This is a genomic window from Streptomyces sp. JW3 (genome assembly GCF_052216785.1).
Taxonomy (GTDB): Bacteria; Actinomycetota; Actinomycetes; order Streptomycetales; family Streptomycetaceae; genus Streptomyces.
Genome location: NZ_JBQOUX010000003.1, coordinates 1 through 56,817 on the forward strand (window position 1 = coordinate 1; position 56,817 = coordinate 56,817).

Below are 56,817 nucleotides of genomic sequence, written 5' to 3' on the forward strand. Positions count from 1 at the left end.
TCCGCCATGCCGAAGACCTGCATCAGCTTGCAGCCGAGGGCGGGTTCCAGGCGGCGGGCGGCCGATTCGCTGTACTTCGCGCCGCCCACCAGCACCAGCTGAAGACTCGACAGGTCGTGGCCGCCGCGCGCCGCGGCCTCCGTCCACACCAGGGCCAGCGGCGGCACCAGCCCCGTCATGGTGACCCGCTCGGACTCGATCAGCCCGAACGCGGTGGCCGGACCGGGATTCGGGCACAGGACGGCCGTACCACCGGCGTACAGCGCGCCGAGCCAGCCCGGCGAGCTCATCGGGAAGTTGTGCGCGGCGGGCAGCGCGACCAGGAAGCGGGTGCCGGCGTCCACCCCGCAGATCTCGGCGGAGCCGCGCACCGAGTACAGGTAGTCGTCGTGGGTGCGCGGGATCAGCTTGGGCACACCGGTCGTGCCGCCGGAGAGCTGGAGGAACGCCAGCTCGTGCGGCGCGGGCCCGTCGAACGGCCCGGCCGGCTCGCGCGGCACCTCGCTCAGCGGGGTGTGCTCGCCCGGGTCACCGACCACGAACACGTGCTTCAGGCCGGCCGTGCGCTCGCGGACCAGACCGGCGAGCGACCGGTGGTCGAACCCGTCGTGCCGGTCCGGGACGACGTACGCGACCGCCTCGGTGAAGGAGCAGAAGTAGCCGATCTCCGTCTCGCGGTGCGCGGGCAGCGCGTACACCGGCAGCGCGCCGATCCGGAACAGCGCGAAGACCACCTCGAAGAACTCGCCGATGTTGGGCAGTTGGACGACGACCCGGTCGCCGCGTCCGATCCCGCGGGCCGCGAACCCGGCGGCCATTCGGTCGGCCCGCTGGTCCAGTTGCCGGTAGGTCCAGGTACGGCGTACCGGGGCCGGGTCGATCAGGGCGATCCGGTCGGGGTGGGCGGCGGCGCGCTCGCGGAGCATGCCGCCGAAGGTCCGGCCGCGCCAGTAGCCGGCCGCGCGGTAGCGCTCGGCGAACTCGGCGGGCCAGGTGGGGGAGTCCACACCGGGAGTGAGGGTCACAGGGAGGCTCCAACAGCGTGCGGGAACGTACGGAACGTGGCGGCTCGGTACTCCGGCCCGGTGGAACGCCGGTTCAACTTAGGCGAGCCTCACCATAGCTTTCCGCCCCGGGCCGGTCCACGGGGCGTCGTGCGGCTGTTGGCGGAGCGTTCGATATCCGGTACCCGGCGCCAAGCCTGTCGTTCGCGAACCCTCGGTAGCGTGCCCCCGTTCGAACAAGGGCGAACAAGACCGAACAAGAGCGAGCACGGGAGCGACATCATGGCCAGACCCACCGACGCGCACACCCCCGGCTGCGCGTGCCCCGTCACCGCGGACCCCGACGGCGACGGCGTCGCCGCGTCGAGCCGCCGCGCCTTCCTCCAGCGGGCGAGCGCGCTCGGCGCGGGCGCGGCCGTACTGCCGGCGGCGGTCGCGGCAGCGGCACCCGCGTCCGCGGACGACGACCCCTACGGTCGCACCACGGCGCCCCGCGGCCCGCGCGGCACCTGGCGTCCGGACCCGGACGACCCCCGGTTCACCGTCGTGGTGATGCCCGACACCCAGTACATGTTCGACCAGGACCGCATCCACCCGGCCCCGGTGGCGGCGTCCTTCCGCTGGGTCCTGGACCCGGCGGGCCGGGCCGGCGGCAACGACGAGAACATCGTCTTCCTGGCCCACCTGGGCGACGTCACCAACAACGGCCTCGCCGAGGAGTACGCCGCCGCGACCGAGGTGTTCGACCTGCTGGACCGGGCCGGCGCCTCCTACGGCGTACTGGCCGGCAACCACGACGTCGGCGACGACGACCAGCGCGGCGCCACCCCCTACCTGGACACCTTCAGCGTCGCCCGGGCGAGGAAGCGGCCCAGCCACCACTCCTCCAGCCCCGACGGCTACAACACCGCGCACATCTTCCGGGCCGGCGGCCGGCAGTGGCTGCTGCTGGCCCTGGACTGGCGGCTGTCGGAGTCCGGTTTCGCCTGGGCCAACGCCGTCATCGCGGACAACCCGACGCTGCCGGTGATCGTCACCACCCACGAGATCGTCGGTTCCTACGACGACGGCACGGCCGGCCTGTCCGAGTACGGGCAGCAGCTGTGGGACGGGCTCATCAAGGGCAACGACCAGATCTTCCTCACCCTCAACGGGCACTACTGGCCGCCCGGCAGCACCGTCCTGAAGAACGACGCCGGGCACGACGTGCACCTGCACATCACCAACTACCAGGACCGGTACTACGGCGGCGCCGGCATGATCCGCTCGTACCGCTTCGACCTGGACCGCGGCCGGATCGACGTGGCCACCTTCTCCCCGTGGATCCGCGAACTGGCGGCGGCCGAGGAGCTGAACGCGCTGGCCGCGCAGGAGCTGGAGCTGACCTCCGCCGTCGACCGGTTCTCGATGGAGATCGACTTCGACGCGCGGTTCGCCGGCTTCGCGCCGGTGCCGGACCGCAGGGCCCGCCCGGCCCGCCGGATGCTGCTGCCCGGCACGCTCGCCTACTGGCGGTTCGACGAGGACGCGGCCGGCACCGACGTTACCGCCGGCACGGTGGTCAAGGACCAGACGGGCAACGGCAACGACCTCGAACTGCGCACCGTCCCCGGCACCCCGGCGCACGCCCTGGTCCGCACCGACGACCACCACCCCGACCAGCCGGGCCACGCGAGCCTGGTCTTCGCCGGGCAGGGCAACCCGGTCAGCGGCAGCTATCTGCGCACGGTCGACCAGGCCCCGATCAACCGCGAGACGTTCGCGCACGGCTACACCTTCGAGGTCTTCTTCAAGGTGCCCGCCGACTGGGACGGCGGCCGCAACGGCTGGTCGGCGATGCTCAGCCGGGCCGGCACGGCCGCCGCGGCCGGCAAGAACGGACCCACCGCCACCGCGCAGGAACCCGTCCTCAACCTCGGTCTGTCCAGCTCCATCGAACTCCAGTGGAACGCCTACCCGCTCAACCAGGACGGCGCCACCACCGCGTGGAGCCACCTGCTCCAGAAGGACCAGTGGTGGCACGTCGCCGTCGTCAACGACGGCCGCGTCAGCAAGCTCTACGTCAACGGCTGCGAGGAGGGCCGCAACCCCACCAGCAGGGCCGTCGGCCTGACCGCCCTCGGCCTGCCGTTCCTGCTGGGCGGCTACCAGTGGGCCGACGCGGTCAGCCAGGTGTTCCACGGCACCATCGGCGACGTCCGGATCAGCGGGCGGGCACTGGCGCCGAGCCAGTTCATGAACGCCTAGAGGGCTTTCGGGGGCCCTTGGCGGCTACTCCGCCGGGCGCCGCCTGCGGATCACGTCGTCGAGCTGCCCGGCGTCCATCGGCGGGCGGGAGAAGGTGAGACGCGGGTTGCGCAGGCCGGCCAGCGCCACGTCGAGGTGCCGCTCCCAGGCGTCGGGAGCGATGCCGTCGACGGACTCGATCACCCCGCGCAGGCCCCAGACCACGGCCCCGATGTCGGCCAGCGCGACATCCGGATGGACGGCGCCGGCCTGCTTCGCGGTGGTCAGCAGCTCGGCGATGACCGCGTAGACGCGCCGGCGCTGTTCCGGCAGGGACATCTCCCCGAAGGCGTACGGCAGCACCCGCCGGCTGGTGGCCAGGTGCAGGCCGGCCGTCCGCAGGAAGTGCTCCAGCTGCCGGTCGGCGGGCAGCTCGCGGGCCTCCTCGCAGCGCCGGAGCAGCCCCTCGAAGAAGGACGCGGCCAGCGCCCGCAGCAGCGCCTCCTTGGTGGGGAAGCGACGGTAGAGCGCCGCCGGCGCGATGCCCATCTCCCGGGCGATCTGCGCCATCGTCGCCCTGGGCTGCACCTGCTGGAGGGCGCCCGCGGCGCGCCGCAGCAGCCGGTCGTCGTCCTCCCGCGCGTCCGGGAAGGGGGAGTGCTGGTCCGGGTCCGTCACGGTCTCTCCTTCAGAGGGGGTCGCTGTGCCACAGGGTCCTCCCGCCGGCCGGCCGGGTCCCGGTATTACGCCGACCGTGGCGTGGGCCACCGCCACCGTCTCCGGCCGGGAGACGGTGGCGGTGGCGGACCGTCAGACGTCCGCCGACTTCCGCAGCGCCTGCCAGGTCCGCGGCCCGACCACGCCGTCCGCGGCCAGCCCGGCCCCCTTCTGGAAGGCGACCACCGCACCGTGGGTGAGGGGCCCGAAGTCGCCGTCCACCGCGCCGACCTCGGTGATGCCGTGCAGATGCCGCAGCAGGCACTGGAGCTCCCGGACCTGGCTGCCGCCGTCGCCCCGCTGGACGGTGAAGTCCCAGGTGCCGCTCCAGCCCGCGGTGTAGCCGCGGCCGTGCGTCTCGTCCTCGTAGACACCGGGCGTCTCGCAGGTGGGCGGGGCCGCCGACACCGGGCCGGCCGGGTCCCGCAGGGTGTACGCCACCGTCGTCGCCGTGCCCAGCAGGGCCGCCGCCGACACCGCCAGCAGGGCCGGCCGCACCCACCGCCGGGGCCGCAGCCGCGGCAGCCTGGCCGACGGCGCGGCGCCCGCCGCCCGCTCCACCTGCCGCAACAGGGCCTCGGTGGTGACCCGTCCGGCGTGGGTGCGGGCGAGACAGCCGGTGACGACCGGCCGCCAGGCGTCCGGGAGCGCGGGCGACAGCCGCAGCTCCTCCGCGCCGCGCGCGTACCGGGTGGCCGCGGCGCAGCGGGCCTGGGCGGTGCCGCCGGGCAGCGGGAAGGTGCCGGTCAGCACGGTGTGGGCGAGGACCCCGAAGGCCCATACGTCGGCCGAGGGCCGCACCCGCGTGCCCCGCTCGTCGATCTCCGGCCAGAGCAGCTCGGGCGGGGTGTAGTCCGGCGTCGCGAAGGCGGGCGCGTAGCCGTGCGTGCCCTCCAGCTCGGTGGCCATGTTGAAGTCGGCGAGCCGCACCGACCCGTCGCTCAGCAGCAGCACGTTGGCGGGTTTCAGGTCCCCGTGCACCCAGCCCGCGTGGTGCAGCTGGTGCAGCCCCTCGCAGACCTGGGCGAGCAGCGCCGGCCCCGCCGCCGGCCGCGGCTCCCGGTCCAGTACGGCGTCCAGCGACGTCTCGGCCCGCTCCAGTACGAGGACCGTGGCGCCGTCGAGCTCCGGGTGGCCGGGGTCGTCGACGGTCAGCGTCTCGTACATCCGGATCAGCCGCGGGGCACGCAGCCGGCCCAGTAACTCCACTTCCCGTTCGGCCAGTTCGCCCAGGTGCCGGAGCTGACGCGGGGTGCGGGTGCCGGTGGGCAGGAACTTCAGGGCCGCCCGGCGGGGCGCGCCGGGCCGGGCGTCGCCGATCCGGCCGCCCGCGTAGACCGTGGCGAACGCGCCGGAGGCGAGGGGTTCGCGGACCTCCCAGGAACCGATCCGGTAACCCCGCGGGACCCGCACGGCGTACGGCTGCCCGGTCATCGGACCACCTCGCCCGGGACCGGGGCGAGCACGGTCAGGTCGTCCTCGCGGACCAGGTCGAACCGGAGCGCCAGCGAGACCAGCGACTCCTTCTTGCCGTTGAGCCGCCGGCCGGGCTCGGCCGCGTCCGGGCCGGGCCGCAGCCGCAGTTTGACGGCCAGGTAGTCGATGTTCCAGTAGACGGCCGAGCGGCTGACCGCCGGCCAGAGGGGCCGCAGCCGCTCCACCAGTTCCTCGACCACCGGCAGCGGGGCGTGCGGCGCGCCGCGCAGCCGTGGTTCGCACAGGGCGGTCAGGACCGCGAAGTACCGCTTGGTCCGGTCCAGGGTGAACGCCGGGGCCGTCAGCGGTCCGGTCAGACCGTGCCGGGCCACACTGCCGAAGACGTGCCGCGGCGCCCACACGTCGAAGGCGAGCAGATCGCCCGCGGCGGGCAGCACCACCCGCGAGAACTCGAACGGCACCGGCGCCTCGATCCGGCCCGGCGCCACCTTGATGTGTTCCCCCGCGCCCTCCGGGTTCTCCACCACATAGGTCTGGTGCTCGCTGAGATTGCTCAGCAGCCAGAAGTTCCCCTGCGCCGTGATCTCCCCGGCGACCCGGGACACCCCCTCGTGCCCGATCGTCAGGCCGTCGCCGGCCGCTGCCCTGCCGAACGCGAGCCGCTCACCGCAGGCGATCCGCAACTGCCCGCCCGCGCCGCCGCCCGGCGGTGGTACCACGATGACGCTGTACACGGAGCCGTCCCCCCTTCTCCGACGCCATGGGGGCACGCGGGGCGCGTCCCCAGTCCGACGAGGGGCAGGGTATGGGCGTTCACCGACGGGGCGAAGCTTTGCCGGAGCCACGGCGAGTCCCTGAACGGGAGTGCGGGAACGCGGCAACGCGTGTGCGATTACCGGCAGTTGGGCGATGGTCGGGCGACCGGGGACGGCACGGACGGGGCTCCGGGCGGCTCCCGGACGCGCGGCAGGCCCGGTCCCGCGACCCACAGCACGCTCAGTACCGCGTCGCCGCGGACCGGTTGCTGGACGGGCCGGCGGACTGGACCGGGGAACCGGCCGCGGGCCCGCCCCGCCGCCCGCCTCGGCGCGTGCGGCGACCCGCGGACCGCGTGGGCGAAGGCGCGTCATCCGCCCGGCGGCGCGGGAGGCAGCAGGGGCCGGAGCTCCGACAGCGCGCTGTGGGTGAGTGGGGACGGCGGCGCCGACTCGGGCGGAATGCGGCGGAAGGCGCTCGGCGACATGCCGTAGACCGCGCGGAAGCGCCGCGAGAAGTGGTACGCGTCGGCGAAGCCGCACTGGGCCGCGATGGCGCCGAGCGAGAGGTTGCTCAGCCAGAGCAGCGGCTCGGCCCTGGTCAGACGGAGTCGTTCGATCCCGGCCACCGGGCTGACGCCGAGCCGCCGCCGGCACAGCCGGTTCAGGGTGCTCGGCGAGACCCCGGCCGCCCGCGCCAGCCACGCCAGGTCCAGCGGCCGGGCGACTCCGTCCGACCAGTGGGCGTGGACCGCCGCCGTCATGGCGGCCAGCGGCTCCGGGAGCGTCCGGTCGCCCGGGTGCGGACCGGTGCCGTGCACGAAGGTGAAGAGCAGCAGCCGCAGGGTCTCCTCGGCGTGCCGCTCCCAGCCCGGCGCGCGGGCCGCCCCGAGGGTCAGCAGGTACTGGCACAGGGCCACCAGCGGATCGCCCCGCCCCGTCAGCTCCCGGACGACCGGCCAACCGGTGTCGTCGGGGACGTCCGCGCCCCCCGCGGCGGGGCAGAGCCGGAAGTGTGTGTAGGCGTGCCGGGTGGGCCGGTGCGGGTCCCAGTGGAAGGTGTCGCGCATTCCGGGCCGCACGAGCAGCAGCACGCTGGGGGTCAGGGGCACCGTCAGCCCGCCGCAGACCCAGCGGGCACTGCCGTGCAGCAGCCAGACGAACTCGTGCGACCGCGCGTCCCTGGGGCCGAAGACCGACCCGGGCGGGTAGTCGGCGACGGCGGGACCGAGCCGGGTCAGCAGCGCGGGGGAGTGGGCCCGGACGAGGCCGGCGCGGTCCGTCACGGCCTCACCGCTCGCAACCCCCGGACCGGTCGGGCCGCACCCGGGGCACCCGGAGGTCGGCGGTGCCCTTGTAGGCGTACGGATCGCGGCCCGCGACCAGCACGATGTCCCGGAAGTCCGCCTGGGCCATGGGGACGTCCTCGCCGGGGGGTGCCCAGGGCAGCAGGGACGAGGCGCGCATGTAGTGATTGACCAGGGCCCGCCGGAAGCCGTGCCGGCCGGTGTTGGGCAGCGACTTGTGCAGCAGATAGCCGTTGAAGAGCAGCACCGACCCGGCCGCGATCTCGACCGGCCGGGCGTCGGCCTCGTCGTACGGGAAGCCGTAGGACTCGACGGTGCAGTCGTAACGGGCGTCGTCGTGCCGCCGGTTGGGGTGGATGACGCCGGACCGGTGCGATCCCGGCAGGACCCACAGACAGCCGTTGTCGACGGTCGCGTCGTCGAGGGCGAGCCAGGCGGCGGTCAGCGACCGGTCCCGGGTGGGGATGAACATCTCGTCCTGGTGCCACGCCTGCCCCGGCCTGCCCTCGGACTTGACGAACAGCATCGACTGCATCGCCTTGATGTCCGGACCGAGCAGTTCGGTCAGCGGTCCGACCACGGCGGGATGGCGCATGGTGTCGAGCATCAGCGCGGACAGCTTGTGCGGATAGTGCACGCACAGGAACTTCCGTACGGTGTCGTCGTCGCTCTCCTCCCCGGCGGCCGGCGGCGCCCCCGCGACGGCGCCCCGCTCGCCGCGGCAGATCCGCACCGTCTCCGCCCGCAGCCGGGCCACCTCGTCCGGTGTCAGGGCGTTCGGCAGCACCGCGTAGCCGTCCCGGTCGAAGCGGGCCGCCAGGGTGCCCCCGGTGCTCTCCGGACGGGTGTGGACGCTCATCGGATTCCCCTTTCCGTGGTGGGCCGTACTCCCGATGGTCCGGAACACCGCCGCCGGGCGCCATGGCCCGTCCGGGCACCCGGATGGCGAATCCGGTCAGTCCGAGATGTTTGATGATCGGTCAGAAGCTGTCCGGGGACCGCCGGTTCACGACTATTGACGGCATTCTCCGGAGCCGAGTACCGTCGCTCAGCAGTCGCTAATACGTATTAACCGGGAGTGCTCATGGTTCCTCCCGAACGACGTCGACGCTCCACCCAGCGGGACATCGCCCAGCGCGCCGGGGTCTCCCAGGCCACGGTGTCGCTGGTGATCAGCGGGGGCGCGACGAGTGCGCAGATCGCCGAACCGACCCGCCGGGCCGTGCTGGCCGCGGCCGAGGAACTGGGCTACGCGGCCAACGTCGCCGCGCGCAGTCTCAAGGGCGGCCGCAACCGGCTGCTCGGCCTCTACACCTTCGAGTCGGTCTTCCCCACCGACCAGCGCGACTTCTACTACCCGTTCCTGCTCGGCGTGGAGGAGGAAACCGCCCGGCAGGGGTACGACCTGCTGCTGTTCTGTTCCGGTGCCGCCCGGGCCGAGCGGTCGATCTACGCCGGCGGGACCAACCGGCTGAAGATCGCGGACGGCTGTGTCCTGCTCGGCCGCAACGTCCGCCGCGAGGAGCTGTCCGCGCTGGTCCGCGAGGACTTCCCGGTCGTCTTCGTCGGACGCCGCGAGGTGGACGGCGGTGAACTCTCCTACGTGGCGGCCGACTACGTCGCGGCGACCGCCGCACTCGTCGCTCAGCTGGCCCGCCTGGGCCACCGGCGCATCCTGTATCTGCGCGCCCAGGAGGACGGCGAGCCCACCCGGGACCGGGCCGAGGGATACCGGCGCGGACTGGCCGAGGCCGGCCTCGCACAGGACGAGGCGCTGGTGCGGGTACTGACCGATCCGGCGGAGCTGACGGCCGAGCGGCTGGCGGGCTGGATCGACGGGCTCGGGAGCACCGCCGTGCTGGTCGAGCCGACCGAGGACGCCCGGCTCACCGGGGCGCTGGCGGTGCTGGCCGACACGGAACGGGTCCGCTTCCCGGCGGACTGCTCACTGGCCCTGCTGGGCGACCCACCGGGGTGGACCCCCGAGGCGCGGGACTGGACGCGGTTCTCGCTGCCCCGGGCCCGGATGGCGGGGGAGGCGGTCCGGGTCCTGGTCGAACTGCTCGACCAGGACACCCCCGAGCCGCGCCGGCTGACGGTGCCCTGCGCCTTCGTACCGGGTGACTCGATCGGTCCGGCCCGCACCCGGCCGGTCCCGTTCCCGCTCCGGCCGGACGGGAGGCCGAAGCCATGATCCGCATGATCGCGCACCGGCTGCTCATCGGGGTCTTCGTGATGTGGGGCGCCGCCTCGCTGATCTTCCTCATCGTCCGGGCCGCGCCCGGCGACCCCGCGACGGTCCTGCTCGGCCCGGACGCGACCCCCGGCCAGCTCGCCGAAGTGCGGGCCACGCTCGGCCTGGACCGGCCGCTCGGCGCGCAGTACCTGAGCTACCTCGGTGACGTCGGCCGGCTCGACTTCGGCGAGTCGCACTGGCTCGGCCGGCCCGCCATGGGCGCGGTCCTGGACCGGCTGCCCGCCACCATCGACCTCACCGCGACGGCCACGGTGATCGCGGTGACCGTGGGACTCACCCTCGGCGTGCTGGCGGGCGGCCGGCCGGGCGGGCCGCTGGACCGGGTGGTCTCGGCCTGCACCATCGCCCTCCAGTCGTTCCCCACGTTCTGGATCGGCATCATGCTGGTGCTGGTCTTCGCCCTGAGCCTGCGGGTGCTGCCCAGTTCCGGGGTCGGCACGCCCCAGCACCTGGTGCTGCCGGCCGTCACCCTCTCGTTCCCGTTCGTCGCGATCATCGCCCGGCTGACCCGGACCAGTCTCGTGGAGACGATGCGCGGGGGCTACGTCCGTACCGCGCGCGCCAAGGGGCTGACCGAGCGGCAGGTACTGATCGGCCACGCCCTGCGCAACTCGCTGATCCCGGTGGTGACCGTGGTGGGTGTGCAGGTCGGGGCGCTGGTCGGCGGCGCCGTGATCGTCGAGAACGTGTTCGCGTGGCCCGGCCTCGGCTCGCTCGTGGTGGAGGCGGTGGCCAACCGTGACTACACGGTGGTGCAGGGGGCCACCCTGCTGATCGCCGGCCTGGTCGTCGTCCTCAACCTGGTGGCCGACCTGCTCATCGCCCAGCTGGACCCGCGGATCCGGACGGGAGCCGTCTGATGGCCGACCTCACCGTCGCCGGCGCACTGCCGGCCGCTGCGCCGCTGACCCGGAGCACGCTGCTGTCCCGGATCCCCGCCCTGATCGTGGGCTGCTATCTGCTGACCGCCGCCGTCGGACCGCTGCTGATCGACTACGACCCGGTGCACACCTCGCTCCAGGACCGGCTGCTGTCCCCCGGGGCCAGGACGGCCGACGGCGGCACGGCCTGGCTCGGCACCGACGGCCTCGGCCGCGACCTGCTGGCCCAGATCGTCCACGGGGCCAGGACCGCGGTGCTCATCGGCGTGTCCACGGTCGGGTTGTCCTGCCTGGTCGGGGTCCTCCTCGGCGCCGTCGCCGGCTACTTCCGCGGCGCCGTCGACGCCGTGCTCGCCCGGGTCTTCGACATCCTGCTGGCCTTTCCCGCGATCCTGCTGGCGATCGTGATCGCGGGCGCCTTCCGGCGCAGCGCCCTGCTGGTCGTCCTCGCGCTCTCGGCGACCGGCTGGATCACCTTCGCCCGCGTCACCCGCGGGATCGCGCTCTCCCTGCGGGAGCGGCCCTGGGTCGACGCCGCCCGGGTGCTGGGCGTGCCGGGCCGGACCGTCCTGGCCCGGCACGTGCTCCCGTTCACGGTGGGACCGGTGGTCGCCCTCGCCACCCTGGAGTTCGCGCTGGTGGTGCTGGCGGAGGCGGGACTCAGCTTCCTCGGCATCGGACTGCCGCCGTCGAGCGTGTCGTGGGGACAGACCATCGCCGGCGGCAAGGAGTACCTGGAGACGCACTGGTGGATCTCCACCCTGCCGGGCATCGCCCTGTCCCTGCTCATCGTCAACGTGGGCATCCTCGGCGACCAGCTCACCGCCCGCTACGGGCGCGGCCGCGACGGCTGACCCACCGCCCCTGATCGCCCCTGATCGTCCCCGATCGACAGGAGCACCAACATGATCAGCACACGTGAGCACGGGCGGAGCGGGCTGGTCCGGCTCGCCGCCACCGCCACGGCGGGCGCGGCGCTGCTGGCCGCCTGCTCGACGACGACCGGCGGCGACGACGACGGCGGCTCCGCCGCGCGCGACGTGACGGTGGCGGGCACCTACCCGATCGAGAGCCTGGACCCGCACGGCGCCCAAGGCGCCTCCACCGGAACGCAGCTGGCCGCCCAGGAGATCTTCACCAGGCTGGTGAAACCCGACCCGGACGGCACCCTCGAAGGCGACCTCGCCGCCTCCTGGAAGCCCAACAAGGACGTCACCGCCTGGACGTTCACGCTGCGCACCGGCGTCACCTTCTCCGACGGCTCCGCGCTCGACGCCGACGACGTGGTCGCGTCCTTCCGGCGGCTGACCGCCCTGAACGGACCCAACGCGGGCAACTTCCCCGGCGCCACGATGACCAGCACCTCACCCACCGAAGTGGTCCTGAGCAGCCCGGCGCCCGACGCGTCCGTCCCCGGCAAACTGGGCACCTTCTACGTCGTCCCGGCGGAAGTCGGCACGGACGACACCGCCTTCTTCAACCATCCCGTCGGCGCGGGCCCGTTCACCGTCGAGGAGTTCACCCCGAGCGAGTCACTGGTCCTGGTGCCCAACAAGAAGTACCGGGGCGGGCCGCCGGCGCCGCGCCGGGTCACGGTACGGAACATCCCCGAGCTGGCGGCCCGGATGACCGCGCTGCGCACGGGCGAGGTGGACGTCGTGTGGGGCATCCCGGACGACCAACTGGCCGCGCTGAAAGGGCAGAAGTCCCTGACGGTGCGGACGGTGCCGAGCAGCGCCGAGTTCACCATGTGGTTCAACTCATCGGTCGCCGCCCTCGAGGACGCGGCCGTGCGCCGGGCGATCTGGCAGGCGATCGACTTCGGGACCATCATCGGCGAGCTGTATCCCGAGACCGGCGAGGCGGCCGACGCACCCGTCACGAGCGTCGTCCTCGGCCATGTGCCGCAGCCGCCCGTACGCCACGACCCGGCGGCCGCCAAGGCCGCGCTCAGCGCCGCCGGCTTCGACTTCTCGAAGAAGCTGCGGCTCCAGTTCGCCAACGCCGAGTTCCGGCCCTTCATCCAGGCCGTCGTCTCCGACCTGCGCGAGATCGGCGTACTGGTGGAACCACTGGAGAAGGAACAGGCCGCCTTCACGGAGGACCTGATCGCGCTCGACTGGGACATCAACTTCCAGCAACTGGCCACCCCCAGCTACGACGCGGCCAGCAACCTCGGCCGCCTCTACACCTGCGCGGCCAAGCGGAACGGCTACTGCAACAAGCAGTTGGACACGCTGCTGGCGGCGGCCGGCGCGACGGCCGACAAGAACCGGCGCACCGACCTCTACGGCCGGGCGAGCCGGATCATCTGGCGGGACGCCGTCGGGATGTTCCCGATGTCGGTGAGCATCGCCTACGCCTGGAACAGCGAGCTGAAGGGCTTCGCCCCCGACGCCAGCGGCCTGCCCGACTTCGCCACCGTACGGACCGGCGCCTGATGGCCCCCGCCGGAGTCGCGCGCGAACGCGGGGCCGGGCGGGCGGCGCCCGCGGCCGACGGGCCGGCCCTGCGGATCGACGGCCTGGTGGTGGAACTGCCGGGCCCGCACGGCCCCCGGGTGCGGGTCCTGGACGGTGTCTCCTTCGACGTGCCGCGGGCCACCACGGTGGGCCTGATCGGCGAGTCGGGCAGCGGGAAGACGATGACCGCCCAGGCGGTCCTGGGCCTGGCCCCCGAGGGCGCCACCCTGGCGGGCCGGCTGCTGTGGCACGGCGAGGACCTGATCACCGCCGGCCCGGCCCGGCTGCGCGCGGTGCGCGGCCGGGAGATCGCGATGATCTTCCAGGACCCGCTCGCCGCGCTCAACCCGACCCAGCGGATCGGCCGTCAGGTCGGCGAGGTGCCACGCCGCGACCGGCTGCCGCGCGCCGAGGTGCACCGCCGGGTCGTCGAACTCCTGGACCGGGCCGGTGTGCCGGAGCCGAGGCGCCGGATGCGCGCCTACCCGCACCAACTCTCCGGGGGACTGCGCCAACGCGCCATGATCGCGATGGCACTGGCTGGAAACCCCGCGCTGCTGCTCGCCGACGAGCCGACCACCGCACTCGACGTCACCGTGCAGTCCCGGATCCTGTCGCTGCTGGCCGGTGTGCAGGCGGCGGACGGCCTCGCGATGCTGCTGATCAGCCATGACCTGCGGGTCGTGTCGCACGTCGCCGAGCAGGTCGTGGTGATGTACGCGGGACGGGTGGGCGAGCGCGGGCCGGCCCGCGCCGTACTGCGGCGGCCCGCACACCCGTACACCGCCGCCCTGGTGCGCAGCGTGCCCGCGGTCCGGACCCGTACCGCACTGGCCGATCCGCTGCCGGGCGCCCCGGCCACCCCGGCGAACCGGCCGGCCGGCTGCGCGTTCCACCCGCGCTGCCCGCTGGCCCGCGACCGGTGCCGCGGTGAGGTGCCCCGGGTGCGGGAGGCGGCACCGGGGCGCTGGAGCGCCTGCCACTTCGCCGAGGAGGTGCTGGGACGGTGAACGCGCGTGAGCGGGACCGCCCCGGCGGGTCCGCGCCGCCCGGCGAGCAGGCCCTCCTCCAGGTGCGCGACCTGCGGGTCTGCTACGAGCGACGGAGCAGGGGCGGCCGGGCGGCGGTGGCCGGGGTCAGCCTGTCGGTGGCGGCGGAGGAGACCCTCGGTCTGGTCGGCGAGTCGGGCTCCGGCAAGACGACGGTGGCCCGGTGCGTGGCCGGGCTGCTGCGGCCCGGCGCCGGGACGATCGCCTTCGAGGGCCGGCCGCTGGGCCGCGCGGGGCGCCGGCCGCCCGAGTTGCAGCGCGCCGTGCAGATGGTGTTCCAGGACCCGAGGTCATCGCTCGATCCGCGGATGACGGTCGCCTCGGTCATCGCCGAGGTCTGGCGCACCCACCCGGTCACCGCACCCGAGGGCGACCGCACCGAGGCACTGCACCGGCTCCTCGCCGGCCTGGGGCTCGACCCCGAGGTGGCGTCGCGGCGCGCGGACGACCTGTCGGGCGGCCAGTGCCAGCGGGTCAGCATCGCCCGAGCGCTGGCGGCCCGGCCCCGGCTGCTGGTGTGCGACGAGGCGGTGTCGGCGCTCGACGTGTCGGTCCAGGCCCAGATCCTGCGGCTGCTGGCCGAACTGCGCGAAAGCCACCGGCTCGCCCTGCTGTTCATCTCGCACGACCTGGGGGTGGTGCACCAGATCGCCGACCGGGTGGCGGTGATGCGCGAGGGCGTGATCGTGGAGCAGGGCCCGGCCGGCGAGGTGCTGAGCGCGCCGCGGCACCCGTACACCCGGGCGCTGCTGGCCGCGGCCCTGGACCTGGACGACCCGGTGCCCGACGAGGGCACCGCCGACGGCGAGGCGGTCGGATGAGCGAGCCGGCACCGGCGGGCTGGAACACCTGGGACGTCCGAACGCACACCGGTATGAGCCGGCTGCCGTGCGGGCCGAAGGTGCGGTTCGGCGTACTCGGCCGCGAGGGCCCGGTGCTCGACGGGTTCACCTGGCGCGACGGACTGGACCGGCTCGGCCCGCACACCGTGGACGGCTCCTACGCCGAGGTGAGCGTCCGCGCGGCGGGCCACCGGCTGCGGCTGGTCCTCGCGGGCGGACCGACCGACGTGCTGCACGTCCGCGCCGAGTGCACGGGCCAGGTCGTGCTGTCCGTGGAAGACGTGGAAGAGGTGGGGGAGGTGGGGGAGGTGGCGGACCTGGGCGATCCGGCCCGCGCCGTACGCGCGGGCGGTCTGCGCTGGGACGTCGCCGCCTCCCGGCCCGCCCGGCGGATCGCGGGCCCGGCGCGGGCGCTGCTGCTCGCGTTCGGTGGTCCCGGCGGTGGTCCCACCGCCGTGGAGCTGCGGATCGGGCCGGCCGGCACGCCGGGCACGGTGGCCGGCACCGGCGGCGTCCTCGCGGCCCGCCGTGCGGCGGCCGACCGGACCCGGCTGCGCTCCGGCGGCTGGCTCGGCGCCGCCGCCGACGCGCTGACCCGGGCCGTCACCTGGAACACCGTCTACGCCCCGGACCTCGGCCGGGTACTCACCCCGACCTCAAGGGACTTCGTCTGCGCCGACCGCAAGGGCTTCTACGGCACCTGGGCGCTGCACGCCTGGGACACCTTCTTCACCGGTCTGGCCGCCTCGGCCGTCGACCGGGACTACGCGCGCGGCATCTTCCAGCAGATCCTGCCGTACGCGGACGAGTCCGGCATGATCCCGAACCGGGTCTCGGACGACGGGGGCGTCACCGCGGACCGTTCGCAGCCGCCGGTCGGCGCGCTGACGGTACATCAGGCGTATCTGGCGGGCGGCCTGTCGGCCGAGACCCGGGACCGGACGCTGCTGGAGACCCTCTTCCCGGCGCTGCTGGCCTGGCACGACTGGTGGCCCCGGGCCCGTCGCGGACCGCACGGCCTGCTCGCCTGGGGCTCCGACCCGGTCCCGGGCGACCCGGCGTCGGCCACCCTGGACCGGGCCAGACGGGAGTCGGGCCTGGACGATTCGCCGATGTACGACGGCGCCCGGTACGACCCGGCGACCCGCACCATGGACCTCGCCGACGTCGGCCTGAACGCGCTGCACATCGCCGACGCCGAGGCGCTGGCGGAGATCGCCGGCCTGCTGGGCGAGCGCGCGACGGCCGGCCGGCTGCGCGCCGAGGCCGCCACCGCCGGGGACCGCGCCGACCGGTTGCTGTGGGACGCCGGGCGCGGTGGCTACCGCAACCTGACATCGGCGGGCAGCCACGATCCGAGCGTCTCGCCGACGATGCTGTACGCGCTGCTCGCCGGGTTGCCGGACGCCGGTCGGGCGGCGTCCATGGCCGCCGCGCTGCTGCGGCCCGAAGTGCTTGGCGGCGACCGGCCGCTGCCCAGCGTGGCCCGCGACGATCCCGGTTTCGCGGCGACGTACTGGCGCGGCCGGATCTGGGCACCGATGGCCTATCTCGCCGTCCGGGGGCTGCGCCGCTACGGACTGACCGGGCTGAGCCGCCCGGTGGTGGCCGACCTGCTGCGGCTCTTTCTCGACGAATGGCGCGAGCACAGCCACGTCCGGGAGAACTACCCGGCCGTCGCGGGCGAGGACCTGACCCGCCTTCAGCACCGGTCGGACGGGCTGATGGCCTGGGGCGGGCTGCTGGCCCACCTCGCCTTCGGGGAGCTGGCCGACGCGCGCGGCGACGGCTGGCGGTTCGCCCACCCCGGCGAACCGGCCGAACTGCTGGGCCTGCCGCTGGGCGAGGGCCGCCTCGACGTCCGGGCGGCCGGCCGGCTCACCGTCCACCTCGACGGCCGGGCCCTGCTGGACATGGCGCCCGGCGTCGTCGTACACGGCTACCTGCGGACCGGCGACCGCGTCACCGGCACCGCCGAGGGCGTCGGCGAACTGCTCGTCACCCCACCGGACGGCGGCCCGCCCGTGCCGGTCGACGTCCGGGGCGGCCCCCGGAGATTCACCCTCGGCCCGGCCGGCGACGGCAACGGCGCCGGCCATGACCCGGACAGCGCGGCAGCCGCGCGGAAGAGGAGCGGCACATGAGCGCGCCCACGGCGGCGGCCACGGACATCCTCGTCGTGGGAGGGGGCCTCGGCGGCGTGGCCGCCGCGCTGGCCGCCCTCGACCGGGGGCGGTCCGTCCTGCTCACCGAGGAGACCGACTGGATCGGCGGCCAGCTCACCAGCCAGGGCGTGCCGCCCGACGAGCACGCCTGGATCGAGCAGTTCGGCGCCACCCGTACCTACCGGGCGCTGCGCGAGGCGATCCGCGCCTACTACCGGACCTGGTACCCGCTCACCGACGAGGCCAGGCGGCGCCGGTACCTCAACCCGGGCGAGGGACGGGTGAGCGCGCTGTGCCACGAACCGAAGGTGGCCGCCGCGGTCCTGGCGGCGATGGCCGCGCCGTACGTGGCGGCCGGCCGGCTGCGCATCCTGTACCGGCACCGTCCGGTCGCCGCCGCCACCGACGGCGACCGGGTGCGGTCCGTGGTCGTCGAAGGCCCGGACGCCACCCGCGTCGAGGTGTCGGCGGCGTACGTCCTGGACGCCACGGAACTCGGCGACCTGCTGCCGCTGACCGGCGCCGAGCACGTGACGGGCTTCGAGTCGCGGCGGGACACCGGGGAGCCGAGCGCGCCCGACGCGGCCCAGCCGGCCAACATGCAGGCGTTCTCCTGGGTGTTCGCCGTCGAGCACCGGGCCGGCGAGGACCACACCGTCGACCGCCCGGCCGGGTACGGCGGCTGGGCCGCCTACCGCCCCGCACAGTGGCCGGGCCGGCTGCTGAGCCTGAGCGCGCCCGACCCGCGGACCCTGCGCACCGTGCCGCGCACCTTCACCCCGAACGCCGACTCCGGGCCGGTCGTCGCCGACCAGCGCCGGGACCCGGGCGACAAGGAACTGTGGGAGTTCCGCCGGGTGGTCTCCAGGAAGCTGTACCGGCCGGGATTCGCCGCGAGCGACGTGACCGTCGTCAACTGGCCCATGATCGACTATCTGCCCGGGCCGCTGATCGGGGTCGACGACAAGGAGCGGGACCGGCATCTGGCCGGCGCCCGCGAGCTGAGCATGAGCATGCTCTACTGGCTCCAGACCGAGGCACCGCGCCCCGACGGCGGCACCGGCTGGCCCGGCCTGCGGCTGCGCGGCGATGTGCTGGGCACGGCCGACGGACTGGCCAAGGCGCCGTACATCCGCGAGTCGCGCCGGATCGTGGCGCGGCGCCGGATCGTCGAACAGGACGTGTCCCTCACCGCGCGCGGCGGGCGCGGCGCGGTGCGCTGCCCGGACACCGTCGGCATCGGGATGTACCGGATCGACCTGCACCCGTCCACCGGCGGCGACACCTACATCGACGTGCCCAGCAGCCCCTTCCAGATCCCGCTGGGCGCCCTGCTGCCGGTGCGGCTGCGCAACCTGCTGCCGGTGTGCAAGAACATCGGCACCACCCACATCACCAACGGCTGCTACCGGCTGCACCCCGTCGAGTGGAACATCGGCGAGGCGGCCGGATCGCTGGCGGCGCACTGCCTCGACCACCGCCTCGACATCGAGCAGGTGTACGAGGACAGCGACCGGCTGAGCACCTTCCAGGACGAACTGGCCCGCGCCGGCGTCGAACTGGCCTGGCCCGAGATCAAGGGGTACTGATGAGCGGCCAGGACGCGAGAACCGACGGCCGGGCGCTGCTGGCCGGAGTGATCGTCCCGCTGGTCACCCCGATGCACCGGCCGGGACAGCCGTCGGCGCGGGCCGCCCGCCCCCTGCTGGCCGCGCTGGCGGCGGCGGGCGCCCGCGGCCTCATGCTCTTCGGCAGCAACGGCGAGGGCCCGCTGCTGCCCACCGCGCTCCTCGGCGAGTTCGCCACCGGGGTGGCCCGGCGCTGGCGCGAACTGACCGGCTCCGGACCGGTGCTGGTCAATGTCACGGCACCCGGAACCGCCGAGGTACTGGAACGGGCGGCGGCCGTCCGGTGCGCCGAGCCGGACGCGCTGGTGCTCGGCCCGCCACTCTACTTCCACCACCGCCACGACGAGATCGTCGCGCACTACGCCGCGCTGGCCGGCCTCGACACCCCCGTCGTCGCCTACCACGCCCCCCGGTACGGCAATCCGCTCACCCCCGCCCTGCTCGACGAACTGACCGCGCTCACCCACCTGGTGGGCCTCAAGGACAGCTCGGGCGACCCCGGGCTGTTCCGGCACGCGCTGGCGGCGGCCCGCCGGCGCGCGGACTTCGGGATCAGCCAGGGCGCGGAACGGCAGGCGCTGGACGCGCTCCGGCTCGGGGCCGACGGTGTGGTGCCGGGGGTGGCCAATCTGGCGCCCGGGACGGCCGTCGAGCTGTTCCGGGCCCACCGCGAGGGGCGGAACGACGCCGCGCGGCGCGCGCAACACGTGCTCGACGAGGTACTCGCGCTGCACACCGTGCGCCCCGGGGTGCCCGCGGTGAAGGCCGTCCTGGCCGACCGCGGCCTGTGCCCGCCGCACGCCGCGGCACCCTTCACCCCGTGCTCCGCCGCGGAACGGCAGGCCCTGCGCGCCCTGCTCGCACCCCTCGACGCACATCTCATACGCGCCTGACCCCCCCGCGTCCTTCCTCCGTGTTCCTTCCTCCGCGTCCCCTTCCTCCGCGTTCCCTTCCTCTCCTCCGTACCGCCCGAAAGGGGTGGCCCGCCATGACCGACAGCAGACCCCGCCGCACCGCCGTGAACCGCAGGTTCTTCGCCCTGGGCGTCCTCGGCGCCTCAGCGGCCGCCACGGTCGGCCCGGCGGCCTTCGGACCCCCGGCCCACGCCGCCGGCCGGTCCTCCGGGCCCGGCCGGCCCGGCCCCTTCTTCCACGAGCAGACGCTCTGGGACTCCGTCGCGGGCCCACTCGTGAACTACCACGTGCACGCGCTCGCCGTGCTGCCCGACGACACCGTGCTGGCCGTGACCGAGGGCCGGCACGAGGTGTGCGACGCCGGACCGCGCGACCTGCTGCTGCGCCGCAGCACCGACGGCGGCCGGACCTGGGAGGCCAGTCGTACCCTGGTCACCTCCGTCGACGGCCGGTCCTGGGGCAACCCGGCGCTGGTGGCGGACCGGGAGACCGGCGAGGTCTTCCTCTTCTACATGCTCTCGCTGCGCCTGCCCGAGAACACCACCTGCTCGGGCGACTCGGGCGACCTCCACCTGATCTCCAGCCGGGACAGCGGCCGGACCTGGGGCGACGTACGCGACCTGGCGGGCCTGTTCGACGGCTTTCCCTACGACTGGGCGCTGCACGGCCCCGGCCCGGGTCACGGACTCCAGCTGCGCTCCGGCCGGCTGCTGCTCAACTGCGCACACCGCCGGGTCATCGTCGGCAACACCGTGGCCGAGCGGTTCTACGGCGTCGCACCGATCTACAGCGACGACCACGGCGCCACCTGGCGGGCCACCGGCGAGGTGCCGGTACAGGTCAAGTACCCCATCAACGAGGCCCGGATGGTGCAGCGCTCCGACGGCAGCGTGCTCGTGAACGGACGGGCCGCCGCGGGCGGGGAAGGGCAACGCATCGTCTCCGTCAGCTCGGACGACGGTCTGACCTGGTCGCAGCCGGCGTTCGACGGCGGCACCGGTTCGTTCAACGCGGTCGACGCCGGGCTGCTGCGCTACACCGGCGGCCCCGGCAGCGGCGGCCCCGGGCGGCTGCTCTTCAGCCGCCCCGACTCGCCCGTCAGGTACAACATGACGGTCTCGGTCAGCTACGACGAGGGCGTCTCCTACCGGTATCACCGGGTCGTCAACGAGAACCGGTCCTTCTACTCCGACCTCGCCCGGCTCTCCGACGGCACCATCGTGCTGCTCTACGGCTGCGACGGTGATCTGGCGAGCGCCCCGCGCCGGGTCAACGTGTGCCGCTTCTCGCTCGACTGGCTCACCCGCGGCCGCGACAGCCTGCGCGGTGGTCCGCGGCTCCGGGAGACCGTCGTCGCCCTGGCCGGAGCGGACCGCGAGATCACCGGGGGAGCCGTGCGGACCGTCCCGGACCCCCTCGCCCGCCGTGGCGAGCGACTGCTCCTCACCCCCGGCCGGGTGGGTGACGCGGTGGCGTTCACCTTCCGGGTCCCGCGCACCGCGGAGTACGAGCTGCTGCTGCGTTACCACCGCACCGCGGACGGCGCACTGGCCACCGTCACCCTGGACGGCAGCGCACTGCCCGCGCACGCGATCGACACCACGGCCCAGTCGGCGGACGGCTTCGACCTGGCCCGGCTCGGCAGCGCCCGGCTGGCGGCCGGCCGGCACACCCTGCGCTGCGCCGTGACGGGACCCGGCCGGGGCGGCGGCACCCGGCTCGGCCTCGACTCGCTCGGCCTGACCGAGGCGCCGGGCCCCGCCGACGTACGCCGGGAGGTGGTGGTGGACAACGACCGGCTGGGCTTCGAGGTGGTCAGCGGCAGCTGGCCGACGACGACGGCGGACCCCGGCTTCTGGGCCGGCAACTACCGGCTGGCGCCCGCCGGTTCGGGACAGCGGGTGGTGCGCTGGCGGCCGGCCGTGCCCCGGGACGGGGTGTACGAGATCCAGACGTCCTGTCCGCCGGCCGCCGGCCGCGCGAGCAACGCCCCGTACACCGTCCGCCGGACGGACGGCACCGACACCGTGCGGATCGACCAGCGGGTCCCCGGAGCCACCGAGCCGCGCGGCGGTACCTGGGTGTCACTCGGTGAGTTCCGGCTGCGGGCCGGTCTCGGCACGTCGGTCGAGCTGACCGACGACGCGGACGGCACGGTGGCCGCCGACGCGATCCGCCTGCTGGGGCCGCGGGACTGAGCGCGCACCGGGGCCGGCGCCGGCCACGGCCCGCTCACCCCACTCACCCCGCCGCACCGCCGCGCCGGCCCGCGCGGCCCTGAGCGTGTGACCGGCACGGCCGCGCTCGGCCCCCGACGGCGTGGCCGGGCGACTGCCCGCTGATCATCTGGGTACCCTCCGCCGCATGGCGGTGGACAGCAGGACCCCGCGGCCGCGCGAGGCGCCGGCGCGGCCCCGGACGAACCGGACCCTCGGCCGGGCCCTGGTGCGGTGGACGACGACCACCGACCACAAGGTCGTCGGCAACCTCTATCTGACGACCGCCTTCTGCTTCTTCCTGTTCGCCGGGCTGCTGGCGATGCTGATGCGGGCCGAACTCGCCCGGCCCGGACTGCAACTGGTCACCAGCCATCAGTACAACCAGCTCTTCACCGTGCACGGCACGATCATGATGCTGCTGTTCGCGACCCCGCTGTTCGCCGGCTTCGCCGACGCGATCATGCCGCTCCAGATCGGCGCCCCCGACGTCGCCTTCCCCCGGCTCAACGCCCTGTCGTACTGGCTGTACCTGTTCGGCGGGCTGATGGTGGTCGGCGGATTCCTGACCCCCGGCGGGGCGGCGGCCTTCGGCTGGTTCGCCTACGCGCCGCTGAACGGGCCCGTCTTCAGCCCCGGCACCGGCGGCGACCTGTGGACCATGGGCCTGGTGCTGTCCGGGGTGTCGACCACCCTCGGCGCGGTCAACTTCATCACCACGATCCTGTGTCTGCGCGCCCCCGGCATGACGATGTTCCGGATGCCGATCTTCACCTGGAACGTGCTGTTCACCTCCATCCTGGTGCTGCCCGCCTTCCCCGTGCTGACCATGCTCTCCGCCGTGGTCTGGGCCCACCACATGTTCGCCACCGGCGCCGTGCTGCTGCCGTTCTTCTCCCTGATGTCCTTCCTGATCGCGGTGCCCACCGGGGTGAAGTTCTTCAACTGGATCGGCACCATGACCAAGGGCTCCCTGTCCTTCGAGACCCCGATGCTGTGGTCCTGCGGCTTCCTGGTGACCTTCCTGCTCGGCGGCCTCAGCGGCGTCCTCATCGCCTCCCCGCCGCTCGACTTCCACCTCACCGACTCCTACTTCATCGTCGCCCACCTGCACTACGTGCTGTTCGGCACCGTCGTCTTCGCCATGTTCGGCGGCTTCTACTTCTGGTGGCCCAAGCTCACCGGCCGGATGCTCGACGAACGCCTCGGCAGGATGCACTTCTGGACACTGTTCGTCGGCTTCCAGACCACCTTCCTGGTCCAGCACTGGCTCGGCGAACAGGGCATGCCCCGCCGCTACGCCGACTACCTCGCCGCCGACGGCTTCACCCTGCTCAACACCATCAGCTCGCTCGGCGCCTTCCTGCTCGGCCTGTCCACCCTGCCGTTCCTCTACAACGTGTGGCACACCCGCCGGCACGGCCGCGTCGCCCACCAGGACGACCCCTGGGGCTACGGGCGCTCCCTGGAGTGGGCCACCTCCAGCCCACCGCCGCGGCACAACTTCCACGCCCTGCCCCGGATCCGCTCCGAGTCCCCGGCGTTCGACCTGCACCATCCCGACATCAGCCGCCACGACCAGAGGCACACCCAGTGAAGACCGAGTCCCGGCTGTTCACCGGGGTGGCGGCGTTCTTCGCGGTCAGCGCGGCCGGCTACGGCTGGTTCGCCGCCGAACCGGCCGGTACCGCCGTGCTCGCCGTCGCCTTCCTGATGGCCGCGCTCGTCGCGTTCTTCTGCCGGGTCCAGTACCGCAGGCACGGTCTCAGGGCGCAGGACCACCGGGACGCCGAGGTCCGCGACACCGCCGGACCGCTGGACTTCTTCTCCCCGCACAGCCCCTGGCCGGTGATCGTCGCGCTGGGCGCCGTCCTGGTCGCCCTCGGCATCGTCTACGGCCTGTGGCTGGTCCTGCTGGGCTTCGGCGTCCTCGCCCCCGGGGTGGCCGGCCTGGTCTTCCAGTACGCGCGGCGCGAGGGTCAGCGGGCCGGCGAGTCGTCGGACGGCTCGGGCTCCGGCGCCGGCTCCGGCATGTCGACCCGGTCCTCGTAGTACCAGGAATTCAAGGACGACCGCAGCCGCCCCGCCCGCCCCCCGGCCGCCTTCGGTGCCGGCGGCTCGGGCAGCTCCCGGCCGTGCCGCAGCACGTACCGCCGCTCCTCGTCCAGCGGCGCGCGCCGCTCGGCGTAACCGCCCGCCACGGTCTGCCGCACCTCGCCGGTCTCCGCGCCCTGCGCCAGCCGCTCCCGGTCCGCCTCCTGAAGGGCCAGGCAGACCCGCTTGGCCAGCATGAACGCCACCGGTGGCAGAACCACCAGCGCCACCCGGAACACCCAGGTCAGCAGGTTGAGCGAGACGTCGAAGGTGTCCGCGAGGACGTCATTGCCGCCGGCCGCCGTCAGCACCGCGTAGAACACGATCGCGGCCACCCCCAGCCCTGTGCGCACCGGCTTGTCCCGGGGCCGGTCGGCCAGATGGTGCTCCGCCCGGTCCCCCGTCACCCACCGCTCGAAGAACGGATAGCAGTACAGCACCGCGAACAGCAGCCCCGGCAGCACCAGCGCGGGCAGCAGCACGTTCCACATCACCGTGTGCCCGGCCACCGCCGTCTCCCACGGCGGCACCAGCCGGAGCGCGCCCTCCAGGAAGCCGACGTACCAGTCCGGCTGCGACCCGGTGGACACGAGGTCGGCGCGGTAGGGGCCGTACACCCACACCGGGTTGATCTGCGCCACCCCCGCGAGCAGCGTCAGCACCCCGAAGACCAGGAAGAACAGGCCCGCCGAACTCGCCGCGAACCGCGGGAACATGGGCTTGCCCACGACATTGCGCTCGGTACGGCCCCGGCCCGCCCACTGGGTGTGCTTGAGGTGGAAGACCAGGATCAGATGGGCCGACACCAGCGCCAGCAGCAGGCCGGGCAGCAGCAGGATGTGCACCGGGTACAGCCGGGGGACGAAGTCGTGCCCGGGGAACTCGCCGCCGAACACGAACATGCTCACGTACGTCCCCACCACCGGTACCGACAGCATGATTCCCTGCGCGATCCGGAGGCCGGTCCCCGACAGCAGGTCGTCCGGGAGCGAGTAGCCGGCGAACCCCTCGGCCAGGGCCAGCAGGAACAGCGTCACGCCGATCACCCAGTTGGCCTCGCGCGGACGGCGGAACGCGCCGGTGAAGAACACCCGCAGCAGATGCACCCCGATCGCCGCCAGGAACACCAGCGCCGCCCAGTGGTGCAACTGCCGGATCAGCAGCCCGCCGCGCACCTCGAAGCTGATGTCCAGTGTCGAGCGGAACGCCTGCGACATCCGCACCCCGAGCAGCGGCCGGTAGGACCCGGTGTAGGCGCTCTCGGTCATCGACGGATCGAAGAACAGGGTCAGCCACACCCCGGTCAGCAGCAGCACCACGAACGAGTACAGGGCGAGTTCGCCCAGCAGGAACGACCAGTGGTCCGGGAACGCCTTGCGCAGCAGCCGCCCGCCCTCGAACACCGGCAGCCGCGCGTCCGCCCGGTCGGCGAGCCCCTCACCCACGCGACGGGCCCGCGCACCGGCGCGGGCCCTTCTCCTCTTCAGCAGCACGGATCATGGGTTCCCGGCCGTCCGCACCGGAAACTGCGACCGTCGGCCGCGGTCACCCGTCGGCCGCGCAAGCCGCCGCGCGCTCAGTGACCGCCGCCCGGCCCACCGCTGCCGAACGAACCGCTGCTGCCCTCGTCCCAGCGGCGCCGTGGCTGCCCCGGGTCCGAGCGGCTGCTCTGCTGATGGAGGTCGTGCGGCAGGATCCGCTCGTCACCGCGCGGCATCTCGTCCGCCGACCGGGTCTCCTGGGTCTCCCGGACCGGTCCGCCCGCGGGCATCCGCGGCTGCTCGTCGGGGGTCGGCGGCGGCGACTCGCGACGCTTGACGCGGATGCCGACCGCGAAGGCGCCGATCAGCAGCGCCACGACCACGAAAGCCGCCACGATCAGCCCGACGCTCATGGCGCCATTGGTCGCGGCCATCTCCATCCATGCGCTAGTCATGAGCGGCGAGTACCCCCGGTCCCCGCCACGAACCTCTCGGCCCGCTCAGTTCCCTCGCGTCAGTCCGTCCGCGCGGATCGCGTCTGCGAACGGTTCGCCTTGCGGATCGCGCCGAGCAGTTCCTGCTTCGACATCCGGGACCGCCCCTCGACGCCGAGCCGCTTGGCGACGTCGTACAGATGCTGCTTGGTGGCCTTCTCGTCGACTCCCTCGCCACTGCGCCCGCCCTGCCCCCGGGGCCGGCCCGACTGCGGGTCGGAAGGGCCCTTGCGGCCGCCCTCCTTGCGCTCCCAGTGGTCACCGACCTTCTCGTAGGTGTGCTTCAGCGCGCCGTACGCCACCCGGTGCGCCCGCTCGCCCTCGCCGTACTCCCGCACCGCGGAGTCGTGCGCCTTGATCCAGGTGCGCTGGGCCTGGCGCGGAGACCGCTCCAGGGTCGACGGCAGTTCCTGTCGTCCCGGCATGTCGTGCACCTCCGTTCCTCGTCGCTTCCGGAGGGTGCCCGGGTGCCCGGGGCAGACGGCGGAAAACCGCCCGGAGCCCTTGGCGGCACCGGGCCCGGCGGGTTTGGCGCGGACCTCGGCGGCAACCCGCCCGGTGTGACTTCCACGACTTCCACGACATCGACGACCTCGCAGCAGGAGCTGTTCCAGTTCCTCGAGGACCGCTTCGCATGTGCACAGGCATGCACGGAATGTGCCCGGGTGTGCGCGCTGCGGGCGAGCCTCGTGGACCCGGACGGCACGGAGAACCAGGAACTCGTCCGCCGCAAGGGCATCATGTGCGCCGAGGTCTGCGACGCCACCTGCCGGGTGCTGTCCGAGCAGACCCAGGTGGACGAGGAGGCGATACGTGTCCAGCTGGAGTGGTGCCGGCAGGTGTGCCTGGAGAGCGCGCAGGTCTTCGACCGGCAGCCGGGCGCCGAGGACAGCGCCGCGGCCTGCCGGGACTGCGCCAAGGCGTGCGGCACGTTCCTCGACACGCTGCACTGACGCGCGCGGTGGCACCGCCGCCCGGACCGGTCTGGGAACGGCCGGGGTACGGCGTTAGCCTCCCGCCATGACCGCCAACGCGACGAACGACTCGGTACGGGGCGATCCGGGGCTGTTCGGGCCCGGCTCGGTGACCTGGCAGGCACACGGCGACCCGATGATGTGGATCGCCGGCGTCCGCGCCCTGTGGCTCCAGGCACTGCACCCGCGGGCCGTGCGCGGCGTGCTCCAGAACTCCGACTTCCGGCGCGACGCCTGGGGGCGCCTGCTGCGCACCGCCGGCTTCGTCGGCACCACCACCTACGGCGACACCGCGGCCGCCGAACGGGCCGGCGCCCGGGTCCGCGGCATCCACCGCAGGCTCGGCGCCACCGACCCCGACACCGGCGAGCGCTACGGCGTCGACGAACCCGCGCTGCTGCGCTGGGTGCACTGCGCCGAGGTCGGCTCCTACCTGCACGTCCTGCGCCGCTCCGGATTCCCGCTCACCGACCGGGCGGCCGACCGCTACCTCGCCGAGCACCGCACCAGCGCCCGCCTGGTCGGCCTCGACCCCGCCACCGTGCCCGCCGACCGGGCGGCACTGGCCGCCTACTTCGCGGAGGTACGGCCCGAACTGGCGGCCGGCCCCGAGGCCCACGAGGTGGACGACTTCCTGCGCCGCCCGCCGGTCCACCCGCTGCTCACCCCGGCCCGGCGGCTGCTGTGGCACCGGGTGGCGCACCTGGCCTACGCCTCCCTGCCGCCGTACGCCCACGAGCTGTACGGCAGGCCCGCGCCCGACCCGGACACGGTCACCCGCCACCTGCGGCGCACCGGCACCGTCCTGCGCTCGGTGCCCGCCCGGCTGCGCTGGCAGCTGCCGCCGAAGCACATCCTGTCCGCCATGCAGCGCCTCGGACCGGGGGCGCGTCCGGCCCCGTACAAAGTCGGCGCATAGACCGCCATACTGGACCGGCCAGGGGAGGGCAGGAGCGACAGCGACGGGGGCGCGCTTCTATGGGATCCATGGGGTCTGTGGGGGACAGCACACTGATCCAGGGCCGGTACCGGCTGCTCGATCTGATCGGACGCGGCGGCATGGGGGAGGTGTGGCGGGCCCGGGACGAGTCGCTGGGCCGCCGGGTCGCCGTCAAGTGCCTCAAGCCGCTCGCGACGCGGGAGGACCCGTCCTTCACACGGGTGCTGCGGGAGCGGTTCCGCCGGGAGGCCCGGGTGGCCGCCGCGCTCCAGCACCGCGGGGTGACCGTGGTGCACGACTTCGGTGACTGCGAGGGGGTGCTGTTCCTGGTCATGGAGCTGCTGGAGGGCCGCAACCTCAGCCAGCTGCTGGAGGACAACAAGCACCACCCGCTGCCGGTCACCGATGTCGTGGACATCGCCGAGCAGGTCGCCGCCGCGCTGGCCTACACCCATGAGCAGGGCATCGTGCACCGGGACCTGAAACCGGCCAACATCGTGCGGCTGGCCGACGGCACGGTGAAGATCTGCGACTTCGGCATCGCCCGGCTCGGCCACGACGTGGGCTTCACCGCCCGGCTCACCGGCACCGGCATCGCCATGGGCACCCCGCACTACATGTCCCCGGAGCAGATCGGCGGCACCGAGGTGGACCGGCGCAGCGACCTGTACTCGCTGGGCTGCGTGCTGTACGAACTGGCCACCGGGGTACCGCCGTTCGACCTCGACGACCCGTGGGCGGTCCTGGTCGGCCACCGCGACACCCCGCCCCGCCCGCCCCGCAGCCACCGGCCCGACCTGCCGGGCTACCTGGAGCGGATCATCCTGGACCTGCTGGCCAAACGGCCCGAACACCGCCCGGACGACGCCCGGGAACTGGGCCGCCGGATCACGGCCGGCCGCACCGCCCCGTCACACCCGCCGACCGCCGTCACACCCCACCCGCGAACCCCCCAGCCGGCCGGCCGCACAGCGGGCCCGCCGTCCTGGACGTACCTGCGGGGCGCGGGGGACACCCCGGAGGCGGCCCCTTCGGGAGGCGCGGTACCGGGTGGCCGGACGGCGGGTGACGGTCCCGGTCCGGGGATGTCCGGCTCGGGCGAGGTGGTGGGTGCTGGTGCGGGGATGCCCGGCCCGGGTGCGGAGCCGGGTGCCCTCGTGAGGGCCTCCGGCCCGGGTGGAGCGGCGGGCGGTGGCGGCCCCGGGCTGCCGGCCCCGGCTACCGGGAGCGGACCCGGCCCCGACGGTGCGGCGGGCGGGGCGGGCGAGCCCTCCCGCGCGTGGCCCCCGCGGTACTCCGTCGACCAGGCCGGCGACCGGCCGTCCCACCCGCCGCCGCAGAGCACGCCCCAGAGCACGCCGGGGAGCACGCCGGGGAGGATGCCGGAGAGGATGTCGGAGACCAGGCCGGAGAGCACCACCGCCCTGGCCGCCCGGCACGGGGCGGGGCTGCGGCTGGGCCGGCAGGGCCGCTGGGCCGAGGCCGGCGAGGTGCACCGGGCGGTCGCCGACGCCCGCGCCCGGCTGCTCGGCCCCGACCACCCCGACACCCTCGCCAGCCACTACGAGGCCGCCTTCGTGCTCAGCCGCACCGGACGCCCCGCCGACGCCCTGAGCGCCTACAAGCGGGTGGCCGAGGCCAGGATCCGCGTCCTCGGCCCCGACCACCCCGACACCCTCGCCGTCCGCCAGGAGATGGCGTACGTGCTGGGACGGCTGGGCCGGCACACCGACGCCCACCAGGTGTACGCCGCCGTCCTCGTCGCCCGGGAGCGCACGATGGGCGCCGGCCACCCCGACACCCTGCGCTGCCGCCACAACCTCGCCTTCAGCCTCGGCCGGCTCGGCCGCTGGGCCGAGGCCCACCGCATGGCGGACGACGTCGCCGAAACCCGTGCCCGGATCCTCGGCCCGGACCACTCGGACACGCTCGTCACCCGCTACGAGGTGGCGTACGCGCTCGGTCAGCTGGACCGCTGGCAGGAGGCGCTCGCCACCTACCGGGACGTCGCCGACGCGCGCACCCGGGCGCTGGGCGCCGACCACCCCGACACCCTCGCCGCCCGCTACGAGACCGGCATCAGCCTGGGCCGGCTCGGCCGCAGCGCCGAGGCCCTCGCCCTCTACCGCGCCCTGGCCGACGACCGCGCCCGCGTCCTGGGCGCCGGCCACCCGGAGACCCTGCGCGCCCGGCACGGCATCGGCGTCAACCTCGGCCGGCTCGGCCGCTGGGAGGAGGCGCTCACCGAGTCCCGCGCGGTGGCCGCGGCCCGGACCCGCGTCCTGGGCCCCAACCATCCCGATACCCTGGTCAGCCGCCGCGAGGTCGCCGTCGGCCTGGGCTGGCTGGGCCGCTGGGAGGCCGCGCTGACCGAGTACCGCCACGTGACCGCCGTCCGCGAGGGGGTCCTCGGCCCCGCCCACCCGGACACCGCCGCCGCCCGCGACGACGAGGCCCACTGCCTGGCCCAACTGGGCCGCACCACCGAGGCGGCGGAGCTGTACCAGGGGGTACTTCCGCCGCGGCGGCGGGAGACCCCGAGAACGGCCGACGGCTGACGCCAACCGCCCCGACGAGCCATGCCCGCCGCCACTCACCCCGTGACCCCGCCGGTCCCGCGTGGCGCGTCCGGTGCCGCTGAGCGCGCGTCGGCCGGGGCGGTCGGGGGCCGTCCGGCCGGGGTGTTCCGCGGCGCGGGTTCCACCGGTCGCGGTGTCCCCACGCGTGTCGATCGCCCGGCGGGCTCCGGTTCCGGGCCTCCCGGCCTGGCCGGCCCGGGACGCCCGCCCGCGGCGTACCACGTCCCAGCCCCGCCCACCCCCGTGGCCTTCTGGCGACACCGCTCCCCGCGTGCTACCAAGAGCCATGACCACGCACCGCGCCCCCCGCAGGGGCACGCGCCGATATGACGTCGTCATCGTCGGCGCGGGGCACAACGGCCTGGTCGCCGCCGCCTACCTGGCCCGCGCCGGACGGTCGGTCCTGGTGCTGGAGCGGCTGGACCGCACCGGGGGCGCGGCCGTCTCCACCCGCCCGTTCGCCGGCGTGGACGCCCGGCTGTCCCGTTACTCCTACCTGGTCAGTCTGCTACCCACCAAGATCGTCCGGGACCTCGGCCTCGACTTTCGCCGCCGGCCCCGTACCGTCTCCTCGTACACCCCCGCCGAGCGCGCCGGCCGGCCCACCGGGCTGCTGGTCGGCGGGGACGAGCGGCGCACCCGCGCCTCCTTCGCCCGGCTGACCGGCGGTGAGCGCGAGTACGCGGCCTGGCAGCGGTTCTACGCCATGACCGGCCGGGTCGCCCGCCGGGTCTTCCCCACCCTCACCGAACCGTTGCCCACCCGCGCCGAGCTGCGCCGCCGCGTCGACGACGAGCCCGCCTGGCGGGCCCTGTTCGAGGAGCCGATCGGGGTCGCCGTCGAGGAGTACTTCGCCGACGACCTGGTCCGCGGCGTCGTCCTCACCGACGCCCTGATCGGCACCTTCGCCGACGCCCACGACCCGTCCCTCAAACAGAACCGCTGCTTCCTCTACCACGTGATCGGCGGCGGCACCGGCGCCTGGGACGTGCCGGTCGGCGGGATGGGCGCGCTCACCGACGCGCTGGCGGCCGCGGCCCGCACCGCCGGCGCCGTGCTCGCCACCGGCCACGAGGCGGTGCGGATCGACACCGACGGGCGGACGGCCGAGGTCACCTGGCGCACGGAGGACGGCGAGGGCTCCGCCGCGGCCCGGCACGTCCTGGTCGGCGCCTCCCCGCGGGCCCTGGCGGAGCTGACCGGCGCCCCGCCGCCCCCGCCCGCCGAAGGCGCGCAGCTCAAGGTGAACATGCTGCTCACCCGGCTCCCCGCGCTGCGCGACCCGGCGGTCGACCCCCGGCAGGCGTTCGCCGGGACCTTCCACGTCGCCGAGGGCTACCGGCAACTGGCCGCCGCGCACGCCCAGGCGGCGGCCGGCGCGGCGCCCGCCGCCCCGCCCGCGGAGCTCTACTGCCACTCGCTCACCGATCCCACGATCCTCGGCCCGGACCTCGCCGCCCGGGGCCACCACACCCTCACCCTGTTCGGCCTGCACACCCCCGCCCGGCTCTTCGCCCAGGACCACGACACCGTGCGGGACCAGCTGCTGGAAGCGACCCTGGCCCAGCTCGACGCCCAGCTGGCCGAGCCGCTCGCCGACTGCCTGGCCACCGACGCGGACGGCCGCCCCTGCCTGGAGGCGAAGACACCGCTGGACCTGGAACGCGACCTGCGGCTGCCCGGCGGCAACATCTTCCACCGCGAACTCGCCTGGCCCCACACCCAGGACGGCACCGGCCGCTGGGGCGTCGAGACCCCGCACCCGAACATCCTGCTGTGCGGGGCCGGCGCGGTCCGCGGCGGCGGGGTGAGCGGCGTCCCCGGACACAACGCGGCCAGGGCCGTACTGGAGAGCCCGGCCGCCTGAAGCATGCGCCGCCGCGGAACGGGTACCGCGACATAACAGACATTCCGCGCGCGTTTCCGTACGCGCGTCCGCACAGCGAGGAGACCGTCATGGCTGACCTCAGCCCCATCGACCTTCAGAAGGCCCTCCGGGGCGCGGACTACCCGACGGACAAGAAGTCGCTCGTCGACTGCGCCCGCAAGAACAAGGCCGACGACAAGGTCGTCAGCCGCCTCGACGGCATGAAGAAGGACAACTTCGACGGGCCGAACGAGGTGCAGAAAGCCGTCTTCGACCAGTAGCCGCCGGCCGGACCGGCCTCCTCCCGAAAGGTCCTGCCCGGATGGCCTGTTGGCGGTCGGACCCGATCGCTAGGCTGACCCGCGGACGACGCATCGGGAGGAGCACGGACGTGGCCGAGACCACCACCCACCAGCGCCCGCTCATCGGCTGGGACAAGCCGGAGCTGGACCTCAGCAAAGCGCACTGGCAGTCCAGCAGCCGTGGCCGGGGCGATGTCCAGATCGCCTTCGTCGAGGGCTTCATCGCCATGCGCAACAGTGCCCGCCCGGAAAGCCCCTCCCTGATCTTCACCCCCGACGAATGGGGGGCCTTCGTGTCGGGAGCGCGGGAAGGGGAGTTCGACCTCACCTGACGCCCGGCGGCGCGGCGGGGCCGGCCATCGCGCCGAGGGTGGTGTTCCGCCCGGTTTTCCGGACACGCGACCTTCAGCACCCCCGCACGGCCTGGTCTGAGCGAGGCTGGTCCGGAGGTGAAGGCCGTATCCCCCGGAGGTGAGGAACCATGAGCACCCTGCCGGTCGTCGCCGCGATCGACGGTTCGGACGACAGTCTGCGCGCCCTGGACTGGGCCCGCGACGCCGCCCGCAGACGGGCCGCCCCGCTGCGGGTGGCGCATGTGCGGCAGTACGCCGCCTGGGCCCAGCCGGATGTCCTGGCCGTCGGCCCGCCCCCCGACCCGGACGACGACCCCGTCCTCGACCAGGCCCGCGCCCGTCTGCGGCAGGGCGACGACGGACCGGACGCCGAGTTCCTCGGCCTGGAGGGCGTCCCCGCCGCCGCCCTGCCCGAACTCGGCGCCGAGGCCCAGCTCCTGGTGCTCGGCTCCCGGGGCCGCGGCGGCTTCGCCAGTCTGCTGCTCGGTTCCAGCTCGCTGGCCGCCGCCCGCGACGCGGAGTGCCCCGTCGTCGTGGTGCCCCGCCCCGGCCGCGAGGTCCACCCGCCCGCGGCCCCGGCCGAACCCGGCCCCCGGGTGGTCGTCGGACTGCACGTCGACAGCCCCGACGAGGCCACGCTCGACTTCGCCTTCACCGAGGCCGCGCTGCGCGACGCCCGCCTCCAGGTGATCGCCGCCTATCCGTGGCCCGTGCAGACCTGGATGGCACCCCCGGGGCAGGTGGTGGCCCCGGTGATCGACGAGGCCGCCGTGGCCGGCGAGACCCGGGTGCTCGCCGACGGCCTGCTCGCCCCGCACCGCGGCCGGCACCCCGGCGTCCGGGCCGAGACGCACGCCGTGCCCGGTGACGCCGCCGGCAACCTCGTCGCCGCCTCCCAGGACGCCGGCCTGGTCGTCGTCGGCCGCCACCGGCGGCGGCTGCTGGCGCCGGCCCGGATGATGGGCTCGGTCGCCCACGCCGTCCTGCTGCACGCCGCGGCACCGGTCGCGGTGGTGCCGCCCGCACCGCCGGAGGACTGACCCCGCACCCCTGGCGGGCCCGCCCCGAACGGGCCCTCGGGGCCGAGCCGGTCGGGCGCGACCACGTACCATGGGCGCATGTCGTTCCTCCGCCGCCGCAGCGCCACGCCCGCCGGGCCCGACTTCGACGTACTGGCCATGGACCCGGGCGACTGGCCCGGCAATCTGGGTGCCGGCCTGCTGCCCGCCCCGGACGGCAGCTGCCAGGGCGTGTTCCTGCGCTACGACCTGTTCGGCGGCCGCGGCCCCGCGATGATCATCGGCAATCTGCCGGAGGGCTCCCCGGCCCGCGAGGTCCCCGAGGGCGAGATCCCGTTCGAGGTGGCGCAGCTCCTGCTGGCCCTGGAGAACGACGAGGAGGTGACCGTCGCCGGCACCGAGGACACCCCCGTGATGCAGGGCGACAACCTGCTGATCGTGCGCCGCCTCAAGCTCTCCGAGAGCCGGATCTCCTGCGTGCAGTTCGACCGCAGCGACAACGTGCTGGTCACCATCGCCGCCTGGGACCGCCCCATCACCGACGACCTGTACGCCCTGCTGAAACCGCTCCCGGCGGAGCTGTTCCAGCAGGGCTGAGGTCCGGCCTCCAACTAACGGACGACCTCGACGTCGGCGGCGCGGACGTACGCCACCCGGTGGCCGTACTGGATCTCGTAGTACCGGTCCGTGCCCCGCACCACCCGGTGCGAAAACTCGGTGAAGGTGACCGCGTAGTAGTACTCGCCGGGCACCTCGTCACCGACCACGTACTTCTGACCGGCGGGCAGCCGGTACGGCAGCGGGGACACCGTCTGCACGGGAACCCCCGCCGGATAGGCCGACGCCTCCGGATAGGCACGCCCGTACACCGGGACACTGTCCGCGCCGTCCTTCGCGGTCACCGTGACGCCCTTCGCGGGCACCGCGACCGGCTCGGCCGGCGGATCGCGGAACCACGCCTTCTGCCCCAGGTACCAGATGGCCGTCCACTCGCCCCACCGGTCGGCCACCGCGTACTGCTGGCCGGTGGACACCCGGGAGGACAGGTCGTTCACCCCGGCGGTCGGTGTCGTGCCCAGGCCGATGTCCTTGATCAGGGGCGCGTCCTCGAAGTGGTCGGAGTACAGCCGCACCTCGCTGGAGCCGTGCGCCGCGCACGGCTCACCGGCGCTCGCGCAGCCCGTGTACACCGGCCGGTTGGCCGCGTAGTTTGGGCGGATCGTGACCACGGCGGCGTGCTTCCCGGCGGTCGGCCGGAACGGCTTGCCCAGCAGTTCGAAGTAGTGCGCCCAGTCCCAGTACGGTCCCGGGTCGGTGTGCATGCCGGGCACGCCGGCGGCAGTCGGGCCGGGCACGTTGTCGTGGCCCAGGATGTGCTGCCGGTCCAGCGGGATGCCGTACCGCTTCGCCAGGTACTTCACCAGCCGCGCCGACGACCGGTACATCGCCTCCGTGTACCAGGCGTCCGGATCGGCCAGGAACCCCTCGTGCTCCAGCCCGATCGAGCCCGCGTTGACGTACCAGTTGCCCGCGTGCCAGGCGACGTCCTCCGCCTTCACGTGCTGGGCGATGTGGCCGTCGGTGGAGCGCAGCGTGTAGTTCCAGGAGACGTAGGCCGGGTCCCGCACCAGGTTCAGCACGCCGTCCCAGGCGCCCTCGGTGTCGTGCACGACGATGTAGCGGATGCGCTGCGCGGCGGGCCGGTCGGCGAGGTCGTGGTTGCCGTAGTCGCCGTCCCCGAACTCCTCGTAGGGCGCCGGTATCCACTCGCAGGACACCGTGGCCGGGCACTCGGTGCCGGCCGCCGAGGCGGTCCGCAGCCCGGCGCGGGCCAGTTGCCCGGCCTTGGGCACCACGTCCGGCCGGGCGGCCAGGACGACTCGCTGACCGGCGTCGGTCGTGCGCCGCGCGCCGTCCCGGATCAGCGCGTACACGTCGTCCGCGTAGGCCGCCGCGGTCGCGGAGTCGTCCGCGCCGGAGAACCGGGCCACCGCCGCGTACCAGTCGGCCGGGTCGGCGCTCAGCGGCCGGCCGAGGCCCCGCTGGGCGGCGGCCAGCAGCGCGGCCCCGCCGGCCACGTTGGCGGCCGGGTCGGTGCGCAGCGCGGCGGCGTCCAGCCCGGTCAGCCCGGCCGCCGTCGGCAGGGTGGACAGCCGGGCCGGCCGGGCGGCGGCGTCCGCGACCGCCGCCCGCGGGTGCGGCGCGGGACGGGCGTCGTCGCCGCGCGGATCCTCGGTGCCCTCGGCGTGGTGCTCGGAAGTACCGGCCAGGGCGGTGGCGGCGTCGGTGAGATGCATCGGGCCGTACCCTCCGGTCACGCTCGGCGCACCGCCGTGCGCGTCCCAGCGGGACTGGAGGTAGGAGACGCCCAGCAGCACACTCCCCGGCACCCGGTACTCGGCCGCGGCGGCGGCGAACGCCCGCTGGAGCCCGTCCGGCGCGGCGGCGGTGGCGGACCCGGTGGCGGACGGCGGGCCGGTGGGCGGCGCGGCGCCGAGCAGCGGCAGCAGCAGTACCGCCGCGACCGGCAGGACACGACGGCGGCTGCCGCGCGGAAGGGGGACGGATCCTCGCAAGACGGCCTCCTGGGACATGGGGCGCCCGGGGGGGGTGCGGGACCGGACGTGCGTCAGTGGTACCCGCGGTCCGACGATCCGTCAATGATGCCCAGGTGGCCGAAGACGGCGGGCCGGCGGCCCGCCGCCTCCGTCAGCGCGTACCGACCGCGGCCCGCACCGCCCGGCGGGCCAGTTGGCAGTCGTCGTGCAACCGCCGCAGCAGCAGCCGCTGTTCCTCACCGGCCGGCGTTGCCCCCGCGGGGCCGGGGGCGGCCGGCGCCGCGTCCCGCATCGAACGCTGTACGGCCGTCTCGTAGGTACGGATCTCCCGGGTCAGCACCAGCATCAGGTTGACCAGGAACGCGTCCCGCGAGGCCGGGCCCGCCGACTGGGCGATCTGGCTGATCCCCCGCCGGGCCACCGGCGCGTCCCCCAGCACCGACCACAGCGTCGCCAGGTCGTAGCCCGGCAGATACCAGCCCGCGTGCTCCCAGTCCACCAGCACTGGACCGGCCGGTGACATGAGGATGTTCGACAGCAGCGCGTCGCCGTGGCAGAACTGGCCCATGCCGTGCCGCCCGGCCGTGTGGGCGATGCCGTGCAGCAGCTTCTGGAGGTCGCCCAGGTCCCGGTCGGTGAGCAGCCCCAGCTCGTGGTAGCGGGAGATCCGGGCCGCGTAGTCCAGGGGCGCGTCGAAGGTACCGGCCGGCGGACGCCAGGCGTTGAGCCGGCAGACCGCGCCGAGCGCCGCCCTGATGTCCGCCCGCGGCGGCGCCTGCACCGGATGCCGCTGCACGGCGGCCGGCCGCCCCGGCATCCGCTCGATCACCAGCGTGCAGTTGTCCGGGTCCGCCGCGATCAGCCTCGGCACCCGGGCCGGCGGGCGGTGCCGGACGAACGTGCGGTAGGCAGCTATTTCGTGCCGGATCCGCTCCGCCCACGCGGGCGAGTGGTCCAGCAGACACTTGGCGACGGCCGTGTTGCGCCCGGTGGTGCCGACCAGCAGGACCGACCGTCCGCTGCGCCGCAGCACCTGGACCGGCGCGAACTCCGGGCAGATCCGGTGCACGGCGGCGATCGCGGCGCGGAGTTGGCCGCCCTGGGGGCCGGACAGGTCGATTCTCCCGCTGAGTGGTGGAGTACCCGGCCCGGTGGCGCGCCGTGCCCTGCCCGGTCCGAGGACGGGGGCCGCCGGCCGCGGCGGGGCCAGATAGGGGCCGCCGCCCGCCGGGCGGGCGTGCGGTGGCCGGACCGGGGCGGACACGGAGGACGATGCTGCGTACATGGGCGGACAGATCCCTTCGTGTTCCTGCTGTGCGTGCTGTGTGCGTGCTGTGCTGTGCTGGTGGGTCGGGTGCGTGGGGCGCGCCGCCCGACCGGCCGCCGCGGGCCACCCTGGGGAGTGTCCCGGCGGCGGCCAAGTCGGGGTGACGCGGTTCCTACCTGACACCCGGGCGGCCCTGGCACACCATCTGGCGAACCCTGGCGAACCCTGGCGAATAGTCGCCCGGCAACTCTCCCCGGGCTACTGTCAACTCAGCCGAGAACCTGGGGGCTTGATGTGAGCGGACGACCCAACACCCGGCTCTCGGACCTGTTCGGCCTGGCCGGCTGGTCCAAGGGCGAACTCGCGAGACTGGTCAACCGGCAGGCGGCGGCCATGGGCCACCTCCAGCTGGCGACCGACACCTCGCGGGTGCGGCGGTGGATCGACATGGGAGAGATCCCGCGCGATCCGGTGCCGCGGGTGCTGGCGGTGCTGTTCACCGAGCGTCTCGGCCGTGTCGTGACCATCGAGGATCTCGGACTGGTCCGCCACGGGCGCGCGGGGAGACGGCAGGGCGGCGGGAGCGAGGAACATCCCGACTCAGTGCCGTGGGCGCCCGAGCGGACCGCCGCGGTCCTCACCGAATTCACGGGAATGGACCTCATGCTCAACCGACGCGGCTTGGTGGGCGCGGGCGCCGCGCTCGCCGCGGGATCCGCACTCAGCGGCGCCATGCACGACTGGCTGCACACCGACCCTGCACTCGCTGCCGACGCTCCCGACCTCGACCGTCCCCTGCACACCGCCGACCCCGCCGGGTTCGACCGCTACGAGGCCGCCCCCATCGGGCTTCAGGAGATCGAGGAACTGGAAGCCTCGGTCGGGGTGTTCCGCGCCTGGGACGCCGCCCGCGGCGGCGGACTCCAGCGCAAGGCGGTGGTCGGCCAGCTCAACGAGGTGGGCGGCATGCTCGCCTACCACCACCCTTCCCTACTCCAGCGGCGCCTGTGGGGCGTCGCCGCCAACCTCGCCGTCCTGGCCGGCTGGATGTCGCACGACGTCGGTCTGGAACCCACGGCCCAGAAGTACTTCCTCATCGCCGCCCACGCCGCCCGCGAGGGCGGTGACCGGCCGCGGGCCGGCGAGGCGCTGTCCCGGGCGGCCCGCCAGATGGTGCACCTGGGCCGGCCCGACGACGCGCTGGACCTGATGAAACTGGCCACCTCCGGCTCGGGGGAGCAACTGCTGCCGCGCACCCGGGCCATGTTCCACACCATCGAGGCGTGGGCGCAGGCGTCGATGGGCAGGGGCCAGGCGATGCGCCGCACCCTCGGTCAGGCCGAGGACCTCTTCGTCTCCGACCGCGCCGACGTCGAACCGCCGGACTGGATGCAGCTCTTCACCGACGAGGACCTGTACGGCATGACGGCCCTGGCCTACCGCACCCTGGCCGAGTTCGACCCGGGCGCGGCGGCCCACGCCCAGTACTACGCGGCGAAGGCCCTGGACCTGCGGACCGAGGAGCGCGGACGGTCGAAGATCTTCGACCATCTCTCCATGGCCTCGGCCTGCTTCATCGCCGACGACCCCGAACAGGCGGACCGCTACGCGCGGCTGGCCCTGATGTCGATGGGCTCGAACTCCTCCCACCGCACCTGGGACCGGCTGCGCCAGATGTACCGGCTGACCGCCGAGTACGCGAGTTACCCGAGGATCCAGCAACTGCGGGAGGAGATCAGGCTGGCGCTGCCGAAGGGAAAGGGGAAGCCCGGCAGCACCGCGTCCGCGTAGCCCGTACCGGCTCCGCTACGCCCGCACCCGGGCGGCCAGTACACATCCGGCGTCCCACGGCCCGGCCGGGTCCGGTCCGCCGCACTCCCGCGCCACGAGCGCCGCAACCTCCCGCGCCGAGTCCGCCTCGGCCAGCCGGGGGGCCAGGGCCAGGAGGCGATGGGCCAACGCCGCGTGAGTGTGCAGCAGCAGCAGGTCACCGGCTTCGAGGGGCTCCTCGGTCCGGGGGCCCAGCACCCGCCCCGTTCCGCCGCGGAAGAGCAGCGGGGCGGGGCTCGCGGTGTGCGCCCACACCAGCGTGCGGTCGGCGGCCCGGTAGGCGCAGCACAGGGCGCCGGCCAGCACGGGCCGGCCAACTCCGCCGGGCAGCCGGGCGAGCCGGGCGAGCCGGTCGAGCAGCGGTCCGGGCGCCAGGCCCGCCAGTGCCAGGCCGCGCAGGGTGCCGGCCAGCAGCGCGGTGTCCGGTGTGCCGTCCGGGCCGGGAGCGGTGAGCGAGCCGACGCTCAGCAAGGTCTCGCCGTCGGCGATCTCGCAGACGTCGCACCACAGGGGGCCGGCCGGTCCGGCACCCTCCGGCGGCACCGCGGCGGCCACCTCCAGGGCGGCCGCGCGGGACAGCGGTGGGGAGGTCTCCCGCGCGCCCGCGGCCCGGGGGAGCCGGTCGCGGGTCTCGTGCACCGCCCGCTGGCTGCGCCGCAGTTCGCTCACGTCGCGCAGCACCGCCCACATCGAGGCGGTGCTGCCGTGCGCGTCGAGCACGGGCTCGCCCATCATGTGCACGGTCCGCACCGCGCCGTCCGGCCGTACGACACGGAACTCGCCGTCGATCGGCCGCGCGTCGACCAGGCAGCCGGTGACCATCGCGGTCAGTTTCGGGCGGTCCTCGGCCAGCACGGCGGAGGGCAGTTCGTCCAGGGTGAGCGGGGCGGCGGCGGGATCGCGGCCGAGGATGCGGTACAGCTCCGGGGACCAGTCGGCGGCGTCCGTCAGCAGGTTCCACTCCGCGCTGCCGACCCGGCTGAGCAGCGAACCCGCCCGGGGCGCGGGTCCGGCGGGCGCCGATCTCGGCGGCGGACCGTCGCGCAACTGGGCCAAGTGCTGGTCGAGGTCGTCGAGTTGGTGCAGGGCCAGGTCGTAGAGGGCGCGCTGCCAGCGGCCCCGGGCGTCGGCGTCGTCCCGCCGCGCGCCGCGCCGCACCGCGTCCACCTCGCCCTTGAGCCGCCGCGTCTGCGATATCAGCGCCTCCACCGAGCCGTGTCCTGACGGCTGTGCGCAGGGATGGTCCGCGGAGAGATGGGACGGCATGACGCACTCCGGTGTGCAGACGGTACGACCTCGGCCAGGACGGTACGGGCGCGGGCGACGTAACGACTGTTGCACAGCCCGCGACGCGCTGTAAGGGATTTGGCGACACACGATACGGCGGTGCCATCGGCATATGCCATAGTCCCGGGCGAGCGACTCGCCCGGTCCTGTCTCATGCTCCCGCGCTGGACCATCACGTAGGTGTACTACAGGAGTTGAGGGGCGTACGGATGCGTGCCGGGCGGCCCGTACAGCTCCGGGCGCGGGGCGAGAGCGATGGGGGTACGGGCGCCGGACTCCAGGGCGCGGACCCCGGCCTCGGCGACCGCGGACGCCGCGTAACCGTCCCAGGCGCTCGGTCCGGTGACCCGGCCGCGCCGCACGGCGTCGACCCAGGCGCGCACCTCGCGGTCGTAGGCGTCGGCGAACCGTACGAGGTAGTCCTGCGGCACCTCTTCGCGCACCCCGCCCGCGGCCGTCACGGCGATGCCGCGCTCCTCCCCGATCCGGGCGCTGCCCGCCTCGCAGACGGCCTCGCAGCGGACCTGGTAGCCGAAGCCGCAGTTGACGAAGACCTCCACGTCGACCAGGGCGCCCCCGTCGGTCTCGAAGAGCACGAACTGCGGGTCGAGCAGCCCGGCGGGCGCGCCGGCGGACGGCCGCGGCCGGTGCACGCTCACCGCGACCGGCTCCTGCCCCAGCAGCCAGCGGGCCGCGTCGATCTCGTGCGCCACGGAGCTGTTGACCAGCATCGCGGAGGTGAAGTGCGGCGGCGAGGAGACGTTGCGGTGCACGCAGTGCAGCATCAGCGGGCGGCCCAGCCGCCCGTCGTCCAGCAGCGACTTGAGCCGCGCGTACTCGGTGTCGTAGCGCCGCATGAAGCCGATCTGGGCCAGCCGCCTGCCGAGCCGGAGTTCGGCCTCCACCACCCGCAGCGCGCCCGCCGAGTCGGGCACCATCGGCTTCTCGCACAGCACCGGCAGACCGCGGGCGAAGGCGGCCAGCAGCGCCGCCTCGTGCGCCTCGCCGGGGGAGGCGATCAGCACCGCCTCGACCCCGGGCGCGGCCAGCGCGGCCTCGGCGTCGGTGCGGACCGCGACGCCCTCCCGTCCGGCGACCGCCGCCGCGGCCCGGTCGGCGTCGGGATCGGCGACGGCCACCACCCGGGCGCCGCTCACCGCCCGGTCCAGGCGGCGGATGTGATCGGCGCCCATGTGTCCGGCGCCCAGCACCGCCACACCCAGTGTTCGTCCCATGTCCCGTCGGCTCCTCCCGGTCGCGTGCCGCGCGCGATCAGGGTGCCACGGCCGTCGCCGGGGTTCAGTACCGCAGCACTCCGGCGATGCCGTCCGCGTCCCGCAGGGTGCCGTCGGGGACGAAGCGGACGTCGGCGCCGGTCTCCAGGCACCGTTCGACGATCTCGTCCACGATGTCCTCGCGGGCGTCGAGATCGCCGGGGCCGGCCGGTTCCAGGTGGTCGCCGGCGTCCACCACGGTGGCCCGGTAGTTCTCCTCGACGGCGAGCAGCCGGACCCGGCCGGCCAGAGCGCTCTGCCACAGCTCGTCGACCCCGGCGGCGAACTCCCGCCGCCCGCGGGCCGACTCCAGCTCACCGGTCACCACCTCGGCGGCCCGCCGGGCCTCGGCGGCGACCAGTGGCCGCACCGCCTGCCAGACGGCTTCCGGGGTGCCGTGCGCGAGACCGCCGTGCGGTACGTGCACCGCGCCCCGGACGGCGTCGCCCGCCTCCCGGAGCAGGGCCAGGGCGGCCTCCGTGCCGGTGACGTACAGCGGGCGCGGACGGGTGCGCAGCAACCGGGCCAGCGCGGTGTCGGCGTCCCGCAGGAACTGGCGGGTGCGCTCGTCGCGGAAGGTGCTCGGCGCGTCCCCGATCCGCTCCATGCGCTCGGGGTCGAAGTCCTCCGGCTCCCTGGTCATCGGGAAGCCGGCGGCGCGCTCCTCGACGACGCGGCCGGCGCCGCCGTTCCACAGGGTGACGTGGTCGGCGGCGACCGAGAGCACCCAGTACGGCCGCTCGGCGGTGTGCGCGGCGACCAGGTTGCGGGTCAGGAAGGTGTCGGAGAGGACCACGCGTTCGGGCACGGTCCGGGCGAGGGTCCACACCTGGTGTTCGCCGGGCGCGGCGAAGATCGCCAGGCCGTCCTCGGCGTACGCCGGGTCGATCTCGGCGAGGGCCCGGTCAAGCTGTTGTTCGACCTCGGCGCGGCGTTCCCGGGTGACCGCCGGGTCGGCCTCCAGGCGCTTCCTGGCCTCGGCGACCGCGTTGCGCAGCCGTACCGGGTCCTGGGTGTTGCCGGGTTCGCGGCGGTGGGTCGGGGTCAGCACCGACACGGCCGGATAGGGGCGGGGGCGCCGCAGTTCGGCGAGGGTGGCGGGGCTCAGATCGTGCTCCATGCCAGCACGATAGGTCTGTTTTGTCCGTCAGGCATTCGGAGCAGTCGCGGCGGATTGAGGAAGTCTTTGCCCGTGGCCGATTCCGCGCGGCCGGGGCCCGTGGGGGGCGGGTCGGGGGGTATCGCGATCGCAAAGCGTGGCCGAAAGGGCGGGGCTCTGTGTGTCGTCCGCGTTACGGCCACGTTGACCGTTCCCGCCCGCGGCGCGCAGGCTCGACATGTAGATGGCAACTACAACTGGTTCGCCGGGCGGTTTCCTCGCACTAGCAAAAAAGCAGGTCAGCGTGGCCGCTCCGGGCGGACCGGAGGCAGGAGGCAGGACATGTGCGGCATCACCGGCTGGGTCTCCTTCGACCGCGATCTGCGCGCCGAGCGCGCGGCATTGGATGCGATGACGGAGACGATGGCCTGCCGCGGACCGGACGACCGCGGCGTCTGGGCCGAGGGGCCCGCGGCGCTCGGCCACCGCAGGCTCGCCATCATCGACCTGCCCGGCGGCCGGCAGCCGATGACCGCCGAGACCCCGCACGGCACGGTCGCCCTCGTCTACTCGGGCGAGACCTACAACTTCACCGAACTGCGCCGGGACCTGACCGGCCGCGGCCACCGCTTCAGCACCGACTCCGACACCGAGGTGGTCCTGCGCGGCTACCTGGAGTGGGGCGACGCGCTCGCCGAGCGCCTCAACGGCATGTACGCCTTCGCGATCTGGGACGGCCGCGCGGACAAGCTGGTCATGGTCCGCGACCGCATGGGCATCAAGCCCTTCTACCACCACCCCACCGCCGACGGCGTCCTGTTCGGCTCCGAACCCAAGGCGATCCTCGCCAACCCGCTGGCCCGCCGCCGGGTCCGGCTGGACGGGCTGCGCGAACTGTTCACCATGATCAAGACACCGGGCCACGCCGTGTGGGACGGCATGTACGAGGTCGAGCCCGGCACCGTCGTCACCGTCGACCGCGGCGGCGTACGCACCCGCCGCTACTGGGAGCTGGAGACCCGCCCGCACACCGACGGCCGCGAGGCCACCGTCGCCCACGTCCGGGCACTGCTCGACGACATCGTGCGCCGCCAGCTCGTCGCCGACGTGCCCCGCTGCACCCTGCTCTCCGGCGGCCTCGACTCCTCCGCGCTGACCGCGCTCGGCGCCCGCCAACTGGCCGCCGACGGCGAGAAGATCCGCAGCTTCGCGGTCGACTTCGCCGGCCAGGCCGAGAACTTCGTCGCCGACGAACTGCGCGCCACCCCCGACACCCCCTTCGTGCACGACGCGGCCCGCACCGCCGGCACCGACCACCAGGACATCGTGCTGGACGCCCAGGCCCTGGCCGACCCGGAGCTCCGGGCCAGGGTGATCCGGGCCCGCGACCTGCCCGCCGGCTTCGGCGACATGGACGCCTCCCTCCACCTGCTGTTCCGGGCGGTCCGGGAGCACTCCACCGTCGCCCTGTCCGGCGAGTCCGCCGACGAGGTCTTCGGCGGCTACCTCCAGTTCTTCGACGAGCGGGCCCGGCAGGCCGACGCCTTCCCGTGGCTGGTCACGATGGGCCGCCACTTCGGCGAGGACGCCGAGGTGCTGCGCCCCGGACTGGTGGCGGACCTGGACCTGTCCTCCTACGTCGCCGACGGCTACCGCGACGCCGTGGCCGGCATCCGGCGCCTCGACGGCGAGAGCGACCTCGAGTACCGGATGCGGCGGATCAGCCACCTGCACCTGACCCGGTTCGTCCGCGTCCTGCTCGACCGCAAGGACCGCGCCAGCATGGCCGTCGGCCTGGAGGTCCGGGTCCCGTTCTGCGACCACCGGCTGGTCGAGTACGTCTACAACACGCCCTGGGCGCTGAAGTCCTACGACGGCCGGGAGAAGACCCTGCTGCGCGAGGCCACCGCCGACGTGCTGCCCAGGTCCGTCTACGACCGGGTCAAGAGCCCCTACCCGTCGACCCAGGACCCCAAGTACGCGGCGGCCCTCCAGGACCAGGCCCGGGACCTGCTGGCCCGCCCGGACCACCCGGTCTTCCAGCTCGTCGACCCCGTCCGGCTGCGCCGCGCCGCGGACCGGGAGGCGCCGATGAGCGGCCAGGCGGAGAGGCGCGGCCTGGAGCGGGCCCTCGACCTCGCGCTGTGGCTGGACATGTACCGGCCCGAGCTCGTCCTCGACTGAGGCTCAGTCGTCCCGCTCCGGCCCGCAGGAGGAGCCGGTGGGCGGCAGGGAGCCGTGCAGCAGGAAGTCGTCCACCTTGCGGTGCACGCACCGCGAGGAGGCGTACCCGGTGTGCCCCTCGCCCTTGTTGTCGAGCACCACGGCCGAGGGGCCCAGCCGCCGCGCCGTCTCCTGCGTCCAGCGGTACGGCGTCGCCGGGTCGCCGCGGGTGCCCACCAGCAGCATCTTCGGCGTGTCGACGCCCTTGACCTCGTCGCGGATGTAGTCGGTGCCCTTGGGGCGGCCGTAGCACATCAGTACCTGGGTGAGCCGGTAGCGGCCGAAGACCGGCGACGCCTGCTCGTAGCGCTCCCGCAGCCGGCCGAGCGACCGGGTGACCTGGCCGGCGGCGGGGCGGTCGGGGTCGTCGGCGCAGTTGATCGCCATCAGCGCCGCCGGGAGGTTGTCCAGCGGCACGTCCGCCGCGTCGGTGAGCCCGCCGTCGGCGGTCCGGCCGCCCGGGTCCCGGCGGCCGTCTTGGCGGACGGGGAAGCCGACCCCGCCGGAGACAAAGCTCTCCAGGCCCCGCGAGTCGCCGTCCTCGACCAGCAGCGCGACGGCCCGCTCCAGCGACGGCCACAGCTCCCGGCTGTAGAGCGCCTGGCCCAGGGCGCCGACGAGATCCTGCCCGGTGAAGGGCTCCCCGAAGGCGGACGGCACCGGCTCGTCGTCCAGCGACGCGACGAGCTGCTCGACCTGGCTCCGGGCGGCCCTGCTGTCCTGGCCGAACGGACAGGCGATGTCGTCCGCCACGCACCAGTCGAGGAAGTTCTCCAGCGCGGTCTGCTGCCCCCGCGCGCCCGCCACGCCCTGTTCGGTCAGCGGCTCGGTCAGGGTGTCCACGCCGTCCAGCACCAGCCGGCCCACCCGGTGCGGGAACTGTGCGGCGTACACCGCGCCGAGCCGCGTCCCGTAGGAGAAGCCGAGGTAGTTGAGCTTGTCGTCGCCAAGCGCCCGGCGCATCACGTCCAGGTCCCGGGCCGCGTTCACGGTGCCTATGTGGGGCAGTACCGGCCCGGAGTGCTTCACGCACTGGGCCGCGGCCGCGCGCAGCCGCTCCAGCGACTTCTGCGGGTCCTTCATGCCCTCGTCCCCGTCGGTCGCCCGCATGATCTCGACCGAGCCCGGACCGCAGCTGACCGGGGAGGAGCGGCCGACGCCGCGCGGATCGAAGGCGACGACGTCGTAGCCGTTGGTGAGGTGCATGAAGTCCTCGGCACCGGCGGACAGTTCGCTGACGCCGGAGCCGCCCGGTCCGCCGAAGTTCAGCAGCACCGAGCCCTTGCGGTCGCCGGTCGCCCGGTACCGGGCGACGGCCAGGTCGAGGGTCTTCGCCTTCGGCCGGGCGTAATCGAGCGGCACGGTGACCTTCCCGCACTGGAGTTCCCTGGGCATGTCCATGCCTTCGCAGCCGGCCCACTTGACCCGCTGGTCGTAGAACCGGGACAGGCCGGGCCTGGACTCGCCGGCCGAGGGGTCGCCCGCGGTGGCGGCGGGCAGACCCGCGCCCAGCAGGGACAGGCCCAGGGCGCCGGGTATCGCCCAGCGCAGGGCCGTGGGCCGGGTCGACAGCTTGGCCAGCATCGATGCCTCCCGGGCGCCCCGTCGGGGACCGGAGAACGGCGCCCTCGATCACCATAGGCGGGCCGGTGCGGGGCCGCCTCCGGGCGGTGCGGGCGGCAGGCGGGCCCGTGCGGCCCGTTCGAGAAAAGGGTCACTCGGCCGGGTGAAAGGAGGGTCGGCCGCAACTCGGCTGGTTCGCCCGCGTTGCCACCGGTGCGGGCGGGTGCCCGCGACCATGTCCGGAAGGCAGGGAACTGGTTGTGTCGAGGGCTGCCCGTATCGGTGTGCTCGCCGCCGCCTGTGGCGCGCTGGCCGTGACGCTTCCGGTGTCCGGCGCTCCTGCCCAGTTCCTGGTGGGCATCGGCGACCCGGCCGTGGGCAACCAGTTGGCGAACGGGTCCGAGGACCGTGCGGAGCCGCCGCGCCGCCGCGGGCGTCCCGAGTCCTCGGCGCCACCGGCTCCGCCGACCGCGCGGGATCTCACCGACCCGCGGGCCCCCTCGGCCGCGCTCGCCCGCACCGGAGCTGACGGGACGGTACCCGCCTTCGTCGGCGGCACCGCGCTGGTCCTCGGCGGGGCGGCCCTGTTCCGGCGGATCCGGTCCGGCGCGGGCGGCTGATCCGTGAGTGTCGTGCGGGTGGTCCGGCCCGGCCCGCGTGGGTTGGTTCCGCCGGGCGCCGGGCCCGGCGGGGGTGGCCTCCGGGACGGCCCGGGCGGCGCGGTTCCGTTCCGGCGAGGGTGGCTGATCCGTGGGTGTTGTGCGGGTGGTCCGGCCCCCGTACGCCGGTTGCCCGCCGGGCGCCGGGCACGGCTCGGGTGGCGCGGCCGCGTTCCGGTGTCAGCGTCTGGGCTGTCCGCGTGCGACGGGCCTTCGCCCGGTCCAGGGCCGCCACGCCGACCGCCGCCAGGGCGATCTGTATCAGCCACTCGATCCAGTCCGGACCGTCCGTCTCGGCCACGTCGAACGCGCCCGCTATCGCCGTGCCGATCAGCGCGGCCACGATGCCCACCAGAATCGTCCACAGGATGCCGATGCGCTGGCGGCCCGGGACCACGAGCCGTCCCAGCACACCGATGACGATTCCGATGATGATGGCACTGAAGATCCCGTCGATTCCCATCTCCGCCCCTTTCCGTCAACGTCCCCGCAGGGGGCGTCTGCCCGCTGGCGGCGGGCGCACTCCCGCGCCGTTCGCGCCGGAGCGCGAAGGGCCGGTCCGCGCGGTGCGGACCGGCCCCGGGGACGCCCTTCATCAGTCTTCTAGTGCCGGGCGGCCTTCGCCGCCGCCCCGGCGCAGGCCATGCCCAGGATCAGGGCCAGGGCGCCGATGACGATGTTGTTCCAGATGACACCGGCGTCCGGACTCGACCCCACGATCCACGGCGAGATGATCATCCACACGCCGATGGCGCACATGGCCCAGCTGAGGCCGTACATGCGCTCCGGAGCCCGGGTGAAGCCCAGCGCCAGCAGCCCGATCGCGATGCCCACGACGAGGTTGTGGGCGACGAGGGAGGGCTGGCTCGACGTGAAGTGGAGGATCCAGGGGGACACGGCGCAGTACAGGCCGAGCAGGAACACCGGTCCGTCCATGAGTGCCACGTCACGGCCGCCGAGCACGCGGTCGTACCGGGCCCGCATCTCCGGGGCGTCGGGGTGGCTCCCCAGGTCGCTCCTGGTGTCGCCTCTGGTGTGCGAGACGTTGGCCATGGTCGTCTCCTTTGACTGGCAGGCCGTCCGCTTTCTGGTGCGGTATGCGACGAATGCCGCAATACCTCCATTCTGCTCCTTATCTCGCCCTTATGTGTAGGGGGGCGGGAGAAGAGAAGGGACCGGCCCTACCATGCTCCGGACGGTTTCGCGAACGCGTCCGTACGCGTCGGTCGCGCGTCGTATCGTCGGCGCATGGACGAGCCGACGACCCCGTCGCCGGACGGCGCCGGCCTGACCACCGGTGCCCTGGCCCGGCGGCTGGGGGTGTCCCCCACCACGCTGCGCTCCTGGGACCGCAGATACGGCATCGGGCCCGCCGTCCGCGACGCGGGCCGGCACCGGCGCTTCTCGCCCGAGGACGTCCTGGTGCTGGAGGCGATGTGCCGGCTGACGGCGTCCGGGGTGCCGCCCGCCGAGGCCGCGCGGCTGGCCCGGCAGGGCACCCGGCCCGCACCGCACGCCACCGGCGAAGGCCCGCCGCCCGGCCGCGACACCGGCCCGGCGGCCCCCGCCGACCTGCGCCGCGAGTGCCGCGGGCTGTCCCGGGCCGCCGTCCGGCTGGACGCGCCGGCCGTGCAGGAACTGCTGGACCGGGCCGTGGCACGGCACGGGCTGACCGGCGCCTGGCAGGAGGTGATGGTGCCGGCCCTGCATGCGGTGGGACGCAAGTGGGAGACGTCCGGGGACCGCTACGTCGAGGTGGAGCACCTGCTGTCCTGGCAGGTCTCCACCACGCTGCGCCGCCACACCCGCCCGCCGGCCCGCGGCACCGACGCCCCCGTCGTCCTGGCCTGCGTCCCCGGCGAGGAGCACACGCTGCCCATCGAGGCACTCAACGCCGCACTGAGTGAACGGCACCTCGCCACCCGGATGTTCGGCGCCGCGGTCCCCGCCGAGGCGCTCACCGCCGCCGTGCGCCGGCTGGGGCCGGTCGCCGTGGTGCTGTGGGCGCAGGCCCGGTCCATGGCGACCACCGCGCTGGCCCGGCACGTCGCGGCCACCCGGTGGGGGGTGAGCGGCGCCCGGCGCCGGCCGCTGGTGATGCTGGCCGGGCCGGGCTGGGCCGGACGGTCCGCGGCGGGGACCGCCCGGCCGTCGACCCTGTCGGAGGCGCTGGACATGCTGGCGACCGCCGCCGGCGCGCCCCTCACTCCCGGCCGCGGGCCCGCCTGAACCGGGCGAGGCCCGCCGCGAGCCCGACGACCGGCGCCGGGTAGCCGAGCGCGGCCCGGTCCGCCGCGGGCAGCTTCCACGGCTCGTGCGCCGACCGGCCGGGCAGCCCCGCGAGTTCCGGCACCCAGCGCCGGACGTACGCGCCGTCCGGGTCGTACCGCAGGCCCTGGACGACCGGGTTGAGCAACCGGTGCGGGCGGGTGTCGGTGCCGGTCCCGGCCGCCCACTGCCAGTTGAGCTGGTTGTTGGCCACGTCCCCGTCGACGAGCAGGCCGAGGAAGTGGCGGGCGCCGACGCGCCAGTCGACGTAGAGCGTCTTGGCGAGGAAACCGGCGGTCAGCAGCCGCGCCCGGTTGTGCATCCAGCCTTCGTGGCGCAGTTGCCGCATTCCGGCGTCGACCACCGGGAAGCCGGTGCGGCCCGTCCGCCACGCCTCGGTGTCCGCGTCCGCGCCGGGGCCCGCACGCCAGCGGTCGTGCCGGGTGCGGTAGTCCTCGGCGGCCGCCGCCGGGCGCGCGGCCAGCACCTGCCGGTGGAAGTCGCGCCAGGCTAGCTGCCGTACGAAGGACTCGGCGCCGGGGCCGCCCGCCCGCCGGGCGCGGTGCACGACCTCGTTGGGGGAGAGGGTGCCGAAGTGCAGGTGCGGCGAGAGCCGGGAGGTGGCGTCACCGGCCAGGTCGTCGTGCCGGTCCGCGTAGTGGGCGACAGGGGCGCGCAGCCATGCCGCCAGCCGTTCGCGGCCCTCCCTCTCGCCGCCCCGGGCCAGTCCCGGCGACAGGCCCGTGGGGCCGGGCCGGGCGGGCAGCGGTGCGGAGCGGACGCCGTCCGGCACGCGGACGGCGCGCGGCGCGGCGCGGACGGTGCGGGGCGGCGACTGGGACCACTGCCGGAAGTAGGGGGTGAACACGGCGTAGTGGTCGCTGGCGGCGGGGGTCACCGCGCCGGGCGGCACCACGGTGGTCACCGTCTCGTGCACGTGCAGCCGGCGGCCGGCGGCCTCCAGCGCGCGCCGGAGCCGCTCCTCGCGCATCCGGGCGTAGGCGCTGACGTCGGCCGCCATGTGCACCTCGTCGGCGTCCGCCTCGGTGGCCACCCGGCAGACCTGCTCGACGACGTCGCCGGTGCGGACGACGAGCCGGCCGCCGCGGGCGCGCAGGCCCGCGTCCAGGTCCCGCAGGCAGTCGGCGAGGAACGCCAGGCGGTTGGGTACGGCGAACCCGGCCCGGTCCACCGCCGGGTCCCGGACGAACAGCGGGACGACGTACCCGCAGCCGTCGCTCGCGGCCCGCAGCGGTGGATGGTCGTGCAGCCGCAGGTCGGCGGTGAACAGGACGACCGAGACGTGCATGCGCGGACTCCTGGGTGGGGGGGGAGATGCCACCGGGTTGCTTCCGGTCCGGCCGGGCGGGCGGATGCGGCCGGCCCGCGGCGGCCGGCGGAACGGGGCCGGTCCGGGCTCAGGTGATCGTCGGGGGCCGGTCGCCGGCCGCCGGGAGCGGACCGGCCGGAGCGCGCGGGGCGCGGGCCGGGGACGCCGTCGCCGCCGCGCGGGCGATGTTGCGGGCCATGCCGCCGAAGACCACGGCGTGGAAGGGCGACACGCTCCACCAGTACAGGTGGCCGAGCAGCCCGTGCGGGTGGAACAGGGCGCGCTGCCGGTACCGGGTGCGGCCGGCGGCGTCCGTCTCGGCGTACATCTCCAGCCAGGCCAGACCCGGCAGCCGCATTTCCGCGCGCAGCCGCAGCAGATGGCCCGGCTCGATCTCCTCGACCCGCCAGAAGTCCAGCGAGTCGCCGGCCCGCAGCCGGTCCGCGTCCCGCCGCCCCCGGCTCAGCCCGACCCCGCCGGCCAGCCGGTCCAGCCAGCCGCGCACGGCCCAGGCGAGCGGGAAGGAGTACCAGCCGTTGTCTCCGCCGATGCTCTCGATGACCCGCCACAGCGTCTCGCGCGAGGCGTCGACCCGGCGGGCGCGGCGGTCCGTGTACAGGCTGCCGCCCGCCCAGTCGGGGTCGGTGGGCAGCGGGTCGCTGGGCGCGCCGGGCACCGAGGCGTTCGACCAGCGGGTGGCCACCCGGGCCTCCTGGACGCGCCGCAGGGCCAGCCGTACCGCCTCGTCGAAACCGATCAGGGACTCGGGCGGATCGGGCACGTACCGTGCGATGTCGTGCTCCTGGCAGACCACCTCGTGGCGCAGCGACTCGGTGAGCGGTTTGGCGATGGCGGCGGGCACCGGGGTCACCAGGCCCACCCAGTAGCCGGACAGCCGCGGGGTCAGGACCGGGACCGGCAGGACGAACCGGTGCGGCAGGCCGGCGACGGTCGCGTACCGGTCCATCATCTGACGGTAGGTCAGCACGTCCGGTCCGCCGATGTCGAAGGCCCGGCTGACGTCGTCCGGCATCCGCGCGCTGCCGACCAGGGTGCGCAGCACGTCCCGGATCGCGATCGGCTGGATGCGGGTGTGCACCCAGTTCGGCGTCACCATCACCGGCAGCCGCTCGGTGAGGTGGCGCAGCATCTCGAACGAGGCGGAGCCGGAGCCGATGATCACGGCGGCCCGCAGCACCGTGGCCGGCACCCCGCAGTCCAGCAGGATGCGGCCCACCTCGGCCCGCGACCGCAGGTGCGGGGAGAGCGACCGCTCGGGTACGCCCGCCGGGGTGAGACCGCCCAGGTACACGACGCGCCGCACCCCGGCGGCCCGGGCCAGCTCGCCGAACAGCCGGGCCGCCCGGCGGTCGGTGTCCTCGAAACCGTCCCCGGTGGCCAGCGAGTGCACCAGGTAGTAGGCGACGTCCACGTCCCGCAGCGCGGCGGTGAGCGAGGCCCGGTCCGTGACGTCCCCGTGCGCCACCTCCACGTCGTCCGCCCACGGCTGGTCGCGCAGTTTGCCGGGGGAGCGGGCCAGGCAGCGCACCCGGTGGCCGGCGGCGAGCAGTTCCGGCACGAGCCGGCCGCCGATGTATCCGGTGGCGCCGGTCACCAGGCAGCGCGGCCCGGCCCCGGTGTCGTCGTCGCGCATCGTGTTCGGCCCTCCGGATCGGCGGCCCCCCTGTCGCCCTCCATGTGATCACCTCCGCGCACGGGCCTCCACCGGATGCGCCGCGCCGGGGGTATGCGTGGGACGAACGGGGGCAGGCGGAAGGTGTCCCGGCCGGATGCACCGGCCGTCGGGTCCCGGCTCCCGGAGGTGTCTGCCGCTATGGGCGCGAAGGTGTTGGAGCGATTTCCGGCGGGGTCTCCGCGCGGTTCGTGGCCGGCGGAGGAGTTCGCCGCCGCCCGCCGGGCCCAGGGTGAGCCCGCCACGGTCGTGATGGACCTGAAGTCGGACGCGTTCCTCGTCGTCGTCCCGGCGTCCGACGACGACTGACCCGCTAACCGCCCAGTGCCGCCAGATGGGCCCGCCGTACCGCCGCCGTCTGGCCCTGGATCAGCAGGAACATGCCCTCCCGGGCGAGCCGCTGCGCCGTGCCGTCCAGACTCATCGCCCGGCCGCCGCCGGCCACCACCGCCGCGGTCGTGGCCGCGCGCATCAGGTCGTACGAGCGGGTGCGCAGGGCGAGGCGTTCCGCGACGTGTTCGTGCGGGACGGGGTGGTCGGCCAGCGCGTAGGCCCGCCCGCGCAGTTCGTCGAGGCGGGCGCGCAGCGCCGCCGCGGTGTCATGGGCGTCGGGGGCGGCCGCCAGGAGGTCCAGCGCGGCGGACGTGACCCCGAACACGGCCGGCGAGGTGTTGGCGCTGCGTGGCCCGTCGGCCCGGGCGAACTCCTCCTGGGGAACGCGCCGCAGCACGGCGCCGTCCGGCAGCCACAGGCCGGCCAGCTCCAGGGAGACGGTCCGCGCGGCCGTCAGCGCCGCGAGCCGCATCGGCGCTGACGCCCGCAGGCCCGGCTGCTCGCGGGCGTCGGCGAACGCGAACACCACCTCGGCGTCCCGCGTCACCCCCGCGAGCAGCATGACGTCGTTCAGCCCCCACCCCGTGTACCAGGGCACCGTGCCGTCGAAGCGCCAGCCGCCCCGCTCGGCGGTGGCCCGCACCGGTACCCGCGGGAAGGCGCGTACGTGCGCGAAGGCGATGCCCGCCAGGGACGTGCCCGTGGCCAGCGCGGGCAGCAGGCGGTCCCGGGCCGGCAGTCCCGCCTCGGCCCCGGCGAGCATCCGGACCGGTGTGTGGTGCTGGGTCTGCACGAACCAGGTGGAGCAGCACGCCCCGGCCAGGATCTCCGCCGTCGCGCGCGCCACCGGGTCCGGGGCGCCCGCCCCGCCGTACTCCTTCGGGGCGCTCACCCCGAGCAGTCCCGCGCGGCGGACGGCCTCGAGGTGGCTGGCCGGCACGCCCTCCTGGTCGACCCGGGCGGCGGACGGGGCGAGCAGGCCGTCCGCGAGCCGCCGGGCGCGGGTGACGAGCGGGTGCGGGGCGGTGGGTGCGCTCATGGGCCCATTCTGGCCCGCTCCGCCCGAGTCGGAGTCCGACTGGTCTACACCCTTGACTGGTACATACCAATGCGGTTGAGTGTGCTCACCCACCCCCCACCACGGCCGTTCCGCTCCGGCCCCGCCCGCGAACGGCCGTACTCCGACAAGGAGTTGATCCCGTGTCGAGACGTCGTATCTCCGCGGCCGTGGCCGTCCTCGCCCTGGCCGGCGCCGTGCCGGTGCTGATGCCGGCCACCCAGGCGAGCGCCGCCGCCTGTTCCAGCTACCCGAGCTGGGTGGCGGGCAAGTCCTACGCCGCCGGCGACATCGTGCGCTACACCGACGGCAAGGCGTACATCGCCGAGTACGCCAACCCGGGCTACGACCCCACCATCAGCACCTGGTACTGGGAGCCGTACGGCTGCGACAGCGGCTCCACGCCGGTCGGCAGCTTCGTGGTCACCGAGGCCCAGTTCAACCAGATGTTCCCGAGCCGGAACGGCTTCTACACCTACAGCGGCCTCACCGCCGCGCTCTCCGCCTACCCCGGCTTCGCCACCACCGGCAGCGACACCGTCAAGAAACAGGAGGCCGCCGCCTTCCTCGCCAACGTCAGCCACGAGACCGGCGGGCTGGTGTACATCGTCGAGCAGAACACCGCCAACTACTCGCACTACTGCGACTGGAGCCAGTCCTACGGCTGTCCGGCCGGCCAGTCCGCCTACTACGGGCGCGGCCCGATCCAGCTCAGCTGGAACTTCAACTACAAGGCGGCCGGCGACGCCCTCGGCATCGACCTGCTGAACAACCCCAACCTGGTGCAGACCGACGCGGCCGTCGCGTGGAAGACCGGCCTGTGGTACTGGAACACCCAGAACGGTCCCGGCACCATGACCGCGCACAACGCCATGGTCAACGGCGCCGGCTTCGGCCAGACCATCCGCTCCATCAACGGGTCCATCGAGTGCGACGGGGGCAACGCCGCGCAGGTGCAGAGCCGGGTGACGACGTACCAGCGGTTCGCGGGCATCCTCGGCGTCGACCCGGGCTCCAACCTGTACTGCTGACCCGCCCCGCCGGGCGTGTGCGACACTCCGCCGATGACCACGGAAACGATCACCGCGCACGCCGCCGGCACCTGGACCCTCGGCGACCTGCCCGTCCGCCGCGTCGGCCTCGGCGCGATGCGGCTGACGGGCAGCGCCGCCTTCCACCTCGGCACCCCGGCCGACCGTGACCGCTCGCTGGCCGTACTGCGCCGGGCGGTCGAACTCGGCGTCAACCACATCGACACCGCCGCCTTCTACTTCTCCGCCCTGCGCTCCGCGGGCGAACTGATCAGCCGCGCGCTGGCGCCCTACCCCGACGACCTGGTGATCGCCGCCAAGGTCGGCCCGTACCGCGACTGGTCCGGCGCGTGGGGCACCGCGGCCCGCCCCGAGGACCTGCGCGGGCACGTCGAGGAGAACCTGCGCCAGCTCGGCCGCGACCACCTCGACGTCGTCTACCTGCGCCGGATGCGCCAGGACTCGATCGCCGAGCACTTCGGCGCCCTCGCCGAACTGCGCGAGGCCGGTCTGATCCGCCACCTCGCGCTCTCCGCCGTCGAGCCCCGGCACCTCGCCGAGGCGCAGGCCATCGCCCCGGTGGTCGGCGTCCAGAACCGCTACGGACTCGGCCACCACGACCCCGCCACCGACGAACTCCTGCTCCTGTGCCGCGACCAGGGCATCGCCTTCGTGCCGTTCTACGCCGTGGCCGGCGAGGCCGGACCCGAGCGGGCCGCCGCCGACCACGACGCCGGCGTGCGCGCGGTCGCCGCGGCGCACGGCGCGAGCCCCGCCCAGGTCCGGATCGCCTGGACCCTGCACCAGGGCCCGCACCTGCTCGCCATCCCCGGCACCGGCGACCCCGCCCACCTCGCGGAGAACGTCGCCGCGGGCGCCCTCCGGCTGACCGAGGCGGACCTCGCCCTGCTTGGCTGAACGGATGACAGTTTTACGTATAACTGTCATCCGTACTACCCTCTCCCGTCATCCCCGCCCGTCGCCCGGAGAGGTCCCGATGTCCCGCATCGCCCTGGTCGCCCTCGTCGTCGCCGACTACGACGAGGCCGTCCGCTTCTACACCGGCGCCCTCGGCTTCCGCCTCGCCGAGGACACGCCCCGCCCGGACGGCTCCCGCTGGGTCGTCGTCGAGCCCGGCCCGGCGGCCGGCGGCACCGCGCTGCTGCTGGCCCGCGCCAAGGACGAGCCGCAGCGGGCCCGGATCGGCGACCAGACCGGCGGCCGGGTCGGCTTCTTCCTGCACACCGACGACTTCGCCCGCGACCACGCCCGGATGACGGCGGCCGGCGTGACCTTCCTGGAGCAGCCCCGGCACGAGCCCTACGGCACGGTCGCGGTCTTCCAGGACCTGTACGGCAACCGCTGGGACCTGCTCCAGCCCA

48 protein-coding genes and 1 pseudogene (1 of these 49 only partly in view) are annotated in these 56,817 nt (G+C 74.5%); 29 read left to right on the forward strand and 20 right to left on the reverse strand.

Features of this window, described 5'->3' with window-relative positions:
• A partial coding sequence (locus ACTT8P_RS02225) for a (2,3-dihydroxybenzoyl)adenylate synthase (RefSeq protein ID WP_442829778.1) occupies positions 1-1,025 on the reverse strand: 1,025 nt, incomplete at its 3' end.
• 261 nt (positions 1,026-1,286) lie between these two features.
• On the opposite strand from ACTT8P_RS02225, the gene ACTT8P_RS02230 reads away from it, so the two are divergent.
• The gene (locus ACTT8P_RS02230; RefSeq protein ID WP_442829779.1) at positions 1,287-3,251 is read left to right on the forward strand and encodes a LamG-like jellyroll fold domain-containing protein; all 1,965 of its coding nucleotides are present in this window, start codon (positions 1,287-1,289) and stop codon (positions 3,249-3,251) included.
• Between the two features lie 24 nt (positions 3,252-3,275).
• Here ACTT8P_RS02230 and ACTT8P_RS02235 read toward each other — a convergent pair whose 3' ends face one another.
• The 5 genes from ACTT8P_RS02235 to ACTT8P_RS02255 form a co-directional block, all read right to left on the reverse strand.
• Positions 3,276-3,908: a TetR/AcrR family transcriptional regulator gene (locus tag ACTT8P_RS02235; RefSeq protein ID WP_442829780.1), complete on the reverse strand. Its 633-nt coding sequence runs from the start codon at positions 3,906-3,908 to the stop codon at positions 3,276-3,278.
• A gap of 132 nt (positions 3,909-4,040) precedes the next feature.
• Positions 4,041-5,381, reverse strand: a complete 1,341-nt coding sequence (locus ACTT8P_RS02240) for a protein kinase domain-containing protein (protein ID WP_442829781.1) — start codon at positions 5,379-5,381, stop codon at positions 4,041-4,043.
• Positions 5,378-6,118 (reverse strand): FHA domain-containing protein, encoded by a 741-nt coding sequence (locus ACTT8P_RS02245; protein WP_442829782.1) that lies wholly within the window; start codon positions 6,116-6,118, stop codon positions 5,378-5,380. Before ACTT8P_RS02245 ends, ACTT8P_RS02240 begins: the two co-directional genes overlap by 4 nt.
• A gap of 392 nt (positions 6,119-6,510) precedes the next feature.
• Positions 6,511-7,425, reverse strand: a complete 915-nt coding sequence (locus tag ACTT8P_RS02250; protein WP_442829783.1) for an AraC family transcriptional regulator — start codon at positions 7,423-7,425, stop codon at positions 6,511-6,513.
• 4 nt (positions 7,426-7,429) lie between these two features.
• The gene (locus ACTT8P_RS02255; RefSeq protein ID WP_442829784.1) at positions 7,430-8,305 is read right to left on the reverse strand and encodes a phytanoyl-CoA dioxygenase family protein; all 876 of its coding nucleotides are present in this window, start codon (positions 8,303-8,305) and stop codon (positions 7,430-7,432) included.
• Positions 8,306-8,530: 225 nt separating this feature from the next.
• Between ACTT8P_RS02255 and ACTT8P_RS02260 the strand changes: the two genes are divergently transcribed.
• From ACTT8P_RS02260 to ctaF, 12 genes are all read left to right on the forward strand, one after another.
• Positions 8,531-9,640, forward strand: a complete 1,110-nt coding sequence (locus ACTT8P_RS02260; RefSeq protein WP_442829785.1) for a LacI family DNA-binding transcriptional regulator — start codon at positions 8,531-8,533, stop codon at positions 9,638-9,640.
• A complete protein-coding gene (locus ACTT8P_RS02265) occupies positions 9,637-10,563 on the forward strand; it encodes an ABC transporter permease (RefSeq protein WP_442829786.1) in 927 nt (308 codons plus the stop codon). Before ACTT8P_RS02260 ends, ACTT8P_RS02265 begins: the two co-directional genes overlap by 4 nt.
• Positions 10,563-11,438, forward strand: coding sequence for an ABC transporter permease (locus tag ACTT8P_RS02270; protein ID WP_442829787.1), 876 nt, complete (start codon positions 10,563-10,565; stop codon positions 11,436-11,438). The genes ACTT8P_RS02265 and ACTT8P_RS02270 overlap by 1 nt, the downstream gene beginning before the upstream one ends.
• A 51-nt stretch (positions 11,439-11,489) precedes the next feature.
• The gene (locus ACTT8P_RS02275; protein WP_442829788.1) at positions 11,490-13,025 is read left to right on the forward strand and encodes an ABC transporter substrate-binding protein; all 1,536 of its coding nucleotides are present in this window, start codon (positions 11,490-11,492) and stop codon (positions 13,023-13,025) included.
• A complete protein-coding gene (locus ACTT8P_RS02280; protein ID WP_442829789.1) occupies positions 13,025-14,056 on the forward strand; it encodes an ABC transporter ATP-binding protein in 1,032 nt (343 codons plus the stop codon). Before ACTT8P_RS02275 ends, ACTT8P_RS02280 begins: the two co-directional genes overlap by 1 nt.
• Positions 14,053-14,916: an ABC transporter ATP-binding protein gene (locus ACTT8P_RS02285; protein WP_442829790.1), complete on the forward strand. Its 864-nt coding sequence runs from the start codon at positions 14,053-14,055 to the stop codon at positions 14,914-14,916. Before ACTT8P_RS02280 ends, ACTT8P_RS02285 begins: the two co-directional genes overlap by 4 nt.
• Positions 14,913-17,081 carry an amylo-alpha-1,6-glucosidase gene (locus ACTT8P_RS02290; RefSeq protein ID WP_442829791.1) on the forward strand — a complete coding sequence of 723 codons (2,169 nt, stop codon included), beginning with the start codon at positions 14,913-14,915 and terminating at the stop codon, positions 17,079-17,081. Before ACTT8P_RS02285 ends, ACTT8P_RS02290 begins: the two co-directional genes overlap by 4 nt.
• Positions 17,078-18,691 (forward strand): FAD-dependent oxidoreductase, encoded by a 1,614-nt coding sequence (locus ACTT8P_RS02295; RefSeq protein WP_442829792.1) that lies wholly within the window; start codon positions 17,078-17,080, stop codon positions 18,689-18,691. The genes ACTT8P_RS02290 and ACTT8P_RS02295 overlap by 4 nt, the downstream gene beginning before the upstream one ends.
• Entirely contained in the window at positions 18,691-19,623 is a 933-nt protein-coding gene (locus ACTT8P_RS02300; RefSeq protein ID WP_442829793.1) for a dihydrodipicolinate synthase family protein, read from the forward strand. Before ACTT8P_RS02295 ends, ACTT8P_RS02300 begins: the two co-directional genes overlap by 1 nt.
• Positions 19,624-19,718: 95 nt before the next feature.
• Positions 19,719-21,842, forward strand: coding sequence for a golvesin C-terminal-like domain-containing protein (locus ACTT8P_RS02305; protein ID WP_442829794.1), 2,124 nt, complete (start codon positions 19,719-19,721; stop codon positions 21,840-21,842).
• A gap of 166 nt (positions 21,843-22,008) precedes the next feature.
• The gene (locus tag ACTT8P_RS02310) at positions 22,009-23,457 is read left to right on the forward strand and encodes a cytochrome c oxidase subunit I (RefSeq protein ID WP_442829795.1); all 1,449 of its coding nucleotides are present in this window, start codon (positions 22,009-22,011) and stop codon (positions 23,455-23,457) included.
• Entirely contained in the window at positions 23,454-23,912 is a 459-nt protein-coding gene (gene ctaF, locus ACTT8P_RS02315) for an aa3-type cytochrome oxidase subunit IV (protein WP_442829796.1), read from the forward strand. The genes ACTT8P_RS02310 and ctaF overlap by 4 nt, the downstream gene beginning before the upstream one ends.
• Here the strand turns inward: ctaF and qcrB are convergent.
• From qcrB to ACTT8P_RS02330, 3 genes are all read right to left on the reverse strand, one after another.
• On the reverse strand, positions 23,840-25,447 hold the full coding sequence (qcrB, locus tag ACTT8P_RS02320) for a cytochrome bc1 complex cytochrome b subunit (protein WP_442829797.1): 1,608 nt from the start codon (positions 25,445-25,447) through the stop codon (positions 23,840-23,842). The two genes, ctaF and qcrB, sit on opposite strands and share 73 nt — an antisense overlap.
• Positions 25,448-25,530: 83 nt before the next feature.
• Positions 25,531-25,890, reverse strand: coding sequence for a DUF6479 family protein (locus tag ACTT8P_RS02325; protein ID WP_442829798.1), 360 nt, complete (start codon positions 25,888-25,890; stop codon positions 25,531-25,533).
• 59 nt (positions 25,891-25,949) lie between these two features.
• Entirely contained in the window at positions 25,950-26,354 is a 405-nt protein-coding gene (locus ACTT8P_RS02330) for a ChaB family protein (protein ID WP_442829799.1), read from the reverse strand.
• Positions 26,355-26,489: 135 nt separating this feature from the next.
• On the opposite strand from ACTT8P_RS02330, the gene ACTT8P_RS02335 reads away from it, so the two are divergent.
• The 8 genes from ACTT8P_RS02335 (at position 26,490) to ACTT8P_RS02370 (ending at position 34,560) form a co-directional block, all read left to right on the forward strand.
• Positions 26,490-26,882, forward strand: coding sequence for a ferredoxin (locus ACTT8P_RS02335; protein ID WP_442829800.1), 393 nt, complete (start codon positions 26,490-26,492; stop codon positions 26,880-26,882).
• Between the two features lie 67 nt (positions 26,883-26,949).
• Positions 26,950-27,822 carry an oxygenase MpaB family protein gene (locus ACTT8P_RS02340; RefSeq protein ID WP_442829801.1) on the forward strand — a complete coding sequence of 291 codons (873 nt, stop codon included), beginning with the start codon at positions 26,950-26,952 and terminating at the stop codon, positions 27,820-27,822.
• Between the two features lie 77 nt (positions 27,823-27,899).
• Complete coding sequence (locus tag ACTT8P_RS02345; RefSeq protein ID WP_442829897.1) at positions 27,900-30,401, forward strand: tetratricopeptide repeat protein; 2,502 nt, start codon at positions 27,900-27,902, stop codon at positions 30,399-30,401.
• 307 nt (positions 30,402-30,708) lie between these two features.
• Positions 30,709-32,289, forward strand: a complete 1,581-nt coding sequence (locus tag ACTT8P_RS02350; protein WP_442829802.1) for a phytoene desaturase family protein — start codon at positions 30,709-30,711, stop codon at positions 32,287-32,289.
• 89 nt (positions 32,290-32,378) lie between these two features.
• On the forward strand, positions 32,379-32,570 hold the full coding sequence (locus tag ACTT8P_RS02355) for a DUF2795 domain-containing protein (RefSeq protein WP_442829803.1): 192 nt from the start codon (positions 32,379-32,381) through the stop codon (positions 32,568-32,570).
• Positions 32,571-32,680: 110 nt separating this feature from the next.
• Complete coding sequence (locus ACTT8P_RS02360; protein ID WP_361166473.1) at positions 32,681-32,923, forward strand: DUF397 domain-containing protein; 243 nt, start codon at positions 32,681-32,683, stop codon at positions 32,921-32,923.
• 149 nt (positions 32,924-33,072) lie between these two features.
• Positions 33,073-33,984, forward strand: coding sequence for a universal stress protein (locus ACTT8P_RS02365; protein WP_442829804.1), 912 nt, complete (start codon positions 33,073-33,075; stop codon positions 33,982-33,984).
• Positions 33,985-34,062: 78 nt separating this feature from the next.
• Positions 34,063-34,560 carry a hypothetical protein gene (locus ACTT8P_RS02370; RefSeq protein WP_361166479.1) on the forward strand — a complete coding sequence of 166 codons (498 nt, stop codon included), beginning with the start codon at positions 34,063-34,065 and terminating at the stop codon, positions 34,558-34,560.
• A gap of 14 nt (positions 34,561-34,574) precedes the next feature.
• On the opposite strand, the gene ACTT8P_RS02375 is transcribed toward ACTT8P_RS02370, so the two are convergent.
• Together ACTT8P_RS02375 and ACTT8P_RS02380 are read right to left on the reverse strand one after the other, a co-directional pair.
• Positions 34,575-36,539 carry an N-acetylmuramoyl-L-alanine amidase gene (locus ACTT8P_RS02375; protein ID WP_442829805.1) on the reverse strand — a complete coding sequence of 655 codons (1,965 nt, stop codon included), beginning with the start codon at positions 36,537-36,539 and terminating at the stop codon, positions 34,575-34,577.
• Between the two features lie 133 nt (positions 36,540-36,672).
• Positions 36,673-37,806 (reverse strand): aminoglycoside phosphotransferase family protein, encoded by a 1,134-nt coding sequence (locus ACTT8P_RS02380; RefSeq protein WP_442829806.1) that lies wholly within the window; start codon positions 37,804-37,806, stop codon positions 36,673-36,675.
• A gap of 276 nt (positions 37,807-38,082) precedes the next feature.
• On the opposite strand from ACTT8P_RS02380, the gene ACTT8P_RS02385 reads away from it, so the two are divergent.
• Positions 38,083-39,579, forward strand: coding sequence for a DNA-binding protein NsdB (locus tag ACTT8P_RS02385; RefSeq protein WP_442829807.1), 1,497 nt, complete (start codon positions 38,083-38,085; stop codon positions 39,577-39,579).
• Between the two features lie 15 nt (positions 39,580-39,594).
• Here the strand turns inward: ACTT8P_RS02385 and ACTT8P_RS02390 are convergent, their stop codons facing one another.
• From ACTT8P_RS02390 to ACTT8P_RS02400, 3 genes are all read right to left on the reverse strand, one after another.
• Positions 39,595-40,884, reverse strand: coding sequence for a PAS domain-containing protein (locus tag ACTT8P_RS02390; protein WP_442829808.1), 1,290 nt, complete (start codon positions 40,882-40,884; stop codon positions 39,595-39,597).
• Positions 40,885-41,090: 206 nt separating this feature from the next.
• The gene (locus tag ACTT8P_RS02395) at positions 41,091-42,140 is read right to left on the reverse strand and encodes a Gfo/Idh/MocA family protein (protein ID WP_442829809.1); all 1,050 of its coding nucleotides are present in this window, start codon (positions 42,138-42,140) and stop codon (positions 41,091-41,093) included.
• Between the two features lie 64 nt (positions 42,141-42,204).
• Positions 42,205-43,299 carry a baeRF3 domain-containing protein gene (locus ACTT8P_RS02400; RefSeq protein ID WP_442829810.1) on the reverse strand — a complete coding sequence of 365 codons (1,095 nt, stop codon included), beginning with the start codon at positions 43,297-43,299 and terminating at the stop codon, positions 42,205-42,207.
• A gap of 321 nt (positions 43,300-43,620) precedes the next feature.
• Here ACTT8P_RS02400 and asnB point away from each other — a divergent pair, with 321 nt between their 5' ends.
• Positions 43,621-45,462, forward strand: coding sequence for an asparagine synthase (glutamine-hydrolyzing) (gene asnB / locus ACTT8P_RS02405; protein WP_442829811.1), 1,842 nt, complete (start codon positions 43,621-43,623; stop codon positions 45,460-45,462).
• 3 nt (positions 45,463-45,465) lie between these two features.
• On the opposite strand, the gene ACTT8P_RS02410 is transcribed toward asnB, so the two are convergent.
• The gene (locus tag ACTT8P_RS02410) at positions 45,466-47,085 is read right to left on the reverse strand and encodes an alpha/beta hydrolase (protein ID WP_442829812.1); all 1,620 of its coding nucleotides are present in this window, start codon (positions 47,083-47,085) and stop codon (positions 45,466-45,468) included.
• Positions 47,086-47,324: 239 nt separating this feature from the next.
• On the opposite strand from ACTT8P_RS02410, the gene ACTT8P_RS02415 reads away from it, so the two are divergent.
• A complete protein-coding gene (locus ACTT8P_RS02415) occupies positions 47,325-47,684 on the forward strand; it encodes an LPXTG cell wall anchor domain-containing protein (protein ID WP_442829904.1) in 360 nt (119 codons plus the stop codon).
• A 241-nt stretch (positions 47,685-47,925) separates the two neighbouring features.
• Here ACTT8P_RS02415 and ACTT8P_RS02420 read toward each other — a convergent pair.
• Together ACTT8P_RS02420 and ACTT8P_RS02425 are read right to left on the reverse strand one after the other, a co-directional pair.
• Positions 47,926-48,186, reverse strand: a pseudogene (locus tag ACTT8P_RS02420) (GlsB/YeaQ/YmgE family stress response membrane protein); the annotation flags it as partial.
• A gap of 140 nt (positions 48,187-48,326) precedes the next feature.
• Positions 48,327-48,776 carry an SPW repeat protein gene (locus ACTT8P_RS02425; RefSeq protein ID WP_442829813.1) on the reverse strand — a complete coding sequence of 150 codons (450 nt, stop codon included), beginning with the start codon at positions 48,774-48,776 and terminating at the stop codon, positions 48,327-48,329.
• A 195-nt stretch (positions 48,777-48,971) separates the two neighbouring features.
• On the opposite strand from ACTT8P_RS02425, the gene ACTT8P_RS02430 reads away from it, so the two are divergent.
• Complete coding sequence (locus ACTT8P_RS02430; protein WP_442829814.1) at positions 48,972-49,952, forward strand: MerR family transcriptional regulator; 981 nt, start codon at positions 48,972-48,974, stop codon at positions 49,950-49,952.
• On the opposite strand, the gene ACTT8P_RS02435 is transcribed toward ACTT8P_RS02430, so the two are convergent.
• A complete protein-coding gene (locus ACTT8P_RS02435; protein ID WP_442829815.1) occupies positions 49,927-51,300 on the reverse strand; it encodes a cryptochrome/photolyase family protein in 1,374 nt (457 codons plus the stop codon). The two genes, ACTT8P_RS02430 and ACTT8P_RS02435, sit on opposite strands and share 26 nt — an antisense overlap.
• A 109-nt stretch (positions 51,301-51,409) precedes the next feature.
• On the reverse strand, positions 51,410-52,975 hold the full coding sequence (locus ACTT8P_RS02440; protein WP_442829816.1) for an SDR family oxidoreductase: 1,566 nt from the start codon (positions 52,973-52,975) through the stop codon (positions 51,410-51,412).
• A 180-nt stretch (positions 52,976-53,155) separates the two neighbouring features.
• On the opposite strand from ACTT8P_RS02440, the gene ACTT8P_RS02445 reads away from it, so the two are divergent.
• Positions 53,156-53,323, forward strand: a complete 168-nt coding sequence (locus tag ACTT8P_RS02445; protein ID WP_442829817.1) for a hypothetical protein — start codon at positions 53,156-53,158, stop codon at positions 53,321-53,323.
• Between the two features lie 4 nt (positions 53,324-53,327).
• Here the strand turns inward: ACTT8P_RS02445 and ACTT8P_RS02450 are convergent, their stop codons facing one another.
• Complete coding sequence (locus ACTT8P_RS02450) at positions 53,328-54,386, reverse strand: acyl-CoA dehydrogenase family protein (protein ID WP_442829818.1); 1,059 nt, start codon at positions 54,384-54,386, stop codon at positions 53,328-53,330.
• A 161-nt stretch (positions 54,387-54,547) separates the two neighbouring features.
• On the opposite strand from ACTT8P_RS02450, the gene ACTT8P_RS02455 reads away from it, so the two are divergent.
• From ACTT8P_RS02455 to ACTT8P_RS02465, 3 genes are all read left to right on the forward strand, one after another.
• A complete protein-coding gene (locus tag ACTT8P_RS02455; RefSeq protein ID WP_442829819.1) occupies positions 54,548-55,435 on the forward strand; it encodes a glycoside hydrolase family 19 protein in 888 nt (295 codons plus the stop codon).
• A 33-nt stretch (positions 55,436-55,468) separates the two neighbouring features.
• Complete coding sequence (locus tag ACTT8P_RS02460) at positions 55,469-56,353, forward strand: aldo/keto reductase (RefSeq protein ID WP_442829820.1); 885 nt, start codon at positions 55,469-55,471, stop codon at positions 56,351-56,353.
• 79 nt (positions 56,354-56,432) lie between these two features.
• Positions 56,433-56,817 carry the 5' portion of a VOC family protein gene (locus tag ACTT8P_RS02465; protein ID WP_442829821.1) on the forward strand. It continues 29 nt past the right edge of the window, so the window shows 385 of its 414 coding nt (coding positions 1-385); it begins with the start codon at positions 56,433-56,435; its stop codon lies off the right edge, out of view.

Coding starts and splice junctions, on each gene's coding strand:
- ACTT8P_RS02230 (WP_442829779.1), top strand. CDS start 1,287: ATGGCCAGACCCACCGACGCGCACACCCCCGGCTGCGCGTGCCCCGTC.
- ACTT8P_RS02240 (WP_442829781.1), bottom strand. CDS start 5,381: ATGACCGGGCAGCCGTACGCCGTGCGGGTCCCGCGGGGTTACCGGATC.
- ACTT8P_RS02255 (WP_442829784.1), bottom strand. CDS start 8,305: ATGAGCGTCCACACCCGTCCGGAGAGCACCGGGGGCACCCTGGCGGCC.
- ACTT8P_RS02260 (WP_442829785.1), top strand. CDS start 8,531: ATGGTTCCTCCCGAACGACGTCGACGCTCCACCCAGCGGGACATCGCC.
- ACTT8P_RS02265 (WP_442829786.1), top strand. CDS start 9,637: ATGATCCGCATGATCGCGCACCGGCTGCTCATCGGGGTCTTCGTGATG.
- ACTT8P_RS02270 (WP_442829787.1), top strand. CDS start 10,563: ATGGCCGACCTCACCGTCGCCGGCGCACTGCCGGCCGCTGCGCCGCTG.
- ACTT8P_RS02275 (WP_442829788.1), top strand. CDS start 11,490: ATGATCAGCACACGTGAGCACGGGCGGAGCGGGCTGGTCCGGCTCGCC.
- ACTT8P_RS02280 (WP_442829789.1), top strand. CDS start 13,025: ATGGCCCCCGCCGGAGTCGCGCGCGAACGCGGGGCCGGGCGGGCGGCG.
- ACTT8P_RS02290 (WP_442829791.1), top strand. CDS start 14,913: ATGAGCGAGCCGGCACCGGCGGGCTGGAACACCTGGGACGTCCGAACG.
- ACTT8P_RS02295 (WP_442829792.1), top strand. CDS start 17,078: ATGAGCGCGCCCACGGCGGCGGCCACGGACATCCTCGTCGTGGGAGGG.
- ACTT8P_RS02300 (WP_442829793.1), top strand. CDS start 18,691: ATGAGCGGCCAGGACGCGAGAACCGACGGCCGGGCGCTGCTGGCCGGA.
- ACTT8P_RS02305 (WP_442829794.1), top strand. CDS start 19,719: ATGACCGACAGCAGACCCCGCCGCACCGCCGTGAACCGCAGGTTCTTC.
- ACTT8P_RS02310 (WP_442829795.1), top strand. CDS start 22,009: ATGGCGGTGGACAGCAGGACCCCGCGGCCGCGCGAGGCGCCGGCGCGG.
- ACTT8P_RS02325 (WP_442829798.1), bottom strand. CDS start 25,890: ATGACTAGCGCATGGATGGAGATGGCCGCGACCAATGGCGCCATGAGC.
- ACTT8P_RS02330 (WP_442829799.1), bottom strand. CDS start 26,354: ATGCCGGGACGACAGGAACTGCCGTCGACCCTGGAGCGGTCTCCGCGC.
- ACTT8P_RS02340 (WP_442829801.1), top strand. CDS start 26,950: ATGACCGCCAACGCGACGAACGACTCGGTACGGGGCGATCCGGGGCTG.
- ACTT8P_RS02350 (WP_442829802.1), top strand. CDS start 30,709: ATGACCACGCACCGCGCCCCCCGCAGGGGCACGCGCCGATATGACGTC.
- ACTT8P_RS02355 (WP_442829803.1), top strand. CDS start 32,379: ATGGCTGACCTCAGCCCCATCGACCTTCAGAAGGCCCTCCGGGGCGCG.
- ACTT8P_RS02365 (WP_442829804.1), top strand. CDS start 33,073: ATGAGCACCCTGCCGGTCGTCGCCGCGATCGACGGTTCGGACGACAGT.
- ACTT8P_RS02370 (WP_361166479.1), top strand. CDS start 34,063: ATGTCGTTCCTCCGCCGCCGCAGCGCCACGCCCGCCGGGCCCGACTTC.
- ACTT8P_RS02380 (WP_442829806.1), bottom strand. CDS start 37,806: ATGTACGCAGCATCGTCCTCCGTGTCCGCCCCGGTCCGGCCACCGCAC.
- ACTT8P_RS02390 (WP_442829808.1), bottom strand. CDS start 40,884: ATGCCGTCCCATCTCTCCGCGGACCATCCCTGCGCACAGCCGTCAGGA.
- ACTT8P_RS02395 (WP_442829809.1), bottom strand. CDS start 42,140: ATGGGACGAACACTGGGTGTGGCGGTGCTGGGCGCCGGACACATGGGC.
- ACTT8P_RS02400 (WP_442829810.1), bottom strand. CDS start 43,299: ATGGAGCACGATCTGAGCCCCGCCACCCTCGCCGAACTGCGGCGCCCC.
- asnB (WP_442829811.1), top strand. CDS start 43,621: ATGTGCGGCATCACCGGCTGGGTCTCCTTCGACCGCGATCTGCGCGCC.
- ACTT8P_RS02410 (WP_442829812.1), bottom strand. CDS start 47,085: ATGCTGGCCAAGCTGTCGACCCGGCCCACGGCCCTGCGCTGGGCGATA.
- ACTT8P_RS02425 (WP_442829813.1), bottom strand. CDS start 48,776: ATGGCCAACGTCTCGCACACCAGAGGCGACACCAGGAGCGACCTGGGG.
- ACTT8P_RS02430 (WP_442829814.1), top strand. CDS start 48,972: ATGGACGAGCCGACGACCCCGTCGCCGGACGGCGCCGGCCTGACCACC.
- ACTT8P_RS02435 (WP_442829815.1), bottom strand. CDS start 51,300: ATGCACGTCTCGGTCGTCCTGTTCACCGCCGACCTGCGGCTGCACGAC.
- ACTT8P_RS02440 (WP_442829816.1), bottom strand. CDS start 52,975: ATGCGCGACGACGACACCGGGGCCGGGCCGCGCTGCCTGGTGACCGGC.
- ACTT8P_RS02445 (WP_442829817.1), top strand. CDS start 53,156: ATGGGCGCGAAGGTGTTGGAGCGATTTCCGGCGGGGTCTCCGCGCGGT.
- ACTT8P_RS02450 (WP_442829818.1), bottom strand. CDS start 54,386: ATGAGCGCACCCACCGCCCCGCACCCGCTCGTCACCCGCGCCCGGCGG.
- ACTT8P_RS02460 (WP_442829820.1), top strand. CDS start 55,469: ATGACCACGGAAACGATCACCGCGCACGCCGCCGGCACCTGGACCCTC.